We start from the raw sequence: 57,671 nt of genomic DNA on the forward strand, positions 1-57,671 counted from the left end.
GTAAAGTTGGTTAAAGCCAGCAGGGCCGCTTCTTTTTCGGCCTCTGTTCCGTTTAAAAATGCCTCACCAGTTGTTAAAATGTGTTTCAGCGAAGCGTTCTCCCAGCTATGTTCCGGGGCAAGTATGGCTTTTAATTGCTGGTGCAGGTAATCCTGGTGCTGCTTGGGGCCGACAGTTATGCGCAACGCGGATGTATCCTGAGTAGCGCGGACGTGTATGCCGTTTCGGGCAAGTTGTTCAAAAAGAGGAGCAGCAGGCAGGCCGGCATCCATCAACAGAAAATTACCTTCGGATGGCCACCAATGCACACCCAGCTCCGTTAAAATATGCTGCAAATGTGCCTTACCGATAGCAGATTGTTCCAGGGTATACGCCAGGTGCTCCTGGTCTTCGAGTGCGGCAAGGGCGGCCACCTGGGCAAGATGGTTTACATTAAAGGGTTGTTTTACCTGTTTTACTTTAGAGAGTAGTTCTTTTTGAGCCAGCATATACCCAACCCGCAAAGAGGCAATACCATACGCTTTGGAGAAAGTGCGCAGTATAACCAGGTTTGGATACTGTGGTAAATAAGGCAGCGCAGAAACAAAATCCGGCGCTGTTACATATTCGGTATAAGCCTCGTCCAGAACCACAGTTACATGCGGTGGCAATGCGTGCAGCAGGTATTGGAGTTCTTCTTTTTTAAGGTAATTGCCGGTTGGGTTGTTGGGGTTGGCTATAAAACAGATTCTGGTTGTTTCGTTTACTTTGCTGCAAATGCCTTCCACATCAAAACCAAAGTTGCTCGTAAGCGGGGCCACCGTAAATTGGATTCCGAGGGCTTTGGCTTCCAGCTCATACAGGGGGTAAGTTGGGGCCACGGTCAGTATACTGCTTGTTGCAAATGGCTGGCAAAAGGTGCGTACCAAAAGCGAGATCAGTTCGGCAGAACCACTCCCGACCAGTACCTGGTCTGACGCCAGGTGGAGGTGCTGGGCTAGGGCACTGCACAGCACCTCAGCATCCGGAGCCGGATAGCTGTGCAGTTGTGCTAAAGCATTTCCAATAGAAGTAGTTACACGCGGCGAAATACCAAACAGGTTTTCGTTGGCGGCAGCGGTAAAAGTTGTAAAGTTTGTTTGAGACATCAGGTAGAGGAGTTAAATCATGCGGAATATAAAATTAAATTATAGATATACTTAGTTATAAGCAATCATTCAGGTTCTGCAAAGATCTCGTTCTTCCTAAATAGCTGGAAACTAGGAAGTATACTTTTATAAATTTTATCGATAAGTAGAAGGATGTATATACATTCTTAGATAATTCGAATACAAAATTAAGAATCAGCTCTAAAATAAGGGCAAACTTGTTCTGGGTAAAATTGAAAAGCGAAGCAGGCATAAAAGATATACTTAAGCCGCCAGCATACCCGGTATGAGTATAAAAATCAGGGATAGTATAGAGGCTGCCGGAGTAAGAAAAAGACTGGAATAGAAATTTATGAAACTGAAAGCACACCTGGTAATGTTACTTCACAAACGGGAGCATTAAATTTAAAATGCTTCTTTTGAAATAGGATTTTTTGTGTTTAGTATAATTAAGGCCCCGGCAGCAACGCCGGGGTTTTTCTATGAGGGCCTACCTGTAATGCCGCATGATGGTATAAGGAAAAGGTGCCCACCAGGCGGATTTTATACCCATCTCTTTTAAGCCCGCATTTACCCAGTAGTTACAGTTTTTGAGTACATAGTAACGGCCATTTGCTTCGTAAAAACTATCATAATCGGTGTAGCTGGCATCCGGAATATATACAAACCGGCTATTTTCCTGCCGGAAAGAATTTTTGATGTAGGCAATCAGCTTTTTGTACTGTGCCTGCGATACCATAAACGGGCGCTGCTTTTTAGTTGGGGCCAGGGGTTTAGGAATGTACTCTACGTGCATGGCTGTGGTGCCCGGCCAGAAAGCGGCATACAGGGCCACATGCAGTTTAAGGTCGCCCCACTCCGGCGTTTCGATAAAAAAGCGGCGGTTGCCCCAGCCAAAAGCCACATGCGTAAAGCTGCTGTCGGCTTTCGGAAAGTGCTGGAGCGGCAGCAAGGTACGCCAATCTATAAAAGGAGTTTTAACAGGCACAACCAGTTCGGTGTGTACACCGTTGGAGGTTACAAAAAGCTGAACAGAATCTGGTAAGGCTGTATGTGGCCGGGCCAGTACCTGGGTAAAAGGTGCGCTGAAAAATAAACAGAACAGCAAGCCATAAATGCGGTTTTCAGCTTTGTTTGTAAGAAACCGTTGCCAGCAGGGCTTACCTGTTTTTGAGATCATAACTACCTATACGCGGTTTCGGGGTGAAGTATAAAAGTACGGTTTGCCGCTTTATCAGACTTAAAAGTATAAAAAAGCATTTTGTGCTGCTAAAATAACGTTGCAGCCACCTTATACTTAAGAAACAGACCGTGCGGTTACAACGCGCCTAGCATCTAAGTATAAATTCAGTATTTTTGAATTGTTAGTTCTTTTACGTTTAAAAGGTCAGACGCAAATTTTACCTCAACAGCACTACTATGATACACACCCTGAAGCGCTCGGTCGCTTTTATACTTGTGATGCTTTGCATACAGGTTTCCTGGGCACAACAGCAATTACAGACACCCGCTCAGTTTCTGGGTTATGAATTAGGCGAAGAATTTACACCGCACAGCCGCCTGCTCGATTATGTGCAGCACGTAGCCACGCAGATGCCCGGCAAAGTAAAACTGCAGCAGTACGGCAAAACCTACGAAGGCAGGCCGCTGATGCTGGCGTATGTGGCCTCCGAAGAAAACCTGCCGCGCCTGGAGCAGATCCGGGAAAATAACCTGAAACAAGCCAGCATTCAGAACGGGCAAATACAAGGAAACCAGCCTGTCATTACCTGGATGAGCTATAACGTGCACGGCAACGAATCGGTTAGTTCTGAATCGGTGATGCAGGTGTTGTATGATTTGGTTGATCCGAAGAATACCCAGAGCCAGGAGTGGCTGAAAAATACCGTTGTACTGCTGGACCCCTGCGTGAACCCGGACGGGCGCGAGCGTTATGTGCAGTGGTACAAGCAGGCATCCAACCGGGGCGGCAATGCCTCGCCGTTTGCCTGGGAGCATTACGAGCCTTGGCCAGGCGGCAGGCCAAACCATTATTACTTCGACCTGAACCGCGACTGGGCCTGGCAAACACAAGTAGAATCAAAACAACGCCTGGCCGTTTACAACAACTGGTTGCCGCAGGTGCACGCCGATTTCCATGAGATGGGAGTGGATGCTCCGTATTATTTTTCGCCTGCAGCCAAGCCGTTCCACGAAAGTATAACGCCGTTCCAGCGCCAGTTCCAGAATACCATCGGCGATTATAACCGTTCTTACTTCGATAAAAATAACTGGCTGTATTTTACCCGCGAGAGCTTCGATCTGTTTTACCCGAGTTACGGCGATACCTGGCCAACCTTTAACGGTGCCATCGGCATGACCTACGAACAAGGCGGATCAGGCCGGGCCGGACTGGCTTATGCCAAATCAGATGGCGATACGTTAACATTAACCGACCGTATTGCCCACCACGTAGCCGCCAGCAAAGCCACCATCCAGGCCTCCTCTGAAAAAGCAGATCAGCTGAAAACAGAATTCCGGAAGTACTACGATAACAACCTCAAAAAACCGGGCGGCGACTACAAAGCGTTCGTTATTAAAGCAACACCTGCCACTACCGGCAATGTAAAAGCCCTGACCGAATACCTCAGCAAACAAGGCATTAAATACGGCTATGCGGGCAAACGCACCTCAGCACGCGGCTTTAACTACGCAACCGGCAAAAACGGAAGTATAAAAGTAGAGCCAAACGATGTCGTGATCAGTATGTACCAGCCAAAATCGACGTTGGTGAAAGTGTTGTTCGAGCCGAAATCGGCGCTGGAAGATTCGCTGACTTACGATATTACTTCCTGGGCGATGCCGTATGCGTTTGGCCTGGAAGCATACGCCTTAACGTCACGCATGGAGCCCGGCAGCGAACAACCTGCTGCAACCACCTCCAAAAGTATAACCACCGAGCGCCCGTATGCTTACCTGTCGCGCTGGAACAGTTTGTCTGACCTTACTTTTTTAACGGAGCTAATGCAGCAGAATATAAAAGTGCGCATGGCTGAAAATCCTTTTGAAACAGATGGACAAACCTACGAGGCCGGCACATTGATCATTACCCGAACCGGCAACGAAAAACTAGGCGCTAAACTGGACGAAATGGTGCGTGCTGCTGCGCAGAAACACAACGTAGAACTGGCAGCAACCACGACAGGTTTTGTAACCAGCGGCAACGACCTGGGCTCGGGTAGCGTGCGTTACCTCAAAATGCCGAAAGTAGCGTTACTGGCCGGCGAAGGAATCTCATCTAACGCCTTCGGGGAAGTATGGCATTACTTCGAGCAGCAGATAAATTACCCGGTTACGGTACTTAACACATCCTATTTCAGTACGGTACCACTTACCGAATTTGATGTACTTATACTTCCGTCTGGTTCTTATGGCCGCGTGTTAAACGACGATATGCTGGAGAAAGTAAAAACCTGGGTACGCGCGGGTGGCAAACTGATCGCGATGGAAAGTGCGGCGGCTTTTCTGGCCGGTAAAAAAGATTTCAACCTGAAACGTAAAGGAGAGGAAGCCCCGGCAACCAGCAAAAAAGAAGAAAAAGAGAATATGTACGATTACCTGAAAGCCTACGGCGACCGCGAGCGCGATGTCCTGCACGGCGAAGTACAGGGCAGTATTTTCAAGGTTAACCTGGACCGCACCCACCCGCTGGCTTTTGGCTACGGCGATACCTATTATGCCTTGGTGCGATCTTCCAATACATTTGATTTTATGAAGGAAGGCTGGAACGTAGGTGTGCTTAAAAAGGATAACTATACGTCGGGTTTTGTAGGCCAGCGCGTCCGCGAGAAACTGCAGGATGCTTTAATTCTGGGATCGCAGGAACTTGGCCGCGGCCAGGTGGTGTACATGGCTGATAACCCGCTTTTCAGAGGCTTCTGGCACAGCGGCAAACTGCTGTTCGGAAACGCCGTTTTTCTGGTCGGGCAGTAAAATTTATACTTTAAAAAGGCGCTTTCATACTTTGGTTTGGAAGCGCCTTTTTTGTTTTTATTCAATAGATGGAGCAGGGTTTTTTTAAGTATAAATCTCTACCTTCATTTATAAGTTACCAAGTCTATACTTCAGAATTAAAGAGAAATGCAAAACCGAAAACCGTACCGTATATTTCTGGCGCTGGCCTGCCTGGTGGTGGCTGGCATGAGTTTATACAAAATACTAGGAGGAGATTATACGTGGGTAGATGTGGTGCTGATGGTGGCCGGTCTTATTTTCGGGATTTTATACTTTATCAGATTACGGAAGGAAGTATAACGGAAACGGCAACTGGTTGTAACTAAAAAACCTGTTATCTTTTTTCTTTTCAGATAAAGATAACAGGTTTTCCAACTTTTAGCCTAAGTACCAATTATACGTAGGCGCAGGTTGTATTGTTATTTTTAGTATTGATCTTTAGGCCGGATCTACGTCCGTAACCACGCGGGTAGCTTTAAAGTCGGGCATCAGTTTCAGGTTAAAAATGGTCTGTGCAATTTGCCCTTTCGCCGATTTCAGGTTCATGTTTTCGCGCGGAAGCTTGATGTGGATCTCCTGCAGAAACATATTCCTGATCCTGAAAATATAAGGTACTTCCGGCCCTAGAACCTGCTGTTTGCCAAGCCGGTCGGTCAGGTCTTTCGCCAGCACAATGGCGGCATTTTCGGCGGTACGTTCGTCGGCGTGTTTTACCGTTATCCGGATCATCCGCACAAATGGCGGGTAGCTAAAACGCAGGCGTTCCTCAATTTCGTGCTCGTACAAACCCAGGTAATCGTTGTGGATTACCTTCCGGAAAATAGGCTGCTGCGGGTCGCGGGTCTGGATAACCACACTGCCTGCCTTGCTTTTACGCCCCGCCCGTCCGCTTACCTGCACAAATAACTGGTACGCCCGCTCGTGCGCCCTGAAATCCGGGAAGTTGATGATCGTATCGGCATTCAGAATTCCAACTAAACTTACATTCTCGAAATCGAGGCCTTTGGTCACCATTTGCGTGCCTACCAGCACATTGGTTTTGCCGTTCTCAAAATCCGCGATGATCTGCTGGTAACTGTTCTTCTTTTTGGTGGTATCGAGATCCATGCGCTGCACTTCGGCGTTGGGTAGCAACAGCTTTAATTCGTCTTCTACCTTCTCCGTACCAAAGCCCATACTTTTAAGGGTGGTGGCACCGCAGGCCGGGCAGTCGTGGGGCATCTGCTCGTGGTAGCCGCAATAGTGGCAGCGCAGCTCGTTGTTATACTTGTGATAGGATAAACTAACGGCGCAATTCTTACATTTCGGAATCCAGGAGCATTCGTCGCAGCTTATAAAAGGCGCATAACCGCGGCGGTTCTGGAAAAGGATAACCTGTTCGTTTCGCTGCAAACGTTCTTCCATGGCCGTGAGCAGTTTGCCAGAAAAGTGGCTGTGCATGGTTTTGCGCAGTTGCTCTTCGCGGATGTTTACCAGTTCGGTTTCCGGGAGTTGCGCTTCGCCGAACCGTTGGTGCATGTTTACCAGCCCCCAGCGGTTGGTTTGGCAATTATAATAGGTTTCGATGGAAGGCGTGGCCGAGCCGAGCAGCGTTTTGGCGCTTTGCAAATGAGCCATCATCAAAGCAGTTTCGCGGGCATTGTAGCGTGGAGCTGGGTCGTATTGCTTGTAGCTGGGCTCGTGCTCTTCATCAATAATAACCAGCGACAGATCATGAAACGGCAGAAAAACCGCAGACCGTACGCCCACCACCACCTGGAACCTGCCCGCCAGAATTCCCTGCCATACTTCGGCGCGCTCGTTATCTGAGAACTTGGAATGATATACGCCCAGCTTATCACCAAACACTTTAATTAACCGGGTAACGATCTGGGCAGTCAGCGCAATTTCGGGGAGCAAGTATAAAATTTGTCCGCCGCCTTCCAGCGCGTGTTTTATCAGGTCGATGTATACTTCGGTTTTGCCGCTGCCGGTTATGCCGTGTAGCAACACGGTATCTTTTTCCTTGAAAAGCCCCAGAATTTCGTCTTTCGCTTTGAGCTGGTATTCTGATAAAACCATCGGCAGTTGCTTCGGTTCGTTATCCAGCGGAAAGCGCGACACGATCTGATCGAACTGCTCGAGTACGCCTTTTTTTACCAGCGTATTGATAGACGAAGCCGACAAATGCGAGTTAGTTGTCAGGGCACTTTTTTCGATGCCTTTGTAGTTCAGGTTGATGTCCTGGTGTACGGGTACTTTCTGGAGGTAACTGAGCAGTACATCAAGTTGTTTGGGCTGCGGCGCGAGCTGGTTAAATAGCTCTTCCAGCATCCCTTCTTCCTGCACAAAATGCTCCGTCAGCCGAATTTTTTTTACCACTTTGGGAGCAAACTTATCGCTGATCTGCTCAAAAATAATGATGGCCTCTTTCTGGATCAGCGACTTGATATACTTGTGGTAGCTTTTGCCTTGCAGTAAGGTGGCAATTTCGGTAAAGGTAAGCGCGGGATTGTTTTGCAGCGCGAAAATGATCTTTTCTTCCTGTGGGGCAAGTATAAGTTCGTCTTCTTCGGGGTTGTAATGCGGGTGAAGCTGTATGCGCGACTCGCTGCTCAGTTTAAGCGCGGAAGGCAAAGCAGCATTGATCACCTCGCCGAGCGTGCACATATAATAATCGGCAATCCATTTAAAAAGCCGGAGCTGCGGCGCTGTTACAATCGGGGTATCATCGAGCACATCCAGAATATACTTGGCCTGGTAATCGGGAGGGGCATTTTCGTGAATATCAGCTACGATGCAGCTTAACACTTTTTTGGCGCCGAACTGCACAATTACCCGCACACCCACCAACACGTCGTCGTTCATCTCGAACGGAATGCGGTAAGTATACAACTTGGGCAAAGGCAGCGGCAGAATAACGTCCGCAAACAGCGTAACGCGCTCTGTAGCCGGCTCTGGCGGGTAATTAAAATTAAGCAGTTCTGACAAGGGAATTTATACTTTAAACGAAAGTACAAAGGTCGTAAAAAATGCGGATTGTTTGCCAGCGAAGTAGAGAAGAGTTACCCGTGGAGGTTTATACTTTACCGGATAATATCCAACCGCATCTGGTACAGATCGAAGCCTTTTGCCCAGAAATCCTGCTCGGTTTTTTCTAAGGTAAAGCCCATTTTCTGATAGAATTTATAGACGTGCTGGCTGGTACGCACATAAAGTATGCGCACGGGTGTAGTGGTTCTAATGTGATTGATTCTGTATTGCGTGAGCGCTTTGCCAATGCCTTTCCCCTGAAAATCCGGGTGGATGATGTCCCAGGAAAGGCGCGCTTCGGTTTGGCCGGCAAAATAATTTAGGCCTCCGCACCCGATGATCTTCCCCTCAAGTTCAACTACAAAATAATCTTCCAGGTGCTCAGCAAGGTATAAAATGAAATCCTGCTTTTCAGAGGCAGCAAAGTATAAAGGCGTGTTAAGATCGAGCAGTTCGAGTAGCTGGGCTTTATCGGCAGGGGAGTAGTATCTGATCATGTTGTACTAAAAACTATTCAGCAACCGGCTGTTTTTCCAATGCTTTTCTGTCCCATTTCGCCAGGTTAGCAGCGGTTTCGTAGGTGCTTTGCAGGAAATCGGAAAGTATAGCTGTGGGGTTTTCTGAGTTCTGAACAGCCTCGTACGGAAGTATAAACTCACCCAGCGCTGTGTGGTAATAAGCAGCTTCAGGTTTAACAGCAGCAGTTTTGTAGCCTTCCGGCTCGGGGTAAATATAGGTATAGAAAGCCGCAAACGGCACCGCCTCGCTGCCCGGCCAAAAACCACAGCTGCATACTTCATGCGAGTAGGCTTCTTGGGCCACCCAATCCGGTAGGTTGGGTACGCCACCAGGGTGTGCCGGGGCGGTTTTACCAGAGAAGCGGGAAACGGCCAAATCAAAGCTTCCCCAGAAAAAATGTACCGGGCTGCATTTGCCTGTAAATTTAACCCTGAATTGCTGCATAACATCTTGTGCCAGTAACAGGGCTTTGTGCAGGTTTTCCACCTGTTTTGGGTGGTACGTAGCATGGGTATAATCTTCCTCGAAAGGGATTGGATGCTCGAGTTCGTTTGGCATGGTGTTCAGGCTTACTTCAATTCCTAACTCCTGCAGGGCACTTATTACTTTGTGGTAAAAATCCGCCACGGCCATACTTTCCAAGACAAAAGTGTGGCTCTTTCCTGTACTTGTGGTTATGTTCAACTGATGGCTTACCAAATCAAAATCTACCTGAAAATACCCTTTTCCTGCTGGCAAAGTAGATGTGGTAAGTCCGGTTGGCGTTACCAGCAAAGTTACGTGCCAGGAGTGGTTGAGCCAGGGTAATTTCGCAAGCTTTATTTTACCGATGATCTGCGTCCAGAGGTGCAGCGTTTCGTACGTTGCTTTTGCATCGGCGTAAGAAAGTGCGGGCCAGGTATTTTGCATAAGGTATGGTTAAAGGTATCCACTTCGCTTCACGAACTACAAGTAAAAATCCTGCTGTTTATACTTCCTTACAATAACCTGAAATGCAGAAACTGATCGGATAGATCATAATCGAACTTACGAACATAACCAGTAGGGTGGTTATGATGATCATTCTGCTGCTTAGCTGCCTTTGCTTAACCACAGCATAGACCAGGTAAAAAAGTATGGCTGAAATGAGAAGGGGTAAGGTAAAAGTACCTAGCTGCAGCGATTGGCTTACACGCCCTTCATCGTTCAGGTTAATAAAGTTGAGCCCGGCCGCCATTACCCGCATATACAGGCAGGTTAACAAAAACGGAAAAAGTAGAAAAGCTTTACCTGACTTCAGGAGGTAGTAAATAATTACAGCCTGCAATAGCGTAACAAGCGGCCCTGCAATGGATACCAGATTTGCATGAGAAGCGGCTCCATACTTACCAGCCAACGGGTAACTCGAGTTCAGCGTCATGGCCATGTTGTTGCCCAGAAGCTCGCCGGTTAGCCAATGCGAAAACTCATGCAACAGCCAGGTAAAAGCTACCGCTAAAATTGTAAGTAGTATATAGTTTATACCTACCTGTTGTTGCAAATGCATATTCTTCAGCGTTGGGCTTTGCATGAGTTTAATAACGTATGGGTGAAGTATAAAGCAAGATCTGTTTTTTGTAAAAGGGGCTCTCAGAAACAACTACATTGACCTTACTGATTAGTAACTGTCCAAAAAGGTTACACGCTATACTATATTTCAACTTCAAAGATAAACTGGCCATCTTTTATGGTGCCAATTTTATTGCCACTGCAAGCGTACAAATTGCAATTCACAACAGCCCAAACTTTTATCATTCTAGTCTCCGGATCTATGGAAGTGTCATTTTTAAGTTCTTCTATTTTTATTACTTCAAATGAACTCCATTTCTGATTTCCATTTGCAGTTGAGAAACAATCATCTTTTGTATTGCCTTCAATTGTAAATCCTTCATAGATGGTATTCTCACTTGTTCTGATTATTTTTTTTCCAATATCAAACAGGGCTTTTTTATTTTGAAATGTATCGTGAATAGAAAAAGCAGGAGAAGAAATTTTTAAAGAGGTTATCACATCTTTCTCCCATTTATTAGAAATATAAAAATTTCTTTGTTGAATGGATTTGTCATCTGTTACACACCAAAAGCTTCCACGGCCATATTGGATATCAGAATTATAATTAGAACTTAGCCATTTTATATTTTGATTTAAAACCTGACCTTTAAACTGAATACTGGTATGCTCTTTTAATTTTGTAATGTCATACTTAACAGAAGGGTCTACCTTTTCCTGTTCACAGCTTATGTTCAGTAAAGCCGTAAGTGTTACTAAAAGAAGTAATAAGTTTTTCATATTCAGGGGTTTAAATTTAATTCGGATTATATTAAAGTAGGCTTATTAATAATTATCGAAATAATTAGGTGTTTTAAGTTACATCAATCCTGTTCGGCAATCTGCTTTACTATAGCAAGTGCTTTTGGTAATGTATCCTGAAAGTATTCTTTAAACTCTTCGGAGGTGTACATTTCGCAGCGCAGAGTTGTTATGCCGTTGTTTTCGGTTAAGAAGTAGCTTTCTGTGGCGCCTTTCCAATCCTGTACTTCTTCTACACTGTTTTTAATTTCGCCCTGGTGCTCAAAAATCATCTGCTCATTTGCTTTCATCTTTTTGATGGTGCCGAACATGCCGTCTCCGCCCGGTGATAAAAAGCGTATTTTACTGCCTTCCTGCCAATCGCTTTCAGCGTAAGAACCTTCCGTGAACACAGCGGTCCATTTTCTGTAATTTTCGTCTTTCCACAAAGCCTCCCATACTTTTTCTTTGGGCGCGTTGATGTTGATAGCGAGCTGGAAAGTTTCCATAGCGATAGCGATTTAAGAAGAAGATGATTGTCTTAAAAATCAGCAGTTTGCTGCGAGTAAAACGGTTAAAAGTTAAGCTAATTAAGGTAAAATTCCGGAAACATCTACTATGGGTTAAATAAATTAATACAGAACTTTCGCTAAATAATTAAATTTAAAAGTATGCAAAGCTGCGTTTATACTTTCCGGAACAGTAAGGCCAGAATTCGCGGCATAGTAGTGCGGTCATCTTCATCAAAATATTCCTGCACGTTCTCTATTCTGAAGCCAGCCTGGGCTGCTGCTTGCATAAAATCCGAAAGATGATGCAGGTAACACGTTAAGACTTGTATGCCTTCCGCCGTTTCGAACCTGGCTTTAGAGTCGGTGTATTGTTTAAAAGGATGCAGCTCGCCCACATAAAGGTAACCGCCGGGAGCAAGAGCGCTTGCTGCTTTCCGGAAAATGGCGTTCAGGTCTTCGATGTGCTCCAGTACCAGGCTAAACGTAACCAGGTGGTAGGCCTGCTTCACAAAGTCCCAGTGCTGTGTTATATCAGCCTGAATAAATTCTGTAGTAGCAGCGTTCAGTTTCTCTTTTGCTTTGCGCAGCATTTCCTCCGAAAAATCTACTGCTGTAAGCGAAGCTGCTCTGGTTTGCAGCCACTCTGTATTTTTTCCGGTTCCGCAGCCAATCTCAAGGCAGGTATCAAACGGTATACTTTCCAGCATAACGCGTATGGCAACAGCTTCCAGGTCGCGGGTTTTGTTTTGGTTGATATCGTATTGCGCTGCCCAGTTGTTATAAGCGTTTCTTACATCCATCACTTTTCTAAACTTTATTTCAGAATAAACTTTACGTTGATGTTCGCAGCCAGCTCAATCTTATGAAAGTCGATATTCGGAGTTTCATCCTTCTTCATAGCAGCACCACTTACACCGTAAGCTGTAACAACCACTTCATTCAGCATTCCCTGAGATTGATAAGACCGCTGTCTGAATTCCGTATCTGTGATATGGATAGCCGGGCCAACGGTTTGCTTCAGCGGTTTGGTAAGGGCAAGGGCTTTTGTGCGGGCGTTTTCAGCTGCTTTAGACCGAAGTATGTTCTTGATTCCTTCCACATCCGAATGGTCCACGCGGTCGATGGAGGTGTTGGATATGTCCAGGCTTTCGAGCTGCCCGAATACCTTGCCGGCCGTTACGGCATCGCTTACTTTCAGGATGTATTGTTTTGATTTCAGGACTTCTTTGCCTTTCAGGAAATAGGTTTTAAAGTTACTGGCCATATCACTGGTGGTCAGGTTTTTTTCGATGTTGATGCCCAGGTCCTTCAGCGCTTTTGCCATCTTAATTTCCTGCGCTTCCACGGATGTTTTGTCTTTGGTATCTTTCTCTGAGAGCAGGATTTTGATGTAGATCTCGTTTGGCGTTACCAACGTGTCGGCGCTGCCAGTTACTTCGAGGTAAGGCTGGTCGAGGAAGTTTTTAGATTGGGCACTAGCCGCCAGCGTGGCTAGCAAAAGGAATGCGGTCAGGGTAAGTTTGTTCATAAGGTATGCTGATAGGTTTTAAAGTGGAGTTGAGGACTATAGGTAGTAACTGTATTTATACTTTGCTTATTTTCGCTGAGGCCATTAAAAGCGATAGGGAAAGTATGGCCCGAGCACAGTTGTTAACGCATCCACGGACAAATTTATACTTCTATACCATTATACTTCATCCATTGGTTTACCGTCTGCATCCAATATTTCAGGAATTCCGGGCTGAGGAATTGATTCGAAAAATCATTGAACCGTTGTACATGGATGCCGGTATAGTGTAGCCAGATGGCCAAGCCGCCATACGGAATCAGCCTTTTTTCTTCTGCCGAAATGGGAGTAACTAACTCATACCCTTTATAGAAACTTTCCCGCTTGCTTTCAAAGTTTTCCTTGTTCGATTCGTTTCTGTAGAGCGTCATCAGGCTATAGGCCATATCTAAAAACAGCCAGCCGTTCCCGCAGTTATCAAAGTCGAAAATCGTGATGTCAGTGCCGTTCCTGATCTTCATATTTTCATACCAAAGGTCCAGGTGAACGATGCCGTAGCGCAACGCAGCCGCATCAGCTTGCTCAAACACAGCTAAAACTTTGGCATCGGCCCGTTCAAAATACTGCATTTCCTCGGAGGGCGCGTCGAAGTGATTTCTGGCTTCCTGCAAGGCCCAGCTAACCAGGCTGGCCGCGTTATAGGCTTTTCTGTGGATTGGCTTGTTTACGGTGAGCTGGTGCATTTTTGCCATCGCTGTGCCCAGTTGGTAACTCACTTCTTCCGACGGAACCCGGATCGTTTCACCATCGGCATAGGAAAACAAAACAGCAAAACGATCTCCTTCCGGCGCTTTCAGTTGGTTGATGTACTTCCCTTCGCGGTCCCTGATCGGGTATGCAACCGAAATCCCATGTTCGGTTAAGAAATTTAAAAGGGTTAGCTCCTCGGTAATTTCGCTTTCGGTTCGCCAGCCGTGGTAATACACCCGAAGTACAAATTTAGCAGTGGATGTGCTGAGTAAGTACGTGTGGTTGATGCCTGTTTTCAGGATCTTACAAGTAGCATTTTCACCAAAACTATACTGAAGCACAAAAAACGCCGCCAGGTAATCAGGTGAAAGTATGGAGCTGATAACAGGGGCGTGGTTCATTTTTTAATTGTATTTAACGGATTGGTATAGCAGATGGCAAGGCGTCAGCCGAAGCATGACTGCTATACTTTGTTGGGTGTTTTTTTTATTTTCACTTCCTTCCAAGCATCAAAGTCTTCTAGGGAAAAGTCGCTTTTATCTGATAAAGATTCCCTTGAACTTTCTTCAACATCTGGAAAAGAGATATGCTTAAGCCCTGAGGCCTTCTTTAGAAGAAGTTGTACAGCAGTATACAAGTCAAGAGCTATCTGTTGTGATACTCCTTTACCTTCATGAACAAGTTTGTTTCTTGCTTGTCTGGCAGGGTATAGCTTTGAAATTATACCTTCATCCAATATTCCATTTTGGTACATAATTTCTTGTTTTACTGAGGTACTCCACGTTCTGCTATCATTTTTAAGTGACTTAATTCTTCCAGAAATTGGGTCTTTAGGATGATATTTCGTGTCTATTAAATAAAAATTATTCCATACAAAATCTATCAATTGTTCAACAGTAATCCATAAGTTAGATAATACTAAGTCCCAATTTCGGTATGTTATTTCTGTTACCCCCCTCACTAAAAACTTGGGAGTTAAATTATTTATTTTAGAAAGTATATTATTACCTGCACCTATTGTTTTATGGAATTCGCTAACAGTTATGTAATTTGGATTAGAAAGAATGATGCTATCCATATTACTTGCGACCTTCATTCTTAGCTTTGAATGTAAGTGAGTAGAGGCACTATTTCCAAAATCTACAGGCCATATGAAGCTTTGTTTATGAAGCTTCCCATTAACTATGTCTCTTCTATCTACCGCTTCACAATAAATTCCTCCAAGTAATATTTTACAGAATAAGTTGTTAAAAAAGTCAACTGCTTTTTCCTTCTCAGAGAACGTACTGAATTTAGGTATAGCCAGTGCACCATCATAGCAGATGATTAAATCAAAATCAAATGAGTCTATTGGCGAAGAGCTAACAATTTTGCATAACTTCCCATGGTTGTATGTATTAGAATTGATTTCTTCTAACTCAACCTTGAGTGGTTCTTCATTATCGGGTACAATTAGAGTAAAAGGAGTAAGGTATGTTACCCAGCTTGGACTATTAAAATGTTCTTTTCGTTTCTCTTTATCCATCTTATTTTAATTTCACCCAACGGTGTTCGTGCAGCCGATGGGCGAGGCGGAGCCGAGCATAAAGGCTGAACTTTGTTGGCGGAGTTTGTTTTTCTGGTTTATCATCTACCTTATTGACAGGAGCGAAAAATCCATTCTTTTCCTGACTTGGTTTTGATCTTTACTTTAGACTTCTTCCTAAATTCATCACTTGAAATTTCTGACAACTGATATGGCTTTAGAAATCTGAACCCCATATCAGGATAAGAGAGTTGAAATTCATTATCGTTTATTCTTCTTAATAATGCTATTCGTGATGAATATGCTGCGGAATCTTCAATGGTTTCTGAGGAGTCCTTCCATACATAGACCGTAACTTTTTTCCCTTGTTCCAGAATTTGATTGACTACTGTATCCATGCTGGTAAAGGAAACAACAAGAGCATCTGGTGCCTCCTCTCCATCTGAAACAAGTTCTACTCTAATGTTACTAACACATGTATAATTGTCTTTTTGAATGGCTTGACCTCCACCTACCCTTTCCTTTGAAGCAGCAACATTCCCCTTTTTTTTACAGCACATGAGGGATGTAACAAAAGTAAAAGCCATCGTAATTATTATGATATTCCTCATGCTATGAGAACTTCTTAACTTTGGTTTTATTAGTCATTACAATCACCGCCAACTACTAGATAAGCGAAAACATACGCTTTACCTACTAAAAACAGCGGATTATGCGTATGTTTTCGCCTTGTAATTTACTTCACTAAAGCCTTGTCTACTCGGGTGGGAGTGTCTTCTCCGCTTACCACGCCCTGGGAAGCCAGCGCGATCAGTTTTACCATGTGCGTCATGTGGTCCATGTCGAGGTTCTCGAACTCGTCTTTCACAGTGTGGTAGGTTTTATCCAGGTCTATCTGCACCGAACTGATAGTATGCGCCGGAACACCTAAGCGGGCCAAAGTCGCGTTGTCGGAACGGTAAAAAAGGTTTTGCTCCGGGTACGGGTCCGGGTGGATGGCGTAGGTAGAGCCGGCCAGTCGTTTCTGCATCAGAGCACCTAGCGAAGACCGCTCGAAGCCAGTTAAGTACGCGCTGTTCGGACCGAATTTAGCTGTTTTGCCCACCATTTCGATGTTAAACATGGCTACCAGCTGGTCGGGGTTAAGCTGCTCCGAAAAATATTTAGAGCCGTAACCGCCAATCTCTTCAGACGTGAAAGCCACAAAAAGAAGCGTACGCTCCGGTTGGCCTTGCTTTTTGTAATAATCTGCCAGCATCATCATGGCCGTGGTGCCCGAAGCATCATCGTCGGCGCCGTTGGCAATGCTGTCGCCATCTATAGCGTGGCCAATGCCGATGTGGTCGTAGTGGCCCGAGAAAACAACGTACTCATTTTTACGCTTGCCCTCGATCATGCCGGCCACGTTGGTAAGCGGCAACTTTTCGATCTTGTTCTCTACTTCGAGGTTGTACTTTTTAGCTGAAGGCTGGTCGGTAAGTATAAACACGCGGTTGCTAGTGCTTTTGCCAAGTTCCTGCTTCACGCTGCCGCGGCCAATATAACCCTGGTAGCTTTTAAAGAACTCGGTGTGTTTGGGATGCACCAGTACCAGGGCATCATTTTTAGCAGCATTCAGCTGGCCCAGGCTTTTTCGGAAATCATCGTTCTCACCGATCATCACCACCTGGCGCTTGCCGTCGTTTTTCCATTCCAGCTCTTTGCTTTCGGTTATCGCAAAAATATTTTCTTTGGCTATTTTCTTGCCATTCAGTTTGGCTTCGTGCTCGGTTGGCGTGATGCGGTAAACATGGAAAGTCTGTTTAAAATCGGTGCCGCCGGCAAGTGGTTGCAGGCCGATGCGGGTAAATTCTGCGGAAATAAAATCGGCTGCTTTCTCGATGCCGGGCGTAAACGAGGCGCGGCCTTCCATGTCATCGGCGCTGAGGGTGCGCATTAGGCGGGTGGTTTCCTGCTGAGAGATGGTATTTATACTTTGTGCCGAAACAGCGCTGCTGAAACTTAAGGCAAGCGCGGCAAGCAAAATTCTTTTTTGCATAGTAAGGTGTAAATAAAGTTAGTTGTATGAGCTTTTAATGTATAGAAAACTCAATATACTTAAACTTTATAAAACCACATTGCAAATTTGATCAGAAGGGAAAGATAAAAAATAACCTGCTTGCCTGGGTGCCACAAGAGCAGCCACGGCTTCGGATTTATACTTGCACTTACCTGAATCTGCGCCCGGGATTTTTATAGGTTGCTACGGGTTTGCTCACACCTTTTAAAAGTATGATTTCCTGGGGTGTAAGCTCGCGGTACTGGCCGGGTTGCAACTCGTTTAGCGCCAGCGGCCCGATGGCCGGACGGATCAGGCGGAGCGTGGGATAACCGACAGCGGCCGTCATGCGGCGCACCTGGCGGTTCATGCCCTGCGATATCTTTATTTCGAGCCAGCTGGTGGGTTTATTAGCCCGGAACCGGATAGGCGTAGAGCGTTCCCATACTTCAGGTTCGTCTATCAGTTTTACTTTGGCGGGCGCGGTTTTTACATCTTTTACAAGTACACCGTTGCGCAGTTGCCTAAGTGCTTCTTCGGTTGGTTCGCCTTCTACCTGCACCCAATACGTTTTTTTGATCTTGAATTTCGGGTCCGATAAGCGGTGCTGCAACGCTTTGTCGTCAGTCAGTAAAACCAGGCCTTCGCTGTCGTAATCGAGCCGGCCGACAGGGTAAATGTTGGGCACTTTTACAAAATCTTTGAGCGTGGCGCGGCCGGTTTCGTCAGTAAACTGCGTCAGCACTTCGTAGGGTTTATTTAAGATCAGGTAAGGCAAGGGAGTTGGAAGTTAGAGGTAAGAGTTTGGAAAGTTAGAAGGTTAGGAAGTTACAGAAGTTAAAAAGTTAGTTTAAGTTAGAAAGTTTTATAGGTTTGAACTTAAAAATCATACTTTATTTTTAAAAGCGATTTTTTGGAGATGAAGTCTACTTTTCGACTTCTTACTTCCCAGACTCTTACTTCCCAAACTTCTCAAACTTCTCAAACTCCGGCAATAATAACGAATGCACCAGTGAGTCTTCGTTTACGCCGTTCACTACGTAATGTCCGCGCAGGTTGCCTTCCAGGGTAAAACCGAATTTCTGCAGTAACTTCAGCGAGGGCTCATTATAACTTGCCACCATTGCCTCGATGCGGTAAAGCTGCATCCGCTCGAACCCAAAAGCAAGTATGGGAGCCAGGGCTTCGCTCATAATGCCTTTGTTTTTTGAACTGTCGTCTAATAAATGGTAGCCAATTTCGGCGCGCCGGTGGTGCCGCACCCACGTATGAAAATCGCAGCGGCCCAGTACTTTCTGATCTGTTTTGTCAAGTATCCGGAAGTTCTTGAAAGTATAATAATAAGAGCTGATGCCCTTGCGGAATTTCTTCTTTTCAGCATCCAGAATGTCCTGCGACGCAAACCCCATGTAAGTAATTATTTCCTCGTCGCTACATTCCGTAAAAAGCTCGTGCATCAGTTTTGGTGTCAGCTCACTTAAAAGCAGGCGTTCGGTTTCGATAACGATGGACTCGGCGCTGGTCAGTTTCATAGTTTTTATTTTGATAAAAGAGGCTTATGACAAATACTTTCAACTCATACTTCTGTTGGACATTTTGATCACTTAGTTACAGCAGAAAGTGCCTTGCAGATGCTTCGTATTAAAGATTCGCAGGTATATTTCGGATTTGCTCCAAAGCTCCCACTGCCGCAAGTTTAACGAAGTGTAACTTGTGGCTATGAATGGTGCAAGTTTTTAACTTGCTTTCTGCAAGAGCAGAAAAATATACTTCGGCAAGACTTTGAAAAATGAGTCTTAGCCAAAGTATAAGCCATAGCAGCCATTGCTTTTGCAAAGCAAAGAAGTTGAAAACTTCTGCCATACTCAACCACAAGTTACGCTGTCGCTAAACTTGCGGTAGCAATCTTCGGTTGAGGGCATCGGGGCGTTTCAGTTTTTCCTTCGTCAAAAAATCCTTTGTCGTAAAAATTAATAGCTGCCGTTATACTTCCGGATAAACCATTCTATACTTACAAAGGCCAGCAGCACAAAGAAAAGCCATTTCAAGTCAATCACATCGGTCAGTTCTTCTGCGCTGTAAATAACAGGTTTATGGTCGGCTTTCAGGATGTCGGTTTGCAGCTGCGCCAGCGTACCCGGAAAGTATAAACTGCTCCCCGAATTGGCTCCCAGCTGATACAACAGGTTATGATCGGCCACGGCGTTCAGGGCCTCCAGCTGCAGTTCTTCCACTATAAATTCGCCTTTGTCCTGTTGTAAGGTTCCGTCCAGGCGCGCGCTGGCTGTATAGGTATAACGGCCGCCCGGCAACGTACCGATGTTTACACCAGATTGGTTTTCGCCATTGGCAAAGTTGAAGTTGCGGGTTGTGCCAGCAACATCGGTAATAGTCAGGGCTATATTTTGACCGTACACCGGCTCGAGTGCTTCGTTGTATACTTCGGCGTTAAAGCGTATTTCTTCGGTACTGGTATATTCATCCTGAACAGGGTATACATTCAATCGTTTTTTATTGCGCGGCGCATTTAATAATTGAATGAGGTTGGTGATGAGCTGGTCGTATACTTCCGGCGTTTTGTGTTCAGCGGCTTCGCTTAACCGCCATTGCCACGTGCCGGATGCCAGCAGAACAGCATTCCGTTTATCACCGGATGTATGTACCGTCAGCAACGGTTTTTTGGTTTGCACGCGCCCTACCTGCTGGTAAAGTATAATTTCGGAGTTGCCGGCAATGCGGTAATCGCCGAAAGGCACCAGGGCAGGCGGGTACTGCGGCATCCGCTCATCAGCCTGCTCAGGCAACTGAAATCCTTTGAAAGCCGGGTTAATTGCGCCTGTTACCTCATCTGTCTGGCCATTGCTGGTAATGGCCAGGCCAAGTCGCAAATTGTTAAAAGCAACCAAATCGCTCTGCGGACCAATAATGTATAGTGCCGGCAAGTTTTTATTTCGTACCAGGTTCAGTACAGCTTCTGCGCCGCCTGTTCGTCCGGGGAGCTGGTGCAGCACGGCTACATCATAATTCTGTTGTTTAAGCAGGGTGAGGCCGGGTATAAAAAGGTCGGTTTCGTAGTTTTCGTTTGATTCGATGGCGGCGCGCATTGCTTTGATATCGGGATGAGGCGCGGCGGCGGCAACCAGTATTTTTATCTTGCCTTTCACCACATCGATGTAGGCATGTTTGGTGTTGTTGAGTTTGGTAAACTCATCGGGCCTGGCCAGAATTTCGACTTCGTAATGGCGTTTGCCCAGCCCGGCAGCCATCACCTGAAACGCGACCGGCTGCACCGGTTGGTTTGGCTTAAGCATTATACTTTTCCGCTGGATGATGTTGCCGTTTTCCTTTAACACCACCGTTGCGGTTGCGCCGCCAAAACCCACGTGCTGTACTTCGGCCTCCAACGGAAAACGTGTGCCGCTGTAGTTTACTTTGTTGTAGCGCAGCGAGGCAAGTATAATGTCTTTTTTCGGGATCGTATCGCCAACAGCCACCGGGTACAAGGTATGTGTGTAGCCGCTTTGCGCAGGCGAAATGCCCTGGTTTACAATGCCATCCGAAAGCAACACCACGCCCGCTAAGTTTTCCTGCACAAATTCTTCCTGCACCGACATGAGCAGCTGGCTCAGATTGGAGGTTTGCCCGGTAAAAGTAACCTGGTTTAGGTTGGTTGGGTTTTCATCGGGTTGCAGTAACCTGACTTGTGTGTCAAAGTTTTCGGTTTGCAGTTTGGTAAGTATACTTTGCAGGCCTTCCTGGGTTTGCCGCAACTGCACCGAATCTGTAAAAAGCGAAACAGACCGTGAGTTATCAATCGCAAAAACTACAAGCGGCTTTTTGGTGGTGTTTTTTAAGTAGCGCACCAGCGGGCCCAGCAACAGAAAAGCCACTATACTTACTACCACAAAACGCAGCGCCGCCAAGCCGTAATTTATACTTGCCGGCCAGGGCGATTTTTTGCTGTAAAGTAACCACGCATACAGCGCACCAGCTAGCAGGCAGGCTAAGATCAGCCACGGCGAAGTTGTCGTTATAAGTCGGAAACTGTTCAAGCCTGTTGTCTATGAAGTATAAATTCTGAGTTATGAATGCTTGTACGGCTGATCGCGGAAAGGTACGTTGCCAAATTTGATTTTTGTGTCGAGCAGATCAATGTATCTGAAATTACCGGATGCTATTACTTCGTGTTCGGTAGCGCTGACCGTAATCATTTCGGTGCCAAACCAGTTATTAAGTGCCCTGAAAAATGTTTTGCCTGATTCCAGAACTGTACGATTACCATCTTCGGATTTGATGCGCATTCCTTCTTTCTGCAAGAATGCTACAACCCAGCTTGCTGCTAATGCCGGATCATTGATTTCTGAAATAAAATAATCGTGCCTGCGCGTCGAATAAGCAAAAGCAACTGCGTTGAGCAAAGGAATCAGGAAGTATAAATAGACAAAAGAAGTAAGGTATTCTGTAAACGATTTCTCTCTTTCCAAAGCTAAGTAAAAACCAACAATCATCACCGAAAGCAGGCTAAAAAGCAACCCAAAATACAGTAGAAAAGCTTTAAAAGACGGCTTGTACGGTATTGTTTCGACTTTCATATAGATAGAGAAAGTAACTGGTGAAAACTAATTTGAATCAAGATAAAACAAAAAGACCAATGCTGCTAACGATCCCGTTACAGCATTGGTCTTTTTCGAATTAAGAATTTTCACGAACTCAGAACTCGCGCCTCATAACTCAGAACTCAATTAAGTCAGCATACCGCCATCAACCTGCAGCACCTGGCCTGTAATGTACGCCGATTCGTCGGAGGCCAGGAACAGGGCAGCTTTTGCCACATCGTCCGGGGTTCCGCCGCGTTTCAACGGAATGGCTTTTCTCCATTCTTCCACCACTTTCTGGTCCAGTTCGCCGGTCATTTCGGTTTCGATAAAGCCCGGTGCAATGGCGTTGCTGCGGATATTGCGTGAGCCCAGCTCCAGCGCTACCGATTTTGTAAAGCCGATAATACCAGCCTTGGAAGCGGCATAGTTGGCCTGGCCTGCATTTCCTTTAATACCAACTACCGAAGTCATGTTGATGATAGAGCCATATTTGGCGCGCATCATGTGCTTGGTAGCGGCTTTAGTCAGGTTGAAAACAGATTTCAGGTTGGTGTTGATCACGGCATCCCACTGGTCTTCGGACATGCGCATCAGCAAACCGTCGCGGGTAATACCGGCGTTGTTTACAACGATATCGATCTTGCCAAATTCAGCTACTACATCGTCTACCAGCTTTTCGGCCTGTGCCATATCCGAGGCATCGGAACGGAACCCTTTGGCTTTGCCGCCATTGGCTGCCAGTTCCTGCTCCAGGGCCTGTCCTTTTTCTACACTTGATAAGTAGGTAAATGCTACCTGGGCGCCGGCCTCTACAAATTTTTGAGCGATGGCGCGCCCTATACCTTTAGATGCTCCCGTTACCAGAGCTACTTTTCCTTCTAATGCTTTCATAGGTGCCAAAGTTATAAAAGATTTGGATATATGGCAGCACCAGCGGCGTATTGCATGTTTTAGAAGTATAAAGTTGCTGATAGTTAAGCGTTTATACTTTTCTTGAAAACAGAATAATCCTACCAAATTATAAACGCTAAAATAGTATTTATACTATTATTAGGCTTGTGAAATAGGTGCAACAGATTAGTAATCTGAATATTGTGCCAGATTCTATTTTTATTTCTAATGGTTAAAGTATAATTTCGCAGCTTCGCAAAAATAAAAGTAACCGGTAATGTTCAAACGTACCAAAGGACTCGTTCTCCTGATCGCGCTATCGCTTTTTTTGGTGGTAACTGCCGCCCAAACCCTGGATTTTAAACCTGCTTATACTTCCCTAGAAGCAAAAAAGCCTGTTAAACCGGAAAAACCGGCGCCTGTAGCTGTACCTGTTGTATATGGTATTTCCACGGATTCGCTGGAGATTGTAGACGGGGAAGTAGAGCGCGGGCAAACCGTTTCCGAGATCCTGACAAAGTATAATATTTCGCCCACCACAATCAGCGAACTGGCTCAAAAATCGAAAGAGGTGTTTAGTTTAAGACGCATCAATTCCGGCCGTAACTACACCATCCTGCACCTCCGCGACTCCGCGCAAACGGCCCAGTATTTTATTTACGAGCCTTCCGAAGTAGAGTATGTGATCTATGATCTGCGTGGCGAACTGGCCGTTACAAAAGAAACCCGCCAGATCGATACGGTAACGCGCACGCTTTCCGGCGAAATAAAAAGCTCTTTGTTCGAGTCGATGGTAGAAGCAGGTGGCTCTCCGCAATTGGTAAATATGTTTGCCGATATCTACGCCTGGCGCCTCGACCTGAACCGCATCCAGCCCGGCGATAAGTTTAAACTGATTTACGAAGAGCAGGAAGTGAACGGGCGGCGCATTGGTTTTGGTAAACTGAAGGCAGCATTTTTTGAGCACGAAGGCGATTCTATTTACGCGATTGCTTTTGAGCAGGGCAACAGCACCGGCTACTTCGACCAGCACGGCAACAGTCTGAAAAAAGCCTTTCTGCGCGAGCCATTGGAGTATAGCCGGGTAAGTTCACGTTTTACGAGCCGCCGTTTTCATCCGGTACAAAAGCGCTACAAGCCACACCTGGGTACTGATTTCGCTGCCCGCCGTGGCACACCCATCCGTACGGTAGGCGATGGCGTGGTACAGGAAGCAGGGTATACCAGTGGCAACGGTTATTACGTAAAAATCAAGCACAACAAAACTTATACAACCCAGTACCTGCACATGACCAAATATGCGAAAGGCATGCGCCCCGGGGCCCGCGTTAAACAAGGCCAAACGATCGGGTATGTGGGCAGCACGGGTCTGGCAACCGGCCCGCATCTGTGCTACCGTTTTTGGAAAAATGGCCGTCAAGTAGATGCCCTGCGCGTAAAACTACCGTCTGCCGACCCAATCGCTAAAAAGCATAAGGAAGCGTTCGCTGCAGTAAAAAACGAAGTGGTTCAAACTTTTATAGCGCTGAATGAAAACGGCGCCACGCAGCCCTTACTGGCCAGCAAAAAAGCACCTGAAAAATCAGAAGGGTAGACAGATAAAAGTATAAAATATAAGTATAAACAGGATAAGCTGTCGGAGGAATCTGGCAGCTTATCCTGTTTATAAAGGTTATCAGAATAGAAATTGCCAAAAGAAAAACGTAGCCTTGCAACCTGAAGCCTGCAAAAGGTATCTTCCTGTTACACCTGGTACTTCAGCCTGTCTAAATGCCCGAAAGAATTATTTTTTGCTTTGTACTGCTTATCCTGCTTTTCAGTAACGTGGCTGTTTTCGCTCAATCCAAAGATATGTTGGCGGGTACTGTGCTGCAGCCAGATGGTAAAAAAGTAATTCCGGGGGCAGTGGTTACGCATCTCCGGGATGGGAAAAGTATACTGGCAAATGAGCAAGGCAGGTTTCTGATAAAAGCTGCAACCGGGGATTCGGTGTTGTTCCGGGCTATTGGGTATAAGCCTTTGTTGTATGTCCGGAGCGCCCCTTTAAAACAAGGCGAATTGGTACAAGTTGTGTTGCAACTGGATACAGTGATGCTGCGGGAAGTAGAAGTAATAGCGCTTCCCTCTTTGCGTGAACTTCAGCAAGTAAAGTATGAGCCGCGCAGTAACGTGAAAAATCCGGGGTACATACCGCCGCCTGAGCCGAAACCAATTTTGCCTACCCCTGCAGCTGGCAGCCCGATCGGGGCGCTCTACAATGTACTTTCAAAAGAAGCAAAAGAATTAAAGAAGCTCAAAAAACTACAAACCCAGCAAAAAGCCGACGAACAAGAGAAGGCACAGGAAGAATACAATAAGTTTTTTAAAGACAGCAAAGGCTTCCAGTAACCGGCATTTATACGTGCCTTAATTACACAGCTTTTTCAAATACACATCGGCATCTTTCAGTCCCAGCGTTTTCGCTTTCGACCAATCTGAGCAGGCAGCTGCTTTTTCGTTCAGGTTATAGCTGGGTGCGCCCCGGTTATAATACGCTTCGGCATAAGCTGCATCCAGCGCAATGGCTTTGGTATAATCTGTAATGGCGCCACGGTAATCCCTTAAACCATAACGGGCCAGGCCGCGGTTGTTATAAGTGCGGGCATCTTTCGGGTTGAGTTCGGCGGCTTTGTTAAAATCAAGGAGGGCGCTTCGGTAATCTTTCAGGTTATAGCGGGAAAGGCCACGGCTAAACCAAGCTTCGCTATACTTAGGGTCGAGGGCAAGCGCTTTAGTGAAATCTTCGATAGCACTGCGGTAATCCAACAGGCGGTCTTTGGCTACGCCCCGGTTAGTCAGTGTTTTTACGTGGTCAGGGTCTGTTTTCAGTACTTGGTTGTAGGCCTTAATGGCTTCGGTGTACTTGCCGGCCTTAAATTTAGCATTGCCCTGCAGGAAAAAATCCTTGGCGGTAGTCTGGGCCGAAACAGAAAAAGAAACGCAGAGATAAAGTATAAACGGTAAAAGTTTTTTCATGCAAACGGGGCTAAAAGTTTACTTGGAGGGTGCAAAAATCAGAAAGCCAAGGCTATGATAAAAGTGTTACAGTAACTTTTGTGTGATTTTGCAGAATGTATTTTATTTTATCTTGCTATAGTGCCAGTATATTGCTTTGCCTGCCGGTTTTGTGAAGTGGGGATTATCGCTTAATTTTGCTTCGCAACTTAAAAAAGAGACTATGGCTTTAAAATATGATTTAGTAGTGCTTGGTAGTGGCCCGGGCGGTTACGTGGCAGCAATCCGTGCCTCACAGCTAGGTTTAAAAGTAGGTGTGATCGAGCGCGAGTCGTTGGGCGGTATCTGCCTGAACTGGGGTTGTATTCCTACCAAAGCCTTGCTAAAAAGCGCAAACGTTTTCGAATATATCAACCATGCTGCTGATTATGGCATTACGGTAGGCGATGCTTCCGTAGATTTTAACGCTGTTGTAAAACGCAGCCGTGGCGTAGCCGATGGCATGAGCAAAGGCATCCAGTTCCTGTTCCGCAAAAACAAGATCGATGCGATTATGGGGAACGGAAAGCTGGTAGGCAAAGGCAAAGTAGAAGTAACTGACGCCGAAGGTAAAAAAGACATTGTAGAAGCAGACCATATCATCTTGGCAACAGGTGCCCGTTCGCGCGAGCTGCCTAACCTGCCGATCGATGGCAAGAAAATAATCGGTTACCGCCAGGCGATGGTGCTCGAGAAGCGTCCGGAAAGTATGGTAGTAGTTGGTTCAGGTGCGATCGGAGTGGAGTTTGCTTACTTCTATGCCACAATGGGTACCAAAGTTACGATCGTGGAATACATGCCGAACATCGTGCCGGTAGAAGACGAAGAAGTATCGCGCCAGTTATCCAAGTCGTTCCGAAAGGCTGGCATCAACATCATGACCGAAGCATCGGTGGAGGCTGTGGATACAAGCAGCGATCTGTGCAAAGTAACTGTTAAAACTGCCAAAGGCGACCAGATTCTGGAGGCAGAAGTAGTGTTGTCAGCAGTTGGTATCCAGACGAACCTGGAGAATATCGGTCTTGAAGAACTGGGCATTAACGTGGATCGTGGCCGGGTATTGGTAGACGAGTTCTACAAAACAAACGTGGAAGGTGTGTACGCGATCGGCGATATCGTGCCGGGCCCGGCGCTGGCGCACGTAGCATCAGCGGAAGGCATTATTTGCGTGGAAGCGATTACAGGACACAATCCGGAGCCGTTAAACTATGGCAACATACCGGGCTGTACGTATTGCTCGCCTGAGATAGCTTCGGTTGGTTTGACTGAGAAAGCGGCCAAAGAGCAGGGCATTGAAATTAAAGTAGGCAAGTTTCCGTTCTCGGCATCTGGTAAGGCAAGTGCGGCCGGTGCAAAAGACGGTTTCGTGAAAGTGATCTTTGATGCCAAGTATGGCGAGTTCCTGGGCGCGCACATGATCGGTGCCAACGTAACCGAGATGATTGCGGAAGTGGTTGTTGCCCGTAAACTGGAAACGACCGGCCACGAGATCATCAAAGCCGTGCATCCGCACCCAACCATGAGTGAGGCTATTATGGAAGCGGCCGCTGCTGCTTACGGCGAAGTAATTCACTTGTAACGTATAAAATCAAAGTATAAAAAAGGTTTGGCTGGTACCCGGTCAAACCTTTTTTGTTTTCAGGATACTTGTTCTGTATGCTGCTTAAACTAATCCGGGTTCCGGGTGTCTGTAACAGTAGCGGCAAAGACCTGGTAAAGTTTAAAGTATAAATATGCCAGGCGATTGAGTTTTTTCCTTCAGAATAAAAAAAACTATACTTTCTTTGAGTAAATTACATCCTTTAGTAGTAGGTACGGAAGCGTGCTTATACCTTTGCGAAGGTAATTTCAGGCAAAGGGCGGCAAACCTACTGCTTTTCAGGAGCGTAATTATACTTATAAAAATGCGGTTTATACTTGGTACCCTGTAAGAGACCTGAACTTAATACAAACTGAATCTCTTTTAATAAAGAAACCTGATTTACAAGGGCGTGTTCTCTCATGTACCGGTGAGTTTTGTAATCATACTTTTACAAACAAAATATGGCCCACAAAGGCAAGATCAAATTTGTAAGCAAAGACAAAAGCTTATTTTTCCCGACACTCCGTAAGCGTGTAGACGCCTACTTCGAAGAAAACAACATTCCTAAAACTGGCAACACCACCATGGTTGTAAAAAGCGTCGTGCTTATACTTGCCTATGTGTTGCCGTTTATCTTTTTGCTGGTTTTCACGCCGGCTTTTCCTGCCAGTATGATCTTGTGGTTTATTATGGGCCTGGGCATTGCCGGAATTGGCATGAGCGTGATGCACGATGCCAACCACGGGGCTTACTCGCCGAGCAGAAAAGTGAACGACCTGATGGGTTATACCTTGAACCTGGCTGGCGGCTCTGCCTTTAACTGGAAGCTACAGCACAACATACTGCACCATACGTACACCAACGTCATCGAAATGGATGAGGATATACAGGACAGGCTGGTGCTGCGTTTTAACCCGCATACCAAGGTTAAATTCTTTCATAAAATACAGTGGTTATATGCTTTCTTGTTTTATGGTTTGCTGACCCTGTATTGGGTCCTTGCCAAAGATTTTGTTCAGTATTTCCTGTTCCTGAAAAATGGCGTTAACCCGAACTCGCCGCAGCAGAACAGAACTTTTATGATGAAGCTGATCGCTATGAAAGTGCTTTACTTCTTCACCATTTTTGTTGTGCCTACTGTGTTTTTCGGTATTCCTTTTCTGCAGATTTTGTTAGGTTTCCTGTTGATGCACTTTGTAGCCGGGATTATCCTGACGGTGGTTTTCCAGTTAGCGCATACGGTAGAGGGCACCAGCCACCCGAGGCCAAATGAGCACGGCACCATCGAGAACGACTGGGCAATCCATCAGTTAAATACAACGGTTAATTTCTCGCGTAATAACAAGTTTATTTCGTGGTATGTAGGCGGCCTGAATTACCAGATCGAGCACCACCTTTTCCCGCGCATCTGCCACGTACATTACCCGGCCATTTCGGGTATCGTAAAAGAAACTGCCGAAGAATTTAACATCCCGTACATGGAAAACGAGACGTTCGGGCAGGCTGTAAAGTCGCATATTAACACGTTGCGCCGTTTCGGTAAATTACCTAACATGAACGAAGCCATCGGGTAAGTTCATACTTTATTTATCATAAAAAGCCGGCTGCAGAAGTTTATACTTTAGTAGCCGGCTTTTTTGTGGTTTATACTTTATGGAACCTTCTAAAGTAACTTTAACTTGGGAATTGGTTAATTTATGTCTTTGCTGGCGTAGCTTCTTTCTGGCTTAATAGAGATGTTCTTGTGGTATAATTGGCTTTTTCGCTCCAAGTCCGCTGGGACTCGTTCTCGGGCATCGCGCTGTTTACTTGAAGCTTGCCGGGGGTAGGGGCCCTCTATTCGCTGCGCTGCGGGCTGCCACTGGCGTGGCACCGCAACAATTAAAAGGCGCTCAACCCAAGAACTGGGATAGGTTTTTCTACCAAAGTATTAATTATACTTCTGCTACAAGCATTAGACATTGGCCAGGTGCATATTGCCGACAATTCGCTGTTTGAGCGTCAGCGAGTTTCGAATTGTCTTGATTCTTTTGCTTACTTTTCTCATCAAGGAGAAAAGTGAGGCCCAGCCGGCGAGGCGAAAAAACCAGCTATAAAACAAATGCTTTCTAAGCTAAGAAAGGAATTGCAACGCCATAAACATATCCTAAGCTTAAGTTAAAGTATAACTTTAAAACATCCAACAGCATAAGCTAAGCATCCTCAGAAGTATAAATAGGATATAGCGAAACTTAAAGTTATCTTTGTAACTAATTACCCCTCTTTTGTCCCCTATAGAACCATAGTTCTGTTTAAAGGGTTGATGAAGATACGGACAGAAAACTGGCGTCAGGTAGTACATCAGCAATGTTCTTCATCGTAAACAAGCAGCCTTAAAAACAACAGGCTGCAAATCAACAAAATCAATTAATGACATTCGAAAATTTAAACCTGATTGAGCCTATCTTAAACGCTCTTCAAACCGAAGGATATACCAAACCAACTCCAATACAGGCACAGGCCATTCCTTACATATTGCAACAACGCGACATTTTAGGTTGCGCCCAGACAGGCACTGGTAAAACAGCCGCCTTCTCTATTCCGATCATTCAGTTATTACACGCGCAGCCTGTTAAAGGCAACCGCAACATCCGGGCTTTAATTTTAACGCCAACCCGCGAGCTGGCCATCCAGATCGGCGAAAGCTTGGCGGCTTACGGCAAGAACACCGGCCTGAAACACACCGTTATTTTTGGTGGTGTATCGCAGCATGCGCAAACACAAGCTTTGCGTGCCGGCGTGGATATACTGGTAGCTACGCCGGGCCGTTTGCTCGATCTGATGAACCAACGCTTTATACACCTGCAGCACCTGCAATTGTTTGTGCTGGATGAAGCAGACCGTATGCTGGACATGGGTTTTGTGAACGATGTACGCAAAGTGCTGAAAGTGTTGCCTGAGAAAAAACAATCGCTGTTCTTCTCGGCTACGATGGCACCTGAAATTATGAAACTGGCTGATACGATCCTGGTGAACCCGGCGAAAGTAGAAGTGACGCCAGCAGCCACAACCGTTAACTCGATTAAGCAAGCGGTATATTACGTTAAGAAATCAGACAAGAAAAGCCTCCTGATCCACTTACTGAAAGAAGGCTCTATAGACCGTGTCCTGATCTTTACACGCACCAAGCACGGCGCCGACCGCGTAGCAAAAGATGTGAATAATGCGGGTATGCAGGCCGAAGCCATCCATGGCAACAAGTCGCAGAATGCACGCGTTAGGGCTCTCGAAAACTTTAAAAGCAGCCGTACCCGTGTATTAGTTGCCACAGATATTGCCGCACGCGGAATTGATGTAGACGACCTGGCACACGTTATTAACTACGAACTGCCAAACGAGCCGGAAACGTATGTACACCGTATTGGCCGTACAGGTCGTGCAGGTGCATCGGGTACAGCACTTTCTTTCTGCGATGCAGAGGAAACTTCTTATTTAATCTCAATCCAGAAACTGATCTCCAAGTCGGTTCCGGTAATTGATAACCACCCGTACCCGATGACGGCAAAAGATTTTGCAGCAGCAGCTTCTACCGTGAAAGAGAAAAAACGCGGTGGCGGTAATGGCGGCCGAGGCAACTGGGGCAACAAACCAAGAACCGAAGGCAGCAGCAATGGCAACAGAAATGCGAGCACCGGCAGAAGTTCTTCAAACGGAAACAGAAGCACAGGAAGCAGCAACAATGGCGAGCGCCGCTGGAGCAACAAACCAAAACCTAGCGTTGCTTAATTACTAGCAACCTACTAACCATAAAAAAGGCTACTCTATAAATGAGTAGCCTTTTTTCGTTTAGGATGTTAAACCTTACAATTGGTGTTATCTGTTATCTTTATCTTTATAGCCTTCGTAGCGTTTTCTGTCTTTTTTCTTGTCTTTTTTACGGCCAACTGCGCCACCAACTACGGTACCTGCGGCTGCACCAACTACGGCACCACTGGTACCACCAACAGCTGCTCCGGTTGCAGCACCTGCCGCGCCACCTATTGCAGCCCCTTTTGCTTTTCTGCTCCAGCCATCACTGGCACAACTGCCCAGTATAAAAACTGTAAGCATCATTGTTATGGATAATTTTATATTTTTCATAGTCTTATCTGATTAGTGTGATTCTGTAAGAATACGGAAAATTAAACGTGGAAGTTGTGTTAAGCAGGTTTTGCAGCTGTATAGTCAGGTTTATAAACTTTTTTATTATTGAATTGTTAATATGAGTTTATTATTATAATGCAAATTTCTGTAACCTGCATAGGTATGGTTTCGGAATGAAGAACAGCAACATAGAAAGTATAAAAAAGGTTAACGTATAAACTGTTGTTCTGGACAGATATAAACAAATCGGAAGCAGCAGCGTATTCCCTCTCTTTTATTACCTTTGAAAATATAGTAGCTTTAATCTGATGCTTAATATCCGCATACTTCCCTGTTCCGAATCCGACCTTTATACGTTACAAGATATTGCCATAAACGCCTACGGCGATCATTACCTGCATCTGTGGCATGATGGCGGCGCGTGGTACATGGAAAAATGTTTTAGCGATGCTACCCTGAAAAGCGAACTGCAGGACGATACCGCAGCGTTCTTTTTTATCTATGCTGATCAGGAACTGGTGGGTTACCTGAAACTTAACCTCAACAAAGCGCTGAAAGGGTTTGATGCAAAAGATTGCCTCGAACTGGAACGCATTTACTTAGTTAAGACCGCTACTGCAAAAGGGATAGGCGCAGAAGTGCTTAGCTTTACGAAAGCATACGCAGAGGCCCGGCAAAATAAGCTGATCTGGCTCAAAGCTATGGACACAAGCCAGAATGCCATCGATTTTTATACCCAGCATGGGTTCAGGCATTACAGCACCCACCAACTTGATTTTGAGCAAATGAAGCAGGAATACCGGGGCATGGTCATCATGAAACTCGAGCTGTAACCGTATTTATACTTTCATACTTTTCTCAGATCAGGAATTATAATGCCAACTATTCCGGATGTTGGTTGTTACCTCATCGTGCTGTTACGTTTCCTGAAAATCGGGTAAACCTTCTGGGTTATACTTGCGGTGCAAATTGCCGGATACAAAAAGCTAATCAAAGTATACATGATAGAGCCAACATTGGATGTATTGATTGTGGGCGGCGGACCGATTGGGCTGGCTTGTGGCATCGAAGCGCAAAAGGCTGGTTTATCGTACCTGGTAGTGGAAAAAGGCTGCCTGGTTAATTCGCTTTTCAATTACCCGCTCAACATGACGTTTTTCTCTACCGCCGACAGGCTGGAGATTGGCGGCCATCCGTTTCCTTCGATCCATGCCAAGCCAAACCGTGCCGAAGCCCTGGAATATTACCGTCGCGTAGCCGATGCCAAAGCACTAAGTATAAATTTGTTTGAGGAAGTAGAATCTGTTTCAGAAAGCGAGCAGTTTTATACGATAACTACAAGTAAAGCTACCTACCGGGCGCGGCATATTGTGTTGGCTACCGGCTTTTATGATATCCCGAATATGCTGGGCGTGCCCGGAGAGGAGTTGCCTAAAGTAAAGCATTATTATTACGATCCGCATTTTTATTATAAGCAGAAAGTGGTGGTGATCGGGGCAAATAATTCGGCGGCCGATGTGGCCCTGGAAACCTGGCGGAAAGGGGCGGATGTAACGATGGTAGTACGCGAACCGCAACTTGGCAACATAAAATACTGGACCAAACCCGACCTCGAAAACCGGATATCAGAAGGAAGTATAAAAGCCTACTTCAGCGCGCACCTCAGCGAAATAAGAGAACTGGAAGTGGATATCCAGTCACCAGCAGGAAAAGTAACCATAGCCAATGATTTTGTAATGGCCATGACGGGTTATAAACCAAACTTTAACTTGCTGCAGAAAGTGGGCGTTACTTTATCTGCTGATAACCGCATGCACCCAACGTTTAACCCGGACACCATGGAAACAAACAAAACCGGCGTTTACCTGGCGGGCGTAGTATGCGGCGGCATGGATACCCACAGCTGGTTTATCGAAAACTCCAGGGAACATGCCGTAAAAATTATGCATCATATCAGCACCAACGTATAAATTTATACTTTAACGATGCTGTTCTGGCGGGCACGGCTTACCAAGTATACACCAGCAAAAATGAGGAGTGCATATAGGCCTTTTTCCAGCGTAAACACATCTTTGCCAAAACCCACCGCAATAAAAATAGCCAGCAAGGGTTGCAAATACATGTAAATACCCACCAGCGACGGACTCGCAAATTTTAAAGCCCAGGCATTGAGCAGGTAAGTCAGAAACGTAACAGCCAGCACCATAAACAGCAACGCCAACCACACAAACGTAGGAAACGAAGTATAATCCGGGGTTTGCAGCTGTTGATACCCAAACGGAATAACCACCACAGCCCCCACGGCAAAAATGCGGCTCACAATAGTAATGGCTTTATACTTTAACATCAGCGGTTTTACCAGCACCAGGTAAATGCCGTAACTGATCGCGTTCAGGATAATGAGTAAGTCGCCGAGCCAGTGGCCGGTTGTGCTGCTGCTTGCCGAGTTGTTGATCAGAAGAAACGCACCTAAACATGCCACGCCAATGCCCGTTACTTTGCGCCAGCCAACGCGCTCTTTCAGAAGTATAGCCGAGAAAACTACCACAGCCACCGGGCCCACGATCATCAAAAGTGCCGCATTGATAGGCGCCGTTAAATTAAGTCCGCCAAAAAAGCAAAGCTGGTTAATGGCAATGCCCGTCAGGCCGCAAAGGACAGACCGCATATTATCGCTCCAGCCCACAATTTTTTCCTTTACCAGGAGCTTCGAGAGTATCCCAAAAAACAGCGCCGCCGACACCACCCGGATCATGATCAGGCCGAACGGACCGATATATTCCGGCATTACTTCTTTGGCCACACTAAAATTGGCTGCGTAGATCAGGGCAACCAGAAAGAGCGAGGCGTGTACCTGTATTTGTTTACTCATGGGTACAAAAGTAGTATGTTTTTATGGAGTGCCGTATAAGTACCAAAATCAATTTGTAATCCATTTGTAAAGTATAAAATGAACCAACTCCCCCTCACAGTCAGAAGGTCGATAGAACTGATGGGCCTTTTCTTTTTAGGCTGGATAATTGTGCTGGCAAGCGACCTGCTGGCTCCGCTGCTGATGGCTTTTTTTATCAGTATCATGTTGCTGCCGCTGTATCGGTTCCTGGTGAGACGAAAGCTGCCCGACGGGCTGGCAATTGGCGTTAGTTTATTGTTAATGGCTGTGGTAGTGGGGCTTATCGTCTGGTTTTTTTCGTCCCAGATCAGCAGCCTGATTACGGATTTCCCGGTGATACAGAAAAACGTGACCAACCACTTAACGGCCCTGAGCAGTTGGGTAAGTACTAAAACTCCTTTCTCTACACAGGAGCAGTTGCAAATTATAAATGACCAGAGCAGCAAGGTACTGAACTATGCCGGCGGTATGCTGAGCGGCGCTGCTACCTCGGTAACGGGCATCTTTATTTTCCTGGGATTATTGCCTATCTATATCTTCCTGATGCTTTTTTACAAGAACCTGTTGCTGCGTTTCGTCTTTTTCTGGTTCCCGACCGAAAACCACGAAAAGGTGGAAGAAGGCATGCGCGAAATGGAAGTCATCATTAAAAGTTACCTGTTCGGGTTGCTTATCCAGGTGTCGTACATGACGGTTTTGCTGGGCGGTATACTGCTGATATTAGGTATAAAGCATGCATTGCTGATCGGGGTTATTTTCGCTTTCCTGAACCTGATTCCATACGTAGGGGCTTTGCTCGGCAACCTGATTGGTGTGTTGCTTACGCTGGCTTCGTCTCCAGAATTAGGGCCTATTTTTATTGTGTTGGGTACGATCACGGCTGTTCAGTTTCTGGATAACAACATTCTGATGCCGCGCATTGTAGGTTCCAAAGTAAAGATAAATGCGCTGGCTACAATCGTGGGCGTGCTGGTGGGCGGCGAGCTGGCCGGTATTTCTGGTATGTTCTTATCGCTGCCGATTATTGCAGTGCTGAAAGTGGTGTTCGACCGAAGTGAGCAGTTTAAGCAATGGGGCGTTTTATTCGGGGAAGAAAGGCCTAACCGCAGCCCGATGGAAGTACCTGCCCTGCGGGAAAAAGACGAAGTTGTGCAAGACCAACTGGAGCGCGAAAACGAAATTGACCCGACCGATCGCTCCTCAAAAGTATAAAGAAGGGAATCAAGTAAGCGTTACCACTTTCAGTACAAATAGGTAACTTTGTTTGAACGGATACCTGAGAAAGCCCATTACAAAACAAATGAACCACCCGAATATACCGCTTGCCGAGCGCATGCGCCCCCACAACTTAGATCAGTATTACGGCCAGCAGCATTTGGTTGGCCCGACCGGTATTTTACGGCGCTACATCGAAGGCGGCGTGATACCAAGTATGATTTTGTGGGGCCCGCCCGGCGTTGGCAAAACCACCCTCGGTAATATCATCGCGAACCAGATGAAGGTACCGTTTGTGGCCCTCAGTGCGATAAATGCAGGCGTAAAAGATATTCGGGATGTAATAGATCAGGCCAAGAAACGGCAGGGCACCGTGCTGTTTATAGATGAGATTCATCGTTTTAACAAATCGCAGCAGGACGCGTTGCTTGGCGCAGTAGAAAAAGGGACCGTTACCTTAGTGGGCGCTACCACCGAGAATCCTTCCTTCGAAGTGATCTCCGCTTTGCTCTCGCGTTGCCAGGTATACATTCTGAAACACCTCAGCAAAACCGAACTGATCGAGCTGGTAGATAAAGCGCTGGCCCAGGACGAATGGATGCGCCACCGCAACGTGCGCGTGCAGGAGTATGAAGCGTTGCTAACTATTTCGGGAGGCGATGCGCGTAAACTTCTGAACCTGCTCGAGATTGTGGCCGAAGGGGTGAAAGGCGAGGAAGTAGTGGTTACAAATGAGCTGGTAAAACAGGTAGCGCAGCAGAACATTGTGATGTACGATAAGTCGGGGGAGATGCACTACGATCTGGTTTCGGCTTTCATCAAATCCATCCGCGGCTCCGATCCGAATGCAGCTGTTTATTGGCTGGCCCGCATGATCGAAGGTGGCGAAGATCCTAAATTTATTGCCCGCCGGTTGCTGATTGCCTCCTCCGAAGACATTGGCCTGGCCAATGCCAATGCCCTGCTGATGGCTACGTCATGTTTCCAGGCAGTGCAGATGATCGGGTACCCCGAAGCGGAAATTATACTTTCGCAGTGTACGGTTTACCTGGCCACATCACCCAAAAGCAACGCTTCTTACAAAGCCATCAAACAGGCCCGGCAACTGGTGCAGCAAACCGGTAATTTGCCTGTGCCGCTCCACCTGCGCAACGCGCCAACCAAACTGATGAAAGAAATAGGCTACGGCAACGATTACAAGTATGCCCACGACTACGAAGGTAATTTTGTGCAACAGGAGTTTATGCCCGATGGCCTTAGCAGCACCGCTCTCTACAAACCCGGCCAGAACGGCCGCGAAACCGAAATGCTCAAACAACTGCAAGGCCAGTGGGGCAAAAAGTATGGATACTAAAAGAGTTATGAGTTACGAGTTCTGAGTGTCGATTTTCCTGCCGTTGTTGGTGTTTTCACTAACAACTATACTTTCATCTGCAAGCGCACCGTAATTTCATAATCTGAGTTAAGGTCTGAAAGTATAAATGCTGTTTCTATTAGTCTGTTTACATAAATCCATACTTTGTTAACTTTCTAACGCTTTAACTTCCAAACTTTCTAACTCAAAACAAGCTTTGTCTATGAAAAAGGTTCGTTAGTCGAATACACCTGCAACGATTGAACTATACAACCTAAATTTGTTTATTATAGTACCACGGGCGCTTTTTCCCGGTGAGTAACCCTTTGTACCTTAACCCAAAACTATATGTTAAATTTTCTGAAGTATGTGCTGGCTACTATTATTGGCCTTCTCATATTCTTATTTATCACGATGCTGCTCCTGATCGGGATTGCTGCCAGCTCCAGTTCTTCCGACGAAATTACGGTAACCAATGGCTCTGTGCTTGAACTGAAATTTGACAAAGCCATTTCGGAGCGCGAACCCGAAAATCCGTTTGGCGAACTTGGTTTCTCGTTCGGTTCTTTCACCAGCACCGATGGCCTTGATCAGATAAAAGCCACTATCCGCAAAGCCAAAAACGACGAGAACATCGAAGGTATTTTCCTGAACATGGGCATGATAGATGCCGGTATGGGCAAGCTCGAAGAAATTCGTAACGAGCTGATCGACTTTAAAAAGTCTGGCAAGTTCATCGTTTCGTACGGCGACATGACAACTGAAAAAGGCTATTACCTGGCTTCTGTAGCTGATAAAATCTACCTGAACCCACTGGGCGCTTTGGAGTTTAACGGCATGAGCTCGGAAGTATACTTCTTCAAAAACATGCTGGAGAAGCTCGATATCAAACCGCAGATTTTTAAAGTAGGCGATTACAAAAGTGCGGTAGAGCCTTTCTTTTTAGATAAAATGAGCGAAGCTAACCGGGAGCAGGTAACCTCTTTCCTGAATTCGATCAACGATTACCAGCTGCAGAACATCGCCAAAACCCGCAAACTGAATTACGAAGAACTGAAAAAAGTGTCTTCTGAAATGCTGGTGCGTACGCCCGAAGATGCTAAAAAGTATAAACTGATAACTGATGTCGGTTACTACGACCAGGCACTGGATTACATCAAAGCCAAAGCGGGTATAGCCAAAGACAAAAAACTGGAACTGATATCGTTCAGCAAGTATAAAAAAGCAAAAGGAGAATCAGAAGGCAACAGCTCTAAAAACCGCATCGCTGTAATTTATGCCGAAGGCGACATTGTGGATGGCGAAGGCGGAGAAGATAACATAGGCGGCATGCGCTACGCAGAAGCGATCAGACAGGCCCGTTTAGATGATAAAGTAAAAGCTGTTGTGTTGCGTATCAGTTCGCCGGGCGGCAGTGCCCTGGCATCGGATGTAATGTGGCGCGAAATCCAGTTAACTAAAAAAGTGAAGCCTATTATCGCTTCTATGTCTGATGTGGCGGCATCCGGCGGATATTACATGGCGATGGGCTGCGATACCATAGTGGCACACCCCAACACCATTACCGGAAGTATAGGCGTATTTGGTGTGATCCCGAATATACAGGGCTTCCTGAACAACAAACTGGGCATTACCGTGGATAACGTAAGTACCGGCAAGTATTCGGATGTGCCTACCATTTCGCGCCCAATGACCGCATTGGAGGGGCAAGTGATCCAGAACCAGATCGACCAGATCTACGAGACCTTTACCAGCAAAGCAGCGCAAGGCCGCGGCATGACCCAGGATAAACTGAAAACGCTGGCATCCGGCCGTGTTTGGTCTGGCGCCGAAGCCAAAGAGCGCAACCTGATCGACCTGTACGGTGGCCTTGAAAAAGCGATTGAAGTTGCCGCAGCTGCTGCCAACATCAAAGACGATTACCGTATCAAGGAGCTTCCGCGCCGTAAATCTTTCTTCGAAGAAATGTTTGGTGCCAGTGGCTCGCAGGTAAAAGAGCAAGCTGTGAAAGCAGAACTTGGTCAGTTGTACCCATACTACAAACTCTACAAAAAAGTAGAAAATATGAGCGGCGTACAGGCACGCTTGCCTTACGAACTGACCATCCAATAAGTATAAACTTTGTCCTGGCTCTGGCTGAGCCATACTTTCAAAACAAAAACTGCCGCAGCTGTCAAAGAGCTGCGGCAGTTTTTGTTTTATAGCCGCGCTATTTTTCGCAACTTGCCGGTGTTAAACAGAAAAGCATAAACCATGATGCAGCAACTACAGGATACAGCCGCCTACATACAAAGCCAGACAGATAATTTTGAGCCGGAATTCGGGATCATACTGGGTACAGGCCTGGGCGCACTCGTAAATGAAATCGAAATAAAGTATAGCTTGTCTTACAGCGATATTCCGGATTTTCCGGTTTCTACGGTAGAGAGCCACTCGGGCAGGTTGATCCTGGGTTTACTGGCTGGCCGTAACGTGATCGTGATGCAGGGCCGCTTTCATTACTACGAAGGCTATACCATGGAGCAGGTTGTTTTTCCGGTACGCGTGATGAAGTTGCTGGGCGTTAAGAAACTGTTTGTATCGAATGCCGCCGGTGGCCTGAACCCCGCTTTCAATACCTCCGACCTGATGGTACTGACCGACCACATTAACCTGCAGCCAGGCAACCCGCTTATCGGCAAGAACCTGGACGAAATGGGGCCGCGTTTCCCGGATATGAGCGATGTATACGACGAGCATATGATCCGGCAGGCGATGGTAATTGCCGAAGATGCTGACTTTGATCTGCGCGAAGGTGTGTACGTAAGTGTGCCCGGCCCGATGCTCGAAACAAAAGCAGAATACAAGTACCTGACTATTATCGGGGCAGATGCCGTTGGCATGTCTACGGTGCCGGAAGTAATTGCGGCGCGCCACATGAATATGCCTGTTTTTGCTGTTTCAGTGATAACCGATATGTGTACGCCGGACCGTATAAAGAAAGTAAAGCTATCTGATATTCTGGAGGCAGCCGCCATCGCCGAACCCCGCATGACCATGCTGATCCGCGAGCTGATCAAGCTGCAATAAACGGCTTCTGATTAAGCGCATTTTAGCTGCCCTTGCTGCGTGTTTTCACCAGCAAGCACTAAAAGACAGAAGTATAGTTGTCGGTGAAAACACCAACAACGACGGGTATGAAGTATAAAAAAAGGCTGTACGTTACTGTACAGCCTTTTTTTATACTTTTACATTAACCTCTTTGTGCTTGCTGGTGAAAACACGCAGCAAGGGAGCTAAATTAATTTCCTTGAAAAATCTAAACAACTTAGTTTGGAAATTGATTACCCAGCATCTCAACCAAGTATAACTTTTACCTTGTCAGGATCACTCTTTTCCGGTCGAGGGCGATGTTCGTAAAAATGCCGATACCGCCCTGCACCGAAGACCTGATCAGCGATGGCTGTGCAAACGGGTTGCCATTTGCATCTTTTGCTTCGTCTACGGAGTTCAGGTATTCGTAATAAGCGGGCTCCAGGTGGAACAGCGAAACGATCAATGTATCGCCTTCTTCATAATCATAAGCAGAGCCCACGCTTATTCTTTTGCCATTGGTGAGGTTATCGTTTAAGTTAAAGTCGCGGTCTGATCCGGAAGAAAGGCTGTCGCGGTGGGTCATGTACCGGTAATAATTCACAGCATTCGGATCGTCCTGGAAGCTCATCAGCAAATATGCTTTGTTTTTGTCGTTAAACTTCCATTCAACCGCTTCGATAGGCACTACCGGTAGCACTTTTGTAAAACCTGATAATTTGCGCCCCGCAGCATCTGTTACCCGCAGTTCAAATACATCGCCTGGTTTGGTACTTACAATATCACGGGAAGAATGGGTAAAATAACGGCCACTCGCTTCGTGCAGAACCGGCCGGTAAGTTAAATTTAGCGGGCGTCCATTTTTAAGGATGGTAACCTGCGCGCTCGGAACCAGCGGGGGCACAGGCGCATCAAAATAGCCGGAACTTTCAAGTACGGTTGCCCTGTAGGGCTCGCCGGGCACCAGGTAGCATTCCACTACCAGTTGGGGCGTATGGTTGGGTAAATCTACGTCAATATCTTTTTCAAGATTGCAGCTACAAAGCAAAAGCAGGCCCAGCAAGTATAAAATCTGCTTCATCAAAATTTAAAGTTATAGGTTACCGATGGTATGACTGGGAAAAGAGACACTTGTTTAGCCTGAAAGCCGGTGATGCGTTCTTCGTTCTGCGGGTCTTCTTTGGCCTGCTCGAAGTACACAAAGTAGGGGTTGCGGCGGTTATAGGCATTGTAGGCACTAAAGGTCAGGTCAGCCTCACCGCGTTTTGGCTTAAGCTTTAACACCAGCCCAAGATCTAATCTATGATAGGAGGCAAGCCGGAAACCATTGCGTTCCGTAAAAATAGGGACGATGGTAGGCGATTTACCTTCCACATCCTGAAAAGGAAAACGAGCGACCGGCAAAGAAAAAGCATTGCCGGTGCCGTATACGAAAGCGCCTGTCAGGCTGATGCGTTTGTTTAACTGGTGCAGCACAACCAGGTTGATGTCGTGGCGGCGGTCATAGCGAGTCGGGAAACGGTTTCCATTGTTGATGCCTTCAAAGGTGCGGTATGTCCAGGAGAGGGTATAACCCAGCCAGCCGGTTGTGCGGCCTTTGATTTTTTCGAAGTAAATCTCGTTACCGTAGCTTTCCCCTTTCCCGAACAGGAATTCCTGTTCAATGTTATCGTTCACAAAGAGGTTGGCTCCATCCCGGAAATCGATCTGACGGCGCATCCATTTATAGTATACTTCGTTTGTAACCAGGAATTTGCCGTCTGCAAACAGCTTGCTTATACCCGCGGCTACCTGCTGCGAGCGCTGTGGTTTAACGTAACCCGTAGATGGATACCAGACGTCGGTAGGCAGCGAAGCACCCGAGTTGGCAACCAAATGGACGTACTGCATCATATTGGCATAGCTAGCCTTTATACTTACAGTTTCGGATAGGTTATACTTGGCAGAGGCGCGCGGTTCCAAGGCTGTAAACAGTTTGCCGTTGTTCACGAAACCTGAAAAACGCAGGCCATAGTTAAGCGAGAGGAACGGGCTCACTTCAAAATCATCGGAAGCATACACGCCAAATTCGGTGCCTTCGTAATCGGAGCCGGCGCTAAAATCCTGGTCCGGGTTTTCTGCAGAATTAAAGTTTAACCGGCCTACTGTAAAGCTGTGCTGTATGGCCTTAGCCCCAAACCTGACCGTATGGCCGCCATCCAGAAATAGATCGAAATTGCTTTCCAGGGTATAATCGAGGATGTCGGACGTAAGCGAAACATTGAAAACATCGAGCTTGTTATCAACCGTGTATTTGTAACCGGTCGTGCTGAGCATGGTATTGGCATACAATCTATCCGAAAATTTATGTTGCCAGCGCAACGAGGCCATCGTGTTTCCCCATTCAAAGCCAAAGGCAAAATCATCATCGCTGAAACTAAAAAAATCTCGCCCGTAGTAGCCGCTGAAGTATAAATTGTCTTTGTCGCTGAGCTTATAATTTAACTTGGCATTGAAATCGTAGAAATAATAATCCGGAATAGGGCTGTAGTCTTCTTTGTCTTCGCTGATGCGGTTGAACTGGCGTGTAAAAACATCCACATACGTGCGCCTGCCCGAAAGTATAAACGAGGATTTGTCTTTCACCAAAGGGCCTTCTACGGTTAGCCGCGATGAAATAAGCCCTAAACCACCCGAAACTACCAGGCTGTCCTTGTTTCCTTCCCGCAGTTTTACATCTACCACCGAAGAAAGCCTGCCGCCGAATTCCGCCGGAAAACCTGCTTTGTACAGTTCTACATCTTCTACCGCATCGGGGTTAAACACACTAAAAAAGCCAAACAAATGCGAAGGGTTGTAAATAACGGCATCGTCGAGCAAAACGAGGTTCTGGTCCGAACTGCCGCCGCGCACATACAAACCCGATGCGCCTTCGCCACCGGATTGTACGCCGGGCTTCAGCTGCAATGTTTTAATCAGATCCACTTCCCCGAAAAGGGCCGGCAATAGTTTGGCTTCGCGCGAGCTCAGGCGCTCTACGCTCATGCGGTTATCGTTTAATTTTTGCGTGAGGGAGTTGGTTTCGACTTCTACTTCCTGCAACTGGTTGCTGGCTGGTTGCAGGCTCAGGTTCTGGCGTTGTGCATTGCTGCTTACCGTAATGGTACGCGCAAGCGGCTCAAACCCAATATACGTTACCTGCAAGGTATGATCACCAGCTGGCAGGTTTACACTATAGGCACCCACCTGGTTGGTTATACTTCCTGCCTGCAAACCGGGCACCGCTACCGTTGCGCCCACCAGTGCCTCGCCGGTGGTTGCAGAGGTAACAGTTCCGCTGATGCGGTACGTAGTCTGGGCAAGCGCCGGACGCTGGACTGCACACACCAGCAAAAGCCACGCTAACAGGTGCAGCACATACACTGAATAAGACTTTTTAGAGATGAGTTGCAGCAAAATCAGAATAAAAGTATAATGGGTTAACCCTTGTGCAGATAAACACTGCTGGTCAGGGTATTGTTTAAGCTAAGGAATGGTAATAAAGTAAACAAAGCACCAAGTATACTTACGGTTTAGTGGGAAAGGTTAGTTTGCCCTATCCGCTGCTAAATATACTTTTATCAACGCACACTTTTCTGTAAACCCTCAGATTTATACTTCCCTGCTTGTGTATACTTACTTGTTTAACCAGGCAGCCTGTAATTGTTTTTGTGCCGGCGTAGCAGCCGGGTTTATTTCCAGTACATGCGGTGCCTGGCGCTCTATACGCGTTACTCTTCCTTTCAGCTTCTTCTTTTTGAGGCGGCCTTTGCTGTTTTTACGTTCAACTGTGATCGTGATCTTCTCGCCCGGGGTCATGGCCTGCAGCTCTTCCCCGATCAGGGTGGTTACATTTTCCAGGGTAATATCCTTTTTGTTTAACTGCAGCAGCACATCGCCTTCTTTAAAACCCATGCGTTTACCGAAGGCATCCATTTCCGATACATCCTCAATTATAATTTTAGTGTTATCCTGATTGAGGCCAGGTGTAAAACCGCCGTAAGAGATAGCTGTTGCGTTTGCAACCGGCTCGTATCGTATCCCCACTTTCCAGAACGCCTCTTTTAACGGAAGCGGCTCATTGCCTTCCACGTACCGCGCAAAAAAAGTACGGATCTCGGGGTAAGTGATCTCAGCGATCTTATCAAAAAGCTCGTCGTCTTTAAAGGCTTTCTGTTTGCCGTATATTTTGGAAAGGTCCAGCATCAGGTCGCGCAGGCCGTACTTGCCACCAGACTTTTCGCGTAGTTCAATATCTAAAACCAACCCGATTAAAGCGCCTTTCTGGTACACGTTGCCATATTCTTTTTCATAGGTATCGAGTACGTTGGCGCTCATTTCAGTAAAAGGCAGGGTATCGTTGTAGCTGGTTTTGGCTGTTATAATATGCTCGCGCAACTTGCCCAGGTATTCGTTCAGGCCGTACAGGTTTTCGTAAATCTGTACGTGGCTGGCAAAATACTCGGTTACGCCTTCGTAAAGCCACAAATGCTTCGACATTTTAGGGGTGATGTAATCGAAGTTACCGATCTCCTCGGAATGTATGTTAAGTGGGGTTACGATATGGAAAAACTCGTGCGCGGCCACATCGCGAATGGTACTGCTAAACTGCGATGCCGGCATTTCCGGTAAAAAGTATACCGAAGAATACGAATGCTCCAGTGCCCCGAACGAACCGGATTTGCCTACTTTTTCGGGTACGTAGATCAGGAAAGCATACTTTTCGACGGGCAGCGTGCCACCGAGATATTTACGTTGCGCTTCCAGGATATCCTGTATGTTGGCAGCAATAGGGCCGGAAGTAACACGCCCGGACGGCGAGTAAACTGAAACCAGCACTTTGGTTTTGCCCATATCCAAGACAGTTGTATCCGGTTTGTTATACATGAGAGGCGAGTCGGCCAGATCCATGTAATTAGAGGCCATGTAGGTATCGGAGGTGGCGGTGCTGGTAGTGGCAATAAGCGGAGTGGAGCCGTAAAAGCCCTGCGGTTTGGTAATGGTCAGCTCGTAAGGCAGCTGTTTCATATCAGAAAAATAGCCGATAAAGCCGAACGTGTTCAGAAGGAAGTTCTTGCCTTCTTCGATGTTGGTGCCGCCCGGTTCAAAAACCACATCTTCGCGTTTCTGGGCATCAAAGGTATCGTCGGTCCAGTACGTGATCTTATCCAGTTTGGTGGCATTGCTGATCTGCCAGCGGTTGGTGTCCAGCTTTTTAACCGGAAGCGGCTGTCCGTTTTTATCGAGCGCAGTAAAAGCAGTTACAAACTTCCCGAAATCTGAAACGGAATAAGTGCCGGGCACAATTTTGGGCATGTTGTATACAATTTCCGGTTGGCTGATTGCCGGTGCTTTTAACGTAACCTGTAGCCTGTCGTCTTTTACGTTGGTCAGGTTCAGGTGGAAACTATACTTCTGAGTGGCAGTTTGCTGCGCTATGACTGGAGTGAGCAAGTATGAATTCAGGCTAAGCGCTAGCAGTAAAAGTGCTTTTGATAAGGTCATGGAGCGTGGTTATGATGATCAACTCTTGTAACAAGTATTAAGCCAGCAGGCGCTAGTACTCCTGCCTGCAAAACCCTGTAGCAACTTGTTTATACTTTAAAGGTAACGGCTAAGGCTATAAACTGTGCTGCTTTTCGACAAGCGACGCTTTTTTGTAGATAAACAAGTTAGCAGGGCTGTATGCAAAATAACTTCGCACGCCACCGGACTGAAAAATATAACCCGATCTACCCTTGTTTATAGCGTATAAACGGAAACCTTAAATGTACTGCTGTATAACTTTGGACAATTGCTGCGCCGGCATAGCTCCCGACTGCCGCCATACTTGCTGGCCCTTATGGAAAAGTATAAACGTAGGTACACCCTGCACCCGGAACTGGTTTGCCGCTGCTTGGTTTGTATCGATGTTCACTTTCACAATTTTCAGCTTGCCGTTATAGGCATCGGCCAGTTGCTGTACTACCGGATTCATGGCTTTGCAGGGGCCGCACCAGTCCGCATAAAAATCAACTAAAACCGGCATGCCCGGGCTGTTTATAATTTCTGTAAACGATTTCTTAGCCATAACTTCTTGTCTGCTTCTGAGGTGTTGTTACCTATACGTACGTGTATTCCTGCTTTTGGTGATAATGCGTTGCGGGTGCTTGAATAGGCCTGCGTTTATACTTCCAGAAATAAAAAAGGAACAAGTTTATTTTAAATATAAAATATCATATATTTAGGAGTTTATAACTATTTAGCCAGACAATACATGTCAAAATTTGAAACAACGCAGGGCGGGCAAATTGACCTAAGCCTTGCCGCCGAATGGACAGCCAATTACAGAAGAGAGAATGCAGCTAACGAAGGCCTTGTAGGAGATACGAAAGCACATTTCTTTGGCCGCGACATTATCCAACAGATACTGGATCAGGAAAATTGTGCCGGAATTACAATGTGTCATGCATTAGACGAAACGGGTGCTAAAAAACTTATACTAGTGGGTACTACTGAGGATGGCGTTTCTATGGAAGATGGCATTATCGCAGATTTTGCTCGCCCATGCCCTCCGAGTTGTGCATCAGGTGCATTGCTTAACGGCTTAGACTAAGTGTGCTGACCTATTATAACCTTTTAATGGATATTGCCATTTACAGCGTTGTTATACCGCTGTTGGCTGGTATCTATTTCATTAGATATAACAATATCATTATAAGAGTGATGCTTGGGCTTGCCGTATGGGGTATCATCTCTGAGTGCATGTCTTCTTATACCGCTAACAAAGGAATCACTAATTACTGGATCTCTCATATATTTGTGATCCTGGAGTACTGTTTTCTGGCAGCAGCTTACTATTATACTTTCGCTGGGCGGCTTAAAAAGGTAGTTTTATACTCATTGCCTGTTTTTCTGGCCTTTTCCGTTCTAAACCTATTTATATTTAATACCATTGAAGGTATAAATTCTTACGGGCGTGTGCTAGAAAGTGTATTTCTTATTGTGTTTGCGATTGCCTATTTCAACAAAAGGTTTTTGCTGCTCGATAAGCAGTCTTTAGAGCATGATCCTATGTTCCTGTTAAGTGCAGGTGTCATCTTTTACTTTGCCGGTAATGTTACTGCCTACTCGCTTTTCGAGCAGCTGTTAAAAGAATCTTATGACCTGGCGCGCATTTGCCTGGTCTTCGTTTTCCTGACAAATATTTTTTTCTATTGCGTACAGGCGCTGGTTATCTACAGAGCTGCCAGATCATGAGTGCTTCCTTGCTACCGCTCTTTATACTGACGCCTGTTATGCTGGTGCTGGCACTTGGTATTGTGGTGTTTGTTGTTCGTTACCAGAAGCGGCTTTTAGCACACCAGGAGCAGGTACGTGTGTTGCAGCAAGTAAAGCAACTGCAGTTACTCGAAGCTGTGATCGAGGCCCAGGAAACCGAACGACGCCGCCTGGCACAAGACCTGCACGACGAAGTAGGAGGGATGCTGGTACTGGCCAAGTTGCAGCTCACGCAGGTGTTGCCGTCCGGTACTTTGCACGAAGGTAGCGTAGCGGCTTCCGAAAATGTAAAAAATACGCTCGAGGAAGTGATCAGCAGCGTCAGAAGAATTTCACATGATCTGATGCCGGTTATACTCGAAAAAATGGGCCTGTGGCATGCATTGGAAGCCTTACGGCGAGCGGTGCCAAAAGATGCCAACCTGGAAATTATACTTGGGATAGAGACTGACATAAAGCGCTTGCAACCAAATCAGGAACTGCTTTTATACAGGATTATACAGGAGTTATTCAGCAACACCATCAAACATGCGCTGGCCGATAAAATTGAAATCACAGCAAGGCAAATCGGGAATAAGATATCCTTAGTTTACCAGGATAACGGCCTGGGTTTCAACTACAGCCAGTTGCAGAAAAGCAAAAATACAGCCGTGGGTATTGGCCTGATGAACCTGCAAAGCCGCGTCGCTTTATTGAATGGTGAGCTTAACTTTTTTTCTGAGCCCGGTGCCGGAACTAAAGCAGAAATTATAGTTCCAATCCTACAATAAAATTGTAAGTTTGTGTAACAACTTTAGACCAGTTTCTCATGGAGTTTCTGCCATTTACCCTTGCGCTTGCCGATGATCACACACTTTTCAGAAAAGGGATTGTCGAAATACTGAAATTATACCCCGAAGTAACACTTGTTGCCGAAGCTGTAAACGGCGCACGGCTGCTCGAAAAGATCGAAAACAAAATGCCTGACATTGTTATGCTCGATCTGGAGATGCCTGAAATGGATGGGATTGCCACGGCCCGTTACCTGCTCATTAAATATCCGCAGGTAAAAGTACTTATTATGTCGATGTACGGCGAAGAAACGCTGGTTGAGAAACTCCTGGAAGAAGGCGTACACGGTTACCTGCTTAAAAGCGCCGAACCTGCAGAGTTAAGACAAGCCTTACAGGCACTAAAACGTGGCGAAAAGCTAAATTATAAACTGGCACATAATCCATACTTGCTTTAACAGGCAGGAGGGCTTCCCAATACTATAACAGTAGCTGCCCAAAAGTATAGCCAATATGAAGCTATACTTTTAGGCAGTATAATTTAATTCCTTACCAACGGGTTGTCTCCATACCAGTTCGTTATCCGCTCCTGTCTATTCTTTTAAGCGTTCTTATACTACCAAGAAGTTAACTGCCTGCTTTACTTGTTAACTATTTCAAATATTTTTTAAAAAATATATTTGAAATATGCTATAAATATTCTAAATAGCCTATATTTTTATAACTTACTTATAATAAAATTAATTTTTTATTGAAGTGAAGTTTAAACACTATATAATAGTATCTTAATGTTTTGATGCGGAAAGCAACTGGCAGCATGAAAATACAAAAGCATTTATTTAGGATCGGTTACCTGACGTTTTTCCTTTTCTGGATCTGCCTTTCCCAAAGTTATGCCCAGAAAGCCAGTAGTGCTACCAAGGCTAACGTAGTGCAGGACTCTGTAGAGAAAGATACAGAGAACTCGCAGCAGGCATTCGAGAAACTTAACCAGTTTGTAGAGCAGCCGGTTCGCAACTCCGCCGACCTGGAAATTGACGGTTTGATTGTAGACGAGACCATCACAAAGATTGGCCGTGATTTTTACCAGATTTTTAGCATGCAATGGGAGGCCCCTGTCACAGCTAAAAACTTTACGATCCTGATAAAAGAGAAGCCTGCACGCGGAAACGGTGCCATCATTACCGTATCGCTGAATGATACCGATCTGTTTGAGCAAAACCTGCAGCCGCGTTATGATATTATAGAAGAACTTGCCATTTATGCTACAGGTGTTATTTACGAGGCTTTAGTGAACGACCAGATAAGCAGGCAACTGGAAGCCGAAGGCAAAAATGCCCGTGAAGTATTTTAAAAACAGCTACTTAAAATTATACTTGCCATGAAAAAGTTTGTTTACCTGTTACTGGCCATTGTTTTATACTTGTTACCTGGGGCAGAAAGTGCACAAGCACAGGATTTTACTTACCAACCTAAAAACCCTGCTTTTGGTGGCGAAACATTTAACTACCAGTGGATGCAAAGTTCGGCTACATCGCAGGATAAACTGAAAGACCCGAATGCTGTAACCGGCGGCGCTGCCTCCCGCGACCCTTTAGCCGATTTTGAACAAAACCTGAACCGCCAGATCCTGAGCCAGCTTTCCAGGCAACTAGTTACCTCCCAGTTTGGTGAAGGCGCGCTGGAGCCGGGCAGCTATGTGATCGGTAACTATGAGATTGAAGTAACGGAAGGGTCAGGTGGTGTGAACATTGTAATTGTAGATACCGGCACGGGCAACCAGACAACCGTAACGGTTCCATTCTTTTAATTTGTGCCTAGATTTTTACTTGCCTCTTCCTAATACCCTGTATACCTGCCCTTTCTCATGGTAAATCCTTTTTCTGGTAAAACGAATACATTTATACTTTTAGCTTTTGTAGCAACTTTATTTGGTTGTGCACCCTTTATGAGCCAGCCGGTACAAACTTCACGGGCATCGCTTGGCGTGGCGGCACCCGGTAACGAAGATCTGGTAAATCTGCCGGCGCCTCAGCAAAAAGTAGTAGCTGCTGTCTACAAATTTCGCGACCAGACCGGCCAGTATAAACCATCTGCTAACGGGGCCAGCTGGTCTACAGCCGTTACGCAGGGTACCACTACCATCTTGCTTAAATCGCTGGAAGAGTCTGGTTGGTTTACGCCGATAGAGCGCGAGAACCTGGGCAACCTCCTGAACGAACGCAAAATTATACGCTCTACAAGAGCAGAAGCCGAAGCCATGACAGGTAAAAAAGAGCCGGGTTTGCCTTCGCTGCTTTTTGCCGGGATCATTTTGGAGGGTGGGATTATTTCGTATGATGCCAATGTGATAACTGGTGGTGCCGGTTTGCGTTATTTTGGCGCAGGTGGCTCAGGCCAGTACCGCGAAGATAAAGTAACCGTTTACCTGCGTGCCATCTCAACGGGAACAGGCGAAATCCTGAAAACAGTTTATACTTCCAAAACCATACTTTCCCAGACAGTGGATGTGGGCCTTTTCAGGTATGTTAAGTTCAAGCGGTTGTTAGAGGCTGAAGCAGGTTTTACCTATAACGAGCCTTCCGAGATTGCGGTGAAGGAAGCCATTGATAAAGCTGTGCAAAGTATGGTAGTGGAAGGCATACAGGCAGGCTTCTGGCGCTTAAAGGACCCGAAAGATGCTGAACACCCGATCATCAAAGAATATCAGCAGGAAAAAGTAGATATTGCCAACACAGATATACACGGCCATTTGTCTGCTGCACGCCGTGGCAGAGTTGGTTTAAGCGTGGCAGCAGGTGGCCTTCGCTACAACGGCGACTATTCCAAACCGCAGGTGGCCCCGATGGGAGAAGCGGGCATCCGGTTTAATACAGGCAGCAACTTAGCCTTTGATATTCGGGTAGGGGCCGGAGAACTGGCTACTTTCCGTTCTTTTAAAAACAGGATTGCTTTTTCGGAGCTGAACCTTAATTATAACCTGTTTCCAAAATACCGCTACACGCCATTCATTCAGGCAGGTGCAGGCATGCTATCCGGTGGTAAAACATTTGGTGATATTTCCTTCTCGAACCTGGAGCCTTATGTAAAAGCCGGTCTTGGTTTCGAATACCTGGCAACTAAACGCCTGGGCCTGGAGGCTGTGGTTTCGAGTTCATACTTGTTCAGCGATAAGCTGGATGGGGTAGAGAGAGGCCGCTTTAATGATTATTACTGGGGCGGGAAAATCGGGATTACCTACTACCTGGGTTTATTTAAATAAGCTGCAATTCATACTTGTAAAACGACAAAGGCCGGATCTTCCGGCCTTTGTCGTTTTATGCCTGTTTCAGAAAGTTGGCAGGAGGTCGCTTGGCTTTCTGTACAGGAGAATATCCTTAAAATGTTTAATTACCTGACTACCATTTAAGTGTAAATCCGTATTCAAAGAGAAATACAAAAATTTACTTATCAACCCTAAAGTACCAGCTATGAAAAAGAACATACTAATTGCAACAGGTTTATTATTGTTTTCGGGTGCAGCCATTGCGCAAAATAACACCAATTCAATCAGCCAGAGTGGAGACGAAAACAAAGCTGAGGTGACACAGCAAGGCGAAACAGGTGCCATGTCATCGGATAACACTGCTGAAGTAACGCAGCTTGGCACCGCCAACGAAGCTGTCGTAAATCAGAGCAACGGCTCAAGCGATAATTCAGCAACTACTATCCAGATAGGTTTGGATAACAGCTCACAGCAAGAGCAATCAGATGAAAGCAGCGGGAACGTAGCTTTGATTGTGCAGGTAGGGCAGCTAAACAAGGCCAGCCATACACAGGTCGATGGAAGCACCGACAACTATGCTGTCATTACACAGATTGGTAATAACAATGATGCCACGCAGCACCAGTCAGGATTAACAGATGGAAACTTAGCCGTTGTAACTCAAACAGGAAATGATAATACAGCCGAACAGCATCAACTCAATTCCACTTCCCTAAACAACGCCTCCATTTCCCAGACCGGAGATTTTAATGATGGTTACCAAAGACAGGAAAATGCTGACGGTGGTAATATCGCGATACTTATTCAGGAAGGAAATTATAATCAATCAAGACAGATTCAGGAGGGAACGAATCATACTTCAACGGTTACCCAGCTAGGTACTAAACACAATGCCAGCATTAACCAGGCCGGCCAAAATAACTCCGTAACCATAACGCAGAAAAACAACTAATAAAGTTGCCGCATCAGTTTATTGCCCCAGATTTATAAGTGGGGGGCTGATGCGGCGCTTAGTTAAATGCAACGCACCCTAAACTAGATAAACTATGTTTCAACCTTTTACTTCTTGTCGCTATGAAAAACAATGTAACCTTAAGCGCGGCATTTCTGCTGCTAACTGGCAATGCTGTTGCCCAGAACAACACTAATATAGTAGAGCAGGATGGTGGAAACCTTATTGTGCAGATTGAGCAGATAGGCCGGTATAACAACACTGTTATTACTCAGTTGCCAGATGAATCCGGGTATTACGGAGGCTCAGACGACAATCTGGCTAACGTGATGCAGGATGGAGATTTTAACAAAGTGTCAATAGATCAGTCTGCTTCAGCCCGTGATAATGTGGCTACAATTAAACAGGCAGGTAATTTTAATGAGGCTGATCAATACCAGGGAGGGGAAAGTGGAAAAAATATAGCTACTATAGAACAAAAAGGAAATAACAACCAGGCAGTACAGCGGCAGGGCGGCTTCGGGTATGGGAACGAAGCTTACTTAACACAGCAGGGCTCCGGAAATAAAGCCGAACAGGTACAGGTAGCCGAGACAGTAGGAAACTATATGCGCATTTCGCAAAAGGGCGACGATAATACGGCGCTCCAAAACCAATATTTTTCCTTTAATGATGAAGCAATTATTCTGCAGGAAGGCGATGATAACTTCGGGAAGCAGGAACAGGTTTCTTATACGGGTTATAATAAAGCTACCTTAAACCAGGACGGTTGCAGAAACACATCAACACAGGTTCAAACTGGAGATAAGCTTATTTCCCATGTAATCCAGACGGGCAACGATAATACTTCCATGGTCACTCAAACAGGCGCACATCATACTTCCTTAGCAGAGCAAATCGGAAATAACAACAGTATCCTCATCACGCAAGGCAACAATTAAGTTTTAGATTCAGTTGATCTGGTTACTAAAAACCCAGGAGCATATTTTGCAGACAAAATATGCTCCTGGGTTTTTAATAGATTATGGGTGTAATTTAAAGAAGATAATGTTTGATGATGGAATTATAAATTGGTATATTTTAATATAAGTAATTGGTATATAGGGTTTTATATTTAAATTTACCTTTAAAGTATAATTAATAATAAAATTATTTAAAATTAATTTACTATTTTATAATAATGTTTGAAAAAGTTTGTATATTTACAATGTAAATCATCTTAAACTATTTCAACCAATCAAAATGAAAAAGAATCTATTCTTTGCTGCAGCCTTCATGCTATTTGCAGGAGCAGCTTATGCTCAAGGCAATACAGGTACTGCAACTCAAACAGGAAATGACAATGATGCGTTGATAACGCAGGTAGGTAAGAACAACACTGCTTCGACTACTCAGGTTAGAAACGGAAATACTGCTATGCAAAACCAGGATGGTGTAAATAACGCAGCAAGAATTAACCAGAATTCTTCTTATGACACCCCTCCAAATACGAATGACCACACGCAGATACAGGTAGGTAATAATAACTCAGCAGTTGCTGATGTTTATAACAGTGATAATTACGGTTTCCAGGAGCAGGATGGTAACAATAACGCTTCTCAGATTCTGCAGGCTGGCTTAGGTAATAATACTAAAAGTATAGCCACAACCTACCAGGAAGGTAACAACAACATCGCTTTTATAGAGCAAAGAGGTGGTGGCCGTAATACTGCTGCTATCGATCAGATAGGTAATTCAAACGAAGCTTATGTGAAGCAAGACGGAAACAGAAACGATGCTGATGTTGATCAGGATGGTAATGGTAACAATCTTGGTTCTGGAAAGTGGTCTGCTGCTGATCTAGGAGTAAGACAAACTGGTAGCGATAACTATGCTAAAGTTGACCAGTTTGGGAATGATAACAATGCACTTGTTAGCCAGGATGGTAATTTCAATGATGGTATTGTAATACAGAGTGGCAACATGAACGAAGGTATTATTTCTCAGACAGGTGCTAGCCATCTGAGCACGATCACCCAGAACGGTAACCATAATACTGCTACTGTTACACAGAGCAACAACTAATATATTTCAATAAGCCGGGCTTGCGCCGTATTTACCCTTGTGGTATTAATTACGGGTAAGTCCGGCTGATTTGGGTAAGTACTATCTCCATCTAGTTAGTGAATCAGAATAAAAAAGTTATTATTCTGATAAAAAAACCAACTATCAATACGCTCTTTTTCTGTTGCTGTATTTTATCTATCAGCGGAGTTTTCTTTCCATTTCCTTTCTTTAAGACTTACGCTTACTTGTTATAGCAATGGTTATAACAATTTTAAGAAAAAACTTAAGTATAAAATCTTAAATCAAACCAAAATGAAAAAAAATCTATTCTTTGCTGCAGCTTTCATGCTGTTCGCTGGCGCAGCTGTTGCTCAAGGTAACACAAACACAGTAAACCAGTCTGGTACAAACCATAATGCAGAAGTAGCGCAAACTGGCGCAAGAAACTATTCTGCTGTTGATCAGACGAATGATAATAACAACGCAATTGTTGATCAGCTTGGTACTGATAACAAATCTGAGATCGTTCAGATCCAGGGTGCCTACAATAACGAAGCTACCGTTGATCAGGAAGGTGCCAGTAACATAGCTTATCAGCAGCAGGGTGGCAATGCAACAAGCAACGTTGCCGATGTAATGCAAGTAGGTGATAACAATAATGCTTTGCAAAGCCAGGTTATCAATAGCGGGAACAACGAGGCCTTTATTGGGCAGTTCGGAGATAACAACAGAGCATCACAATACCAGGAGGCAAGTTCAGATTACAACCTTGCTGAGATCGTTCAGGATGGTACCCGCAACTTAGCTAATCAGGATCAGTCTGATGTAAGCGGTTCTAACCAGGCTTATATCGACCAGACCGGCGATCGTAACGATGCTGCTCAGGAGCAAACCAATGTTTCTCTTGGTAACATGGCTACAGTTACGCAGGAAGGTTACTGGAACTACGGCTTCCAGTATCAGAGAGGCATCTCTGCTCTTAACGAAGCTACAATCACTCAGACCGGAGATATAAACGATGCCTATCAGTACCAGGAATTGATTAGTCTTGCTAACGTAGCTACTATCACGCAGACTGGTGATTATAACTATGCCCGTCAGGAGCAGAGCTCATTAAGTGGTCTGTTCAATGAAGCTACTATTACGCAGACTGGTGATAGCAACAGAGGCTTCCAGACGCAAAGAAACGGTGGTGACCTGACTGCTACGTTAACCCAGGATGGCAATAGCAACTTGTCTTATCAAACGCAGACTGGCACAAGCCATGTTTCTACTGTAACCCAGACAGGTTCGTTTAACACATCTACTGTAACACAAGGAAACTAATTTCTTTGCTTATAATCCGGGCCTGCTCCGTAATAAGTGCCTTTGGTATTTACTACAGAGAAGGCTCAGGTTATTTAAAACAAGCTTCGCAATAAAGTATACCACTTTTGCCCGATCCAGACAATATTTTTCTCTGCAACATCATCTACACCAGTTACTTTATACTTACAGCAGCTTTGTTGATGAAGTATAACTTAAAGCAAAAAGCTATATCACCCTTAACTTATAACTAATCATGAAAAAGAATTTATTTTTCGCTGCTGCCTTTGTACTTGTTTCAGGAGCCGCTTTTGCACAGGGTAACCAAAACATCGTAACACAAACCGGAACTGCTAACGAAGCAACTGTAAGCCAGACTGGTGCAGCAAACGTTTCGGAAATAATCCAGACAGGTAATCTGAACACTGCTGAAATAGAGCAAATTGGCGACGATAACATTGCTTACCAGACGCAGGCGGGCGGTGTAAACGGTGGAGCAGAGGGCAATATTGCTTTAATAGAGCAAGGTGTTGGAGCTGCTGCATCTAATAATTATGCAGAGCAGAGCCAGCAGGATAATAGCTATGATAACTTAGTTTCCATTTCTCAGACAGGATCTGAAAACGCTGCCTTTCAGTATCAGGGGTTAGGGTCATGGGATAACGTGGCTGTAACATCACAAGCTGGGGTTGGCAATGACGCCCAGCAATACCAAAGCAACCTGAGCCAGCAAAACATACTTTCTATTGAGCAAACTGGCGACAGAAACATCGCCGGCCAGGAGCAGACTGACAGAAGTGCCTTTAACGTGGCTGGTATTGTTCAGACAGGTAACAGAAATCAGGCTTCTCAGCAGCAGTTCCTGGATGCTTACGAAAACATTGCTGAAATTACGCAGTCAGGTGACCGCAACTACGCAGAGCAGCAGCAGGCTATCGGCGAGTCTAACATCGCTACTGCTGTACAGACAGGCAATGGTAACTATACTGAGCAGTTTCAGCAGTATGGCGATATGAATAATGCCTCTATCACACAAACAGGTAATACGAACTACGCTGGCCAATTACAGTCAGGTGATAGCCACAGATCTACGGTTACACAAACAGGTAATGGTAACAGTGTGTTATCATTGCAGTATAACTAATACCAGGAGTTTACTAAGTAGCGCCGGGGCACATGTTATTTTAAAGGCTGCATATCTTAAAGTAGTTATGAAAAATGACAGGTTCTGCTTTGGTTACTTATTTAAAACAACTGAAGTATAACATTTTACAAAATCTGGGGTAAAAGAAGTAATTGCTTTTACCCCAGATTTTATTTAAATTAAAATCTGTAAAAACAAAGAACTATGAAAGCCTTCTACAGCCTCTTACTTTTACTCGGTCTGTGTTTCACTGAAACGAAGGCCCAGAGCAGTTCTTCTGAAGATGTGCTTTTAAAACAGGTGAATAACGAGAGTTCGTATATCCGCCAGGAAGCTACCTCTGTTACAGAGCAAAATCAAACTATCAGGCAACAGACCGGTTCCAATGCAGCTATTCTTTCGCAAAGAGGGGCAAATAACCATGTTATCGTACAGCAGCTAGGAGCGGCTAATACGCTTAACCTGACGCAGCAAGGAAATGGCAACTCCTACGAAGGATACTTTATAGGCTCTAATAACCAAAGCAATGTGCTGCAGGATGGTAACAACAACCGCCTGGTACAGGATATACTTTCCGATAACCAGAAAATACAGGTATCGCAGCTTGGAAACAACAACGAGCTGATCCAGATCGAAAACAGCGCCACAGCCGTACCTGTTCAGATTACACAGCAAGGTAACGGCATGAACATTACCATTCAGAATGGTCACATCAACAACTAACCGGAGGCCTCAGTTTTTTATTTCTTCTACTATTCCGACACTTTTTTAGCTTTTTGCAGATAATATTTAAAATATATGGTTGGATAACTATATATTGGTTATCTTGCTATACCGAGTTGTCTTAGAATTTACGTTATT

Annotated in this window: 53 protein-coding genes (1 of these 53 only partly in view); 26 read left to right on the top strand and 27 right to left on the bottom strand. The window is 45.6% G+C overall.

The genetic code is table 11. The features are described from left to right. A protein-coding gene (hisC, locus tag DP923_RS11755) for a histidinol-phosphate transaminase (RefSeq protein ID WP_112306045.1) crosses the window boundary here: on the bottom strand, window positions 1-1,127 show its 5' portion. Its footprint begins 1,021 nt before the window's first position; the window shows 1,127 of its 2,148 coding nt (coding positions 1-1,127); its start codon is at window positions 1,125-1,127; its stop codon lies beyond the left edge, outside the window. Between the two features lie 490 nt (window positions 1,128-1,617). Further along, on the bottom strand, window positions 1,618-2,307 hold the full coding sequence (locus DP923_RS11765; RefSeq protein ID WP_112306047.1) for a TIGR02117 family protein: 690 nt from the start codon (window positions 2,305-2,307) through the stop codon (window positions 1,618-1,620). 239 nt (window positions 2,308-2,546) lie between these two features. Between DP923_RS11765 and DP923_RS11770 the strand changes: the two genes are divergently transcribed. After that, window positions 2,547-5,099 carry a M14 family metallopeptidase gene (locus tag DP923_RS11770; protein ID WP_112306048.1) on the top strand — a complete coding sequence of 851 codons (2,553 nt, stop codon included), beginning with the start codon at window positions 2,547-2,549 and terminating at the stop codon, window positions 5,097-5,099. Between the two features lie 147 nt (window positions 5,100-5,246). Then, window positions 5,247-5,420, top strand: coding sequence for a hypothetical protein (locus DP923_RS16720; RefSeq protein ID WP_165838184.1), 174 nt, complete (start codon window positions 5,247-5,249; stop codon window positions 5,418-5,420). A 138-nt stretch (window positions 5,421-5,558) separates the two neighbouring features. Here DP923_RS16720 and priA read toward each other — a convergent pair whose 3' ends face one another. From priA to fabG, 18 genes are all read right to left on the bottom strand, one after another. After that, window positions 5,559-8,090: a replication restart helicase PriA gene (priA, locus tag DP923_RS11775; RefSeq protein WP_112306049.1), complete on the bottom strand. Its 2,532-nt coding sequence runs from the start codon at window positions 8,088-8,090 to the stop codon at window positions 5,559-5,561. A 95-nt stretch (window positions 8,091-8,185) separates the two neighbouring features. Beyond that, entirely contained in the window at window positions 8,186-8,629 is a 444-nt protein-coding gene (locus DP923_RS11780) for a GNAT family N-acetyltransferase (protein ID WP_112306050.1), read from the bottom strand. A gap of 13 nt (window positions 8,630-8,642) precedes the next feature. Continuing rightward, window positions 8,643-9,560 (bottom strand): DUF5996 family protein, encoded by a 918-nt coding sequence (locus DP923_RS16840; protein ID WP_112306051.1) that lies wholly within the window; start codon window positions 9,558-9,560, stop codon window positions 8,643-8,645. 58 nt (window positions 9,561-9,618) lie between these two features. After that, window positions 9,619-10,200 carry a hypothetical protein gene (locus DP923_RS11790; protein WP_112306052.1) on the bottom strand — a complete coding sequence of 194 codons (582 nt, stop codon included), beginning with the start codon at window positions 10,198-10,200 and terminating at the stop codon, window positions 9,619-9,621. A gap of 119 nt (window positions 10,201-10,319) precedes the next feature. Then, window positions 10,320-10,958, bottom strand: coding sequence for a hypothetical protein (locus tag DP923_RS11795; RefSeq protein WP_112306053.1), 639 nt, complete (start codon window positions 10,956-10,958; stop codon window positions 10,320-10,322). A gap of 83 nt (window positions 10,959-11,041) precedes the next feature. Further along, complete coding sequence (locus DP923_RS11800) at window positions 11,042-11,467, bottom strand: SRPBCC domain-containing protein (RefSeq protein WP_112306054.1); 426 nt, start codon at window positions 11,465-11,467, stop codon at window positions 11,042-11,044. 176 nt (window positions 11,468-11,643) lie between these two features. After that, window positions 11,644-12,270: a class I SAM-dependent DNA methyltransferase gene (locus DP923_RS11805; protein ID WP_112306055.1), complete on the bottom strand. Its 627-nt coding sequence runs from the start codon at window positions 12,268-12,270 to the stop codon at window positions 11,644-11,646. Between the two features lie 14 nt (window positions 12,271-12,284). Further along, window positions 12,285-12,998, bottom strand: a complete 714-nt coding sequence (locus tag DP923_RS11810) for an SIMPL domain-containing protein (protein ID WP_112306056.1) — start codon at window positions 12,996-12,998, stop codon at window positions 12,285-12,287. A gap of 143 nt (window positions 12,999-13,141) precedes the next feature. Beyond that, window positions 13,142-14,128: a phosphotransferase gene (locus DP923_RS11815; protein WP_112306057.1), complete on the bottom strand. Its 987-nt coding sequence runs from the start codon at window positions 14,126-14,128 to the stop codon at window positions 13,142-13,144. Window positions 14,129-14,190: 62 nt separating this feature from the next. Beyond that, window positions 14,191-15,252, bottom strand: a complete 1,062-nt coding sequence (locus DP923_RS11820) for a hypothetical protein (protein WP_112306058.1) — start codon at window positions 15,250-15,252, stop codon at window positions 14,191-14,193. 110 nt (window positions 15,253-15,362) lie between these two features. Next, entirely contained in the window at window positions 15,363-15,839 is a 477-nt protein-coding gene (locus DP923_RS11825; RefSeq protein WP_125047713.1) for a hypothetical protein, read from the bottom strand. Between the two features lie 149 nt (window positions 15,840-15,988). Beyond that, entirely contained in the window at window positions 15,989-17,290 is a 1,302-nt protein-coding gene (locus tag DP923_RS11830; RefSeq protein ID WP_112306060.1) for a M20/M25/M40 family metallo-hydrolase, read from the bottom strand. A 169-nt stretch (window positions 17,291-17,459) separates the two neighbouring features. Continuing rightward, window positions 17,460-18,068 carry a pseudouridine synthase gene (locus DP923_RS11835; RefSeq protein ID WP_112306061.1) on the bottom strand — a complete coding sequence of 203 codons (609 nt, stop codon included), beginning with the start codon at window positions 18,066-18,068 and terminating at the stop codon, window positions 17,460-17,462. A gap of 178 nt (window positions 18,069-18,246) precedes the next feature. Then, window positions 18,247-18,822 carry a GNAT family N-acetyltransferase gene (locus DP923_RS11840; RefSeq protein WP_112306062.1) on the bottom strand — a complete coding sequence of 192 codons (576 nt, stop codon included), beginning with the start codon at window positions 18,820-18,822 and terminating at the stop codon, window positions 18,247-18,249. Between the two features lie 109 nt (window positions 18,823-18,931). Next, window positions 18,932-19,153: a hypothetical protein gene (locus DP923_RS11845; RefSeq protein ID WP_112306063.1), complete on the bottom strand. Its 222-nt coding sequence runs from the start codon at window positions 19,151-19,153 to the stop codon at window positions 18,932-18,934. Between the two features lie 107 nt (window positions 19,154-19,260). Beyond that, on the bottom strand, window positions 19,261-21,342 hold the full coding sequence (locus tag DP923_RS11850) for a vWA domain-containing protein (RefSeq protein WP_112306064.1): 2,082 nt from the start codon (window positions 21,340-21,342) through the stop codon (window positions 19,261-19,263). Between the two features lie 30 nt (window positions 21,343-21,372). Further along, window positions 21,373-21,882: a hypothetical protein gene (locus DP923_RS11855; RefSeq protein WP_112306065.1), complete on the bottom strand. Its 510-nt coding sequence runs from the start codon at window positions 21,880-21,882 to the stop codon at window positions 21,373-21,375. Between the two features lie 150 nt (window positions 21,883-22,032). Beyond that, complete coding sequence (fabG, locus tag DP923_RS11860) at window positions 22,033-22,779, bottom strand: 3-oxoacyl-[acyl-carrier-protein] reductase (RefSeq protein WP_112306066.1); 747 nt, start codon at window positions 22,777-22,779, stop codon at window positions 22,033-22,035. Window positions 22,780-23,056: 277 nt separating this feature from the next. On the opposite strand from fabG, the gene DP923_RS11865 reads away from it, so the two are divergent. Beyond that, window positions 23,057-24,373 (top strand): peptidoglycan DD-metalloendopeptidase family protein, encoded by a 1,317-nt coding sequence (locus DP923_RS11865; RefSeq protein ID WP_112306067.1) that lies wholly within the window; start codon window positions 23,057-23,059, stop codon window positions 24,371-24,373. A gap of 176 nt (window positions 24,374-24,549) precedes the next feature. After that, on the top strand, window positions 24,550-25,167 hold the full coding sequence (locus tag DP923_RS11870) for a peptidase associated/transthyretin-like domain-containing protein (protein WP_112306068.1): 618 nt from the start codon (window positions 24,550-24,552) through the stop codon (window positions 25,165-25,167). 18 nt (window positions 25,168-25,185) lie between these two features. Here the strand turns inward: DP923_RS11870 and DP923_RS11875 are convergent, their stop codons facing one another. Beyond that, window positions 25,186-25,794 (bottom strand): tetratricopeptide repeat protein, encoded by a 609-nt coding sequence (locus DP923_RS11875; protein ID WP_112306069.1) that lies wholly within the window; start codon window positions 25,792-25,794, stop codon window positions 25,186-25,188. 202 nt (window positions 25,795-25,996) lie between these two features. On the opposite strand from DP923_RS11875, the gene lpdA reads away from it, so the two are divergent. The 3 genes from lpdA to DP923_RS11890 all read left to right on the top strand — a co-directional run bounded on the left by lpdA (window position 25,997) and on the right by DP923_RS11890 (window position 31,159). Then, window positions 25,997-27,391: a dihydrolipoyl dehydrogenase gene (lpdA, locus tag DP923_RS11880; RefSeq protein ID WP_112306256.1), complete on the top strand. Its 1,395-nt coding sequence runs from the start codon at window positions 25,997-25,999 to the stop codon at window positions 27,389-27,391. A gap of 464 nt (window positions 27,392-27,855) precedes the next feature. Then, window positions 27,856-28,968, top strand: a complete 1,113-nt coding sequence (locus DP923_RS11885; RefSeq protein WP_112306070.1) for a fatty acid desaturase family protein — start codon at window positions 27,856-27,858, stop codon at window positions 28,966-28,968. A gap of 835 nt (window positions 28,969-29,803) precedes the next feature. Further along, a complete protein-coding gene (locus DP923_RS11890) occupies window positions 29,804-31,159 on the top strand; it encodes a DEAD/DEAH box helicase (protein ID WP_112306071.1) in 1,356 nt (451 codons plus the stop codon). Between the two features lie 87 nt (window positions 31,160-31,246). On the opposite strand, the gene DP923_RS11895 is transcribed toward DP923_RS11890, so the two are convergent. After that, the gene (locus DP923_RS11895; protein ID WP_207801970.1) at window positions 31,247-31,513 is read right to left on the bottom strand and encodes a glycine zipper domain-containing protein; all 267 of its coding nucleotides are present in this window, start codon (window positions 31,511-31,513) and stop codon (window positions 31,247-31,249) included. Between the two features lie 311 nt (window positions 31,514-31,824). Here DP923_RS11895 and DP923_RS11900 point away from each other — a divergent pair, with 311 nt between their 5' ends. Continuing rightward, window positions 31,825-32,349, top strand: a complete 525-nt coding sequence (locus DP923_RS11900) for a GNAT family N-acetyltransferase (RefSeq protein WP_112306072.1) — start codon at window positions 31,825-31,827, stop codon at window positions 32,347-32,349. A 168-nt stretch (window positions 32,350-32,517) separates the two neighbouring features. Continuing rightward, complete coding sequence (locus DP923_RS11905; protein ID WP_112306073.1) at window positions 32,518-33,486, top strand: YpdA family putative bacillithiol disulfide reductase; 969 nt, start codon at window positions 32,518-32,520, stop codon at window positions 33,484-33,486. Between the two features lie 2 nt (window positions 33,487-33,488). On the opposite strand, the gene DP923_RS11910 is transcribed toward DP923_RS11905, so the two are convergent. Continuing rightward, on the bottom strand, window positions 33,489-34,388 hold the full coding sequence (locus DP923_RS11910) for a DMT family transporter (protein WP_112306074.1): 900 nt from the start codon (window positions 34,386-34,388) through the stop codon (window positions 33,489-33,491). A 78-nt stretch (window positions 34,389-34,466) separates the two neighbouring features. Between DP923_RS11910 and DP923_RS11915 the strand changes: the two genes are divergently transcribed. From DP923_RS11915 to DP923_RS11930, 4 genes are all read left to right on the top strand, one after another. Beyond that, window positions 34,467-35,621, top strand: a complete 1,155-nt coding sequence (locus tag DP923_RS11915) for an AI-2E family transporter (protein ID WP_112306075.1) — start codon at window positions 34,467-34,469, stop codon at window positions 35,619-35,621. An 88-nt stretch (window positions 35,622-35,709) separates the two neighbouring features. Continuing rightward, window positions 35,710-36,978: a replication-associated recombination protein A gene (locus DP923_RS11920; RefSeq protein WP_112306076.1), complete on the top strand. Its 1,269-nt coding sequence runs from the start codon at window positions 35,710-35,712 to the stop codon at window positions 36,976-36,978. Between the two features lie 348 nt (window positions 36,979-37,326). Further along, the gene (sppA, locus tag DP923_RS11925; protein ID WP_112306077.1) at window positions 37,327-39,090 is read left to right on the top strand and encodes a signal peptide peptidase SppA; all 1,764 of its coding nucleotides are present in this window, start codon (window positions 37,327-37,329) and stop codon (window positions 39,088-39,090) included. A gap of 141 nt (window positions 39,091-39,231) precedes the next feature. After that, window positions 39,232-40,047 (top strand): purine-nucleoside phosphorylase, encoded by an 816-nt coding sequence (locus tag DP923_RS11930; protein WP_112306078.1) that lies wholly within the window; start codon window positions 39,232-39,234, stop codon window positions 40,045-40,047. A gap of 283 nt (window positions 40,048-40,330) precedes the next feature. Here DP923_RS11930 and DP923_RS11935 read toward each other — a convergent pair whose 3' ends face one another. The 4 genes from DP923_RS11935 to trxA all read right to left on the bottom strand — a co-directional run bounded on the left by DP923_RS11935 (window position 40,331) and on the right by trxA (window position 46,138). Then, window positions 40,331-41,131, bottom strand: a complete 801-nt coding sequence (locus tag DP923_RS11935) for a DUF4249 domain-containing protein (RefSeq protein ID WP_112306079.1) — start codon at window positions 41,129-41,131, stop codon at window positions 40,331-40,333. Then, entirely contained in the window at window positions 41,131-43,485 is a 2,355-nt protein-coding gene (locus DP923_RS11940; RefSeq protein ID WP_239021019.1) for a TonB-dependent receptor, read from the bottom strand. The genes DP923_RS11935 and DP923_RS11940 overlap by 1 nt, the downstream gene beginning before the upstream one ends. Before the next feature lie 219 nt (window positions 43,486-43,704). Then, window positions 43,705-45,573: a M61 family metallopeptidase gene (locus DP923_RS11945; protein ID WP_112306080.1), complete on the bottom strand. Its 1,869-nt coding sequence runs from the start codon at window positions 45,571-45,573 to the stop codon at window positions 43,705-43,707. 259 nt (window positions 45,574-45,832) lie between these two features. Then, window positions 45,833-46,138, bottom strand: a complete 306-nt coding sequence (trxA, locus tag DP923_RS11950) for a thioredoxin (RefSeq protein WP_112306081.1) — start codon at window positions 46,136-46,138, stop codon at window positions 45,833-45,835. Between the two features lie 186 nt (window positions 46,139-46,324). Between trxA and DP923_RS11955 the strand changes: the two genes are divergently transcribed. From DP923_RS11955 to DP923_RS12015, 13 genes are all read left to right on the top strand, one after another. After that, window positions 46,325-46,663 carry a hypothetical protein gene (locus DP923_RS11955; protein WP_112306082.1) on the top strand — a complete coding sequence of 113 codons (339 nt, stop codon included), beginning with the start codon at window positions 46,325-46,327 and terminating at the stop codon, window positions 46,661-46,663. Between the two features lie 110 nt (window positions 46,664-46,773). Beyond that, entirely contained in the window at window positions 46,774-47,307 is a 534-nt protein-coding gene (locus DP923_RS11960; RefSeq protein ID WP_125047715.1) for a hypothetical protein, read from the top strand. Beyond that, window positions 47,304-48,098 (top strand): sensor histidine kinase, encoded by a 795-nt coding sequence (locus tag DP923_RS11965; protein ID WP_112306084.1) that lies wholly within the window; start codon window positions 47,304-47,306, stop codon window positions 48,096-48,098. Before DP923_RS11960 ends, DP923_RS11965 begins: the two co-directional genes overlap by 4 nt. A gap of 38 nt (window positions 48,099-48,136) precedes the next feature. Next, window positions 48,137-48,556: a response regulator gene (locus DP923_RS11970; protein WP_112306085.1), complete on the top strand. Its 420-nt coding sequence runs from the start codon at window positions 48,137-48,139 to the stop codon at window positions 48,554-48,556. A gap of 359 nt (window positions 48,557-48,915) precedes the next feature. Further along, entirely contained in the window at window positions 48,916-49,452 is a 537-nt protein-coding gene (locus tag DP923_RS11975) for a CsgE family curli-type amyloid fiber assembly protein (RefSeq protein WP_165838185.1), read from the top strand. Window positions 49,453-49,479: 27 nt separating this feature from the next. Further along, entirely contained in the window at window positions 49,480-49,908 is a 429-nt protein-coding gene (locus DP923_RS11980; protein ID WP_112306087.1) for a curli production assembly/transport component CsgF, read from the top strand. A 57-nt stretch (window positions 49,909-49,965) separates the two neighbouring features. Beyond that, on the top strand, window positions 49,966-51,360 hold the full coding sequence (locus DP923_RS11985) for a CsgG/HfaB family protein (protein WP_112306088.1): 1,395 nt from the start codon (window positions 49,966-49,968) through the stop codon (window positions 51,358-51,360). 208 nt (window positions 51,361-51,568) lie between these two features. After that, window positions 51,569-52,315, top strand: coding sequence for a hypothetical protein (locus DP923_RS11990; RefSeq protein ID WP_112306089.1), 747 nt, complete (start codon window positions 51,569-51,571; stop codon window positions 52,313-52,315). Between the two features lie 122 nt (window positions 52,316-52,437). Beyond that, complete coding sequence (locus DP923_RS11995; protein ID WP_112306090.1) at window positions 52,438-53,256, top strand: hypothetical protein; 819 nt, start codon at window positions 52,438-52,440, stop codon at window positions 53,254-53,256. 301 nt (window positions 53,257-53,557) lie between these two features. Next, window positions 53,558-54,379 (top strand): hypothetical protein, encoded by an 822-nt coding sequence (locus tag DP923_RS12000; RefSeq protein WP_112306091.1) that lies wholly within the window; start codon window positions 53,558-53,560, stop codon window positions 54,377-54,379. Window positions 54,380-54,673: 294 nt separating this feature from the next. Continuing rightward, on the top strand, window positions 54,674-55,687 hold the full coding sequence (locus DP923_RS12005) for a hypothetical protein (protein WP_112306092.1): 1,014 nt from the start codon (window positions 54,674-54,676) through the stop codon (window positions 55,685-55,687). Window positions 55,688-55,922: 235 nt separating this feature from the next. Then, on the top strand, window positions 55,923-56,810 hold the full coding sequence (locus tag DP923_RS12010) for a hypothetical protein (RefSeq protein WP_112306093.1): 888 nt from the start codon (window positions 55,923-55,925) through the stop codon (window positions 56,808-56,810). A gap of 204 nt (window positions 56,811-57,014) precedes the next feature. Continuing rightward, the gene (locus tag DP923_RS12015) at window positions 57,015-57,533 is read left to right on the top strand and encodes a hypothetical protein (protein WP_112306094.1); all 519 of its coding nucleotides are present in this window, start codon (window positions 57,015-57,017) and stop codon (window positions 57,531-57,533) included. Window positions 57,534-57,671 lie beyond the last annotated feature (138 nt).

The sequence above is a fragment of the Pontibacter arcticus genome (assembly GCF_003284895.1).
In the GTDB taxonomy this organism is placed as follows: domain Bacteria; phylum Bacteroidota; class Bacteroidia; order Cytophagales; family Hymenobacteraceae; genus Pontibacter; species Pontibacter arcticus.

Bases quoted from the DNA above. Each gene is read 5' to 3' on its own strand.
- DP923_RS11975 (WP_165838185.1), top strand. From the start codon at position 48,916: ATGAAAATACAAAAGCATTTATTTAGGATCGGTTACCTGACGTTTTTC.
- lpdA (WP_112306256.1), top strand. From the start codon at position 25,997: ATGGCTTTAAAATATGATTTAGTAGTGCTTGGTAGTGGCCCGGGCGGT.
- DP923_RS12010 (WP_112306093.1), top strand. From the start codon at position 55,923: ATGAAAAAGAATTTATTTTTCGCTGCTGCCTTTGTACTTGTTTCAGGA.
- DP923_RS11805 (WP_112306055.1), bottom strand. From the start codon at position 12,270: ATGGATGTAAGAAACGCTTATAACAACTGGGCAGCGCAATACGATATC.
- DP923_RS11890 (WP_112306071.1), top strand. From the start codon at position 29,804: ATGACATTCGAAAATTTAAACCTGATTGAGCCTATCTTAAACGCTCTT.
- DP923_RS11865 (WP_112306067.1), top strand. From the start codon at position 23,057: ATGTTCAAACGTACCAAAGGACTCGTTCTCCTGATCGCGCTATCGCTT.
- DP923_RS11770 (WP_112306048.1), top strand. From the start codon at position 2,547: ATGATACACACCCTGAAGCGCTCGGTCGCTTTTATACTTGTGATGCTT.
- fabG (WP_112306066.1), bottom strand. From the start codon at position 22,779: ATGAAAGCATTAGAAGGAAAAGTAGCTCTGGTAACGGGAGCATCTAAA.
- DP923_RS11825 (WP_125047713.1), bottom strand. From the start codon at position 15,839: ATGGCTTTTACTTTTGTTACATCCCTCATGTGCTGTAAAAAAAAGGGG.
- DP923_RS11765 (WP_112306047.1), bottom strand. From the start codon at position 2,307: ATGATCTCAAAAACAGGTAAGCCCTGCTGGCAACGGTTTCTTACAAAC.
- DP923_RS12000 (WP_112306091.1), top strand. From the start codon at position 53,558: ATGAAAAAGAATCTATTCTTTGCTGCAGCCTTCATGCTATTTGCAGGA.
- DP923_RS12005 (WP_112306092.1), top strand. From the start codon at position 54,674: ATGAAAAAAAATCTATTCTTTGCTGCAGCTTTCATGCTGTTCGCTGGC.
- DP923_RS11800 (WP_112306054.1), bottom strand. From the start codon at position 11,467: ATGGAAACTTTCCAGCTCGCTATCAACATCAACGCGCCCAAAGAAAAA.
- DP923_RS11855 (WP_112306065.1), bottom strand. From the start codon at position 21,882: ATGAAAGTCGAAACAATACCGTACAAGCCGTCTTTTAAAGCTTTTCTA.
- DP923_RS11920 (WP_112306076.1), top strand. From the start codon at position 35,710: ATGAACCACCCGAATATACCGCTTGCCGAGCGCATGCGCCCCCACAAC.
- DP923_RS11905 (WP_112306073.1), top strand. From the start codon at position 32,518: ATGATAGAGCCAACATTGGATGTATTGATTGTGGGCGGCGGACCGATT.
- DP923_RS11945 (WP_112306080.1), bottom strand. From the start codon at position 45,573: ATGACCTTATCAAAAGCACTTTTACTGCTAGCGCTTAGCCTGAATTCA.
- DP923_RS11970 (WP_112306085.1), top strand. From the start codon at position 48,137: ATGGAGTTTCTGCCATTTACCCTTGCGCTTGCCGATGATCACACACTT.
- DP923_RS11995 (WP_112306090.1), top strand. From the start codon at position 52,438: ATGAAAAACAATGTAACCTTAAGCGCGGCATTTCTGCTGCTAACTGGC.
- DP923_RS11935 (WP_112306079.1), bottom strand. From the start codon at position 41,131: ATGAAGCAGATTTTATACTTGCTGGGCCTGCTTTTGCTTTGTAGCTGC.
- DP923_RS11795 (WP_112306053.1), bottom strand. From the start codon at position 10,958: ATGAAAAACTTATTACTTCTTTTAGTAACACTTACGGCTTTACTGAAC.
- DP923_RS12015 (WP_112306094.1), top strand. From the start codon at position 57,015: ATGAAAGCCTTCTACAGCCTCTTACTTTTACTCGGTCTGTGTTTCACT.
- DP923_RS16720 (WP_165838184.1), top strand. From the start codon at position 5,247: ATGCAAAACCGAAAACCGTACCGTATATTTCTGGCGCTGGCCTGCCTG.
- DP923_RS11900 (WP_112306072.1), top strand. From the start codon at position 31,825: ATGCTTAATATCCGCATACTTCCCTGTTCCGAATCCGACCTTTATACG.
- DP923_RS11990 (WP_112306089.1), top strand. From the start codon at position 51,569: ATGAAAAAGAACATACTAATTGCAACAGGTTTATTATTGTTTTCGGGT.
- DP923_RS11930 (WP_112306078.1), top strand. From the start codon at position 39,232: ATGATGCAGCAACTACAGGATACAGCCGCCTACATACAAAGCCAGACA.
- DP923_RS11965 (WP_112306084.1), top strand. From the start codon at position 47,304: ATGAGTGCTTCCTTGCTACCGCTCTTTATACTGACGCCTGTTATGCTG.
- DP923_RS11895 (WP_207801970.1), bottom strand. From the start codon at position 31,513: ATGAAAAATATAAAATTATCCATAACAATGATGCTTACAGTTTTTATA.
- DP923_RS11780 (WP_112306050.1), bottom strand. From the start codon at position 8,629: ATGATCAGATACTACTCCCCTGCCGATAAAGCCCAGCTACTCGAACTG.
- trxA (WP_112306081.1), bottom strand. From the start codon at position 46,138: ATGGCTAAGAAATCGTTTACAGAAATTATAAACAGCCCGGGCATGCCG.
- DP923_RS11845 (WP_112306063.1), bottom strand. From the start codon at position 19,153: ATGGCAGAAGTTTTCAACTTCTTTGCTTTGCAAAAGCAATGGCTGCTA.
- DP923_RS11915 (WP_112306075.1), top strand. From the start codon at position 34,467: ATGAACCAACTCCCCCTCACAGTCAGAAGGTCGATAGAACTGATGGGC.
- DP923_RS11815 (WP_112306057.1), bottom strand. From the start codon at position 14,128: ATGAACCACGCCCCTGTTATCAGCTCCATACTTTCACCTGATTACCTG.
- DP923_RS11870 (WP_112306068.1), top strand. From the start codon at position 24,550: ATGCCCGAAAGAATTATTTTTTGCTTTGTACTGCTTATCCTGCTTTTC.
- DP923_RS11840 (WP_112306062.1), bottom strand. From the start codon at position 18,822: ATGAAACTGACCAGCGCCGAGTCCATCGTTATCGAAACCGAACGCCTG.
- DP923_RS11885 (WP_112306070.1), top strand. From the start codon at position 27,856: ATGGCCCACAAAGGCAAGATCAAATTTGTAAGCAAAGACAAAAGCTTA.
- DP923_RS11830 (WP_112306060.1), bottom strand. From the start codon at position 17,290: ATGCAAAAAAGAATTTTGCTTGCCGCGCTTGCCTTAAGTTTCAGCAGC.
- DP923_RS11910 (WP_112306074.1), bottom strand. From the start codon at position 34,388: ATGAGTAAACAAATACAGGTACACGCCTCGCTCTTTCTGGTTGCCCTG.
- DP923_RS11960 (WP_125047715.1), top strand. From the start codon at position 46,774: ATGCTTGGGCTTGCCGTATGGGGTATCATCTCTGAGTGCATGTCTTCT.
- DP923_RS11810 (WP_112306056.1), bottom strand. From the start codon at position 12,998: ATGAACAAACTTACCCTGACCGCATTCCTTTTGCTAGCCACGCTGGCG.
- DP923_RS16840 (WP_112306051.1), bottom strand. From the start codon at position 9,560: ATGCAAAATACCTGGCCCGCACTTTCTTACGCCGATGCAAAAGCAACG.
- DP923_RS11875 (WP_112306069.1), bottom strand. From the start codon at position 25,794: ATGAAAAAACTTTTACCGTTTATACTTTATCTCTGCGTTTCTTTTTCT.
- sppA (WP_112306077.1), top strand. From the start codon at position 37,327: ATGTTAAATTTTCTGAAGTATGTGCTGGCTACTATTATTGGCCTTCTC.
- DP923_RS11980 (WP_112306087.1), top strand. From the start codon at position 49,480: ATGAAAAAGTTTGTTTACCTGTTACTGGCCATTGTTTTATACTTGTTA.
- DP923_RS11985 (WP_112306088.1), top strand. From the start codon at position 49,966: ATGGTAAATCCTTTTTCTGGTAAAACGAATACATTTATACTTTTAGCT.
- DP923_RS11955 (WP_112306082.1), top strand. From the start codon at position 46,325: ATGTCAAAATTTGAAACAACGCAGGGCGGGCAAATTGACCTAAGCCTT.
- DP923_RS11820 (WP_112306058.1), bottom strand. From the start codon at position 15,252: ATGGATAAAGAGAAACGAAAAGAACATTTTAATAGTCCAAGCTGGGTA.
- DP923_RS11790 (WP_112306052.1), bottom strand. From the start codon at position 10,200: ATGCAAAGCCCAACGCTGAAGAATATGCATTTGCAACAACAGGTAGGT.